This is a genomic window from Bacillus cereus, assembly GCF_002564555.1.
GTDB classification, from domain to species: Bacteria; Bacillota; Bacilli; order Bacillales; family Bacillaceae_G; genus Bacillus_A; species Bacillus_A cereus_K.
Window position 1 is genome coordinate 1 of the sequence record NZ_NUVD01000008.1, and the last position, 57,671, is coordinate 57,671.

Here is a 57,671-nt window from a genome sequence, read left to right on the forward strand (position 1 = left end):
TTAATTGTTCCTACTTCTTGCGTTCCATTTTTAATCGTTGAATCTGGTGTTTTCGGTTGTTCTGGTGTTTTTATTTCTTCTGTATTGCCACCAATTTTCACAAACTCTAACGACACATACCCTTCTTTTCCTTGGTAATTTATTTTCGCCCAACCGTTTTCTTTTCCTAGTACGGTTACTTTTTCACCATTTTTTAAGTTTCCTAGAACTGAGCTACTTGTATTCGCTGCACTTCTTACTCGTAGGCTTGTCGCATTGATCGTTCCTACTTCTTGTACTCCACTCTCGATGGTTGGTTGCTGCTGCTTTTGACTAGGAGTGTCAGGTGTTTGAATTGCATCTCCAAATTTTAAAAACTCTAAAGATACATATCCCTCTTTTCCTTTATATTCAATCTTTGCCCAGCCGTTTGCTTTTCCTAATACCGTTACTTTTTCATTTTTTTGAACATAACCAAGCATTGAGCTACCTACAGCTGGGCTATTACGTACATTCAAACGAGTCGCCGTAACAATTCCTTCTTCTTTTTGTCCATTATTAATTGTTAATTGTTGTTTTTGTTCAACGCCTGGACTTTTACCAGAAAACTCCAAAAACTGTAATGTGACATATCCCTCTTTTCCATTATGAGAAATTTTAGCCCATTCTTTTTCCTTACTTAAAACTTGTACAGTGCTTCCTTGTTTTACTGTCCCTATGACTTTACCTTGAGTTGTAGGTTGTTCACGTATATTTAAATTTGTTGCATTTACTTTCGCTAAATTATCACTTTCCGCAAAGGCATGAGTCGAAATAAAAGATGCTGCTGTCGCTAGAAATGTACCTGTTATTATTTGTTTCGTTGTTTGCTTCATATTTTTTATAAGAATATAAGAAACTCTATATTCTTCAGCCTCCTTTTTTTTATCTGTCTTACCATTGATTTTAACATATCATTTCTAATATTTATTCTGAATATCTAAATATAGTCATAAAAATTGTGAACATCTTTTCTAAATGGTTTTTTTTGCATAAAACTCTTTTTCCTATGAAATATTACAAAGGGATGTATTGTAGATGGAATATTAACTTTAGGAGGACAACAATGACAAAAATCATCATCTTAGCATCAACACTTTCTTTATCTTTTTTTAGTGGCTTAAATATTGGTAATACAGCAATGGAAGATCTTCATCCAGTAACAAATACGATTGTACAAAATAGCAATCATTTAGCAGAAGGTAGCTCAAAAGATAATAATAAACCACCAGGAAGCGATGGCTCTCAAGACGATAGCGGTGGCTCTGGTGGCAATGGTTCTGGCAGCAGCGGTTCTGATGGTAGCGGCTCTGGCGGTAACGGTTCCGGTGGCAGTGGTTCCGGCGGTAACGGTTCTGGTGGCAGTGGTTCTGGTGGTAGCGGTTCTGGTGGCAATGGTTCTGGTGACAATGGCTCTGGTGGCAACGGCTCCAGTGGCAGTGGTTCTGGTGGTAGCGGTTCCGGTGGTAACAGTTCTGGTGGTAACGGTTCTGGCGGCAATGGCTCTCGTGGTAACGGTTCTGATGGTAACGGCTCTGGTGGCAATGGTTCTGGTGACAATGGCTCTCGTGGGAATGGCTCTCGTGGTAACGGTTCTGATGGTAACGGCTCTGGTGGCAATGGCTCTCGTGGTAAAGGTTCTCAGGGTGGCAATCGTGTTAAAGGTGACAGCAGCTCTCAAGGTGGCGATCGTGTTAAAGGTGACAGCAGCTCTCAAGGTGGCAATCGTGTTAAAGGTGATAGCAGCTCTCAAGGTGGCAATCGTGTTAAAGGTGATAGCAGCTCTCAAGATGGGAATGGCTCTCAGGATGATAAAGTAAAAGATAATGCGACAAAACAAGGCGATAAATTACCTAATACGGCGACGCATTATCCTACATCTATTTTAGTGGGGCTTTCAACATTCCTAATTGGTATGTTATTGTTTATTCGCCGTAAAAATGCAAAATAAAAACCAACATCCTTCCATCTAAAAAACGCATAAAACAAATATAAAGCTAAAAAGGACTTTGGATTGCATTTTATTATGCAGCCCAAAGTCCTTTTTGCATCTATCAGAAAGAATATTAATATGCTTTTCCCCAGTACACCATATGTTTAGCTTTTTTACTACAGCAAATACATTCATCAGCTAAATGTTCTTGTTCAAAAGGCATACAGCGTGAAGATACGCCAACTTCTTCTTTTAGTTTTTCTTCACAATCTAGTTCTCCGCACCACATCGCCTTAATAAAACCTTGCTTTTCATCAGCTGCTTTTTTCATCTGTTCGAAATTCGTCACGCTATACGTATTCTCATCGCGAAATACTTTTGCTTTATTAAATAAAGAATGATGAATTTCTTCAAGTAATGACGGAATGCGTTCTTCTAATTGATCCATTGATATAAACTCTTTTTCCTTCGTATCTCTTCTTACAAGTACAACTTGATTCTTTTCAATATCCTTTGGACCAACTTCTACTCTAATTGGAACACCTTTCATTTCATACTCATTGAATTTCCAACCCGGCGTTTTATTGCTAGCATCTACTTTCACACGTGCAATATTTTGAATACGACCTTGTAACTCTGTTGCCTTTTCTAACACACCTTCTTTATGCTGCGCAATCGGTACGATAACAACTTGTACTGGCGCTACTTTTGGAGGCATTACAAGCCCATTGTTATCACTATGAACCATGATCAGTCCACCTATCATTCTTGTTGATACCCCCCAAGATGTTTGGTGTACATATTGCCACTTACCGTTACGATCTAAAAACTTAATATCAAATGCTTCTGAGAAGTTCGTGCCAAAGTTATGAGATGTTCCTGTTTGCAGCGCTTTTCCATCATGCATTAAACTTTCAATCGTATAAGTTGCCTTCGCTCCCGCAAACTTTTCTTTTTCTGTTTTTTGTCCTTTAATTACTGGTATCGCTAAGTAATCTTCACAGAAAGAAGCATATAGATTTAAAATATTTAACGTTTCAGCTTGCGATTCTTCTGCCGTTTCATGAATCGTATGACCTTCTTGCCATAAAAATTCAGTTGTACGAAGGAATGGTCTCGTTGTCTTCTCCCAACGAACTACTGAACACCACTGGTTATATAACTTTGGTAAATCATTATATGATTGAACAATTTTTGAAAAATGCTCACAGAATAAAGTTTCAGATGTAGGGCGTATACAAAGCCTTTCTGCTAACTTCTCATCCCCACCATGTGTAACCCATGCTACTTCAGGAGCAAATCCTTCAACATGATCCTTCTCTTTTTGTAATAAACTCTCTGGGATAAACATTGGCATATATACATTCTCATGACCAGTTTCTTTTAACTTCTCATCCATCACTTTCTGCATATTTTCCCACAATGCATAACCATATGGACGTAAAATCATACACCCTTTCACACTGGAATAATCAACAAGTTCTGCTTTTTTTACAATGTCGGTATACCACTGTGCAAAATCCTCTTCCATCTTCGTAATAGCTTGTACTTGTTCTTTTGCCATAGTCACTCTTCCTCCTTTTAGAAAATACAAAAAAGCCCGTGCCCCTAAATAGGGACCGAGCTTTGCCGGCGTTACCACCCTGATTCATACACAAAAATTGTGCATGCTCTCTTTTTGATAACGGGAAATTCCCGCTGCATATGCAGAACGCAAAGGTAGGTTCCATATCGCCCTTTTAAGAATCTTTCAGCCAAATGGATTCTTTCTCTGCAAAAAGGGATAGACATATACTAGTCCTTTTTCATCGTTATAACGAAATAAATTTGTTGATTATCATAATATAAATTTCACTCCAAAACAAGAGTGAATTTTCTTATTTTTATATATTCTTTTCATTTTTTGTAGTTTTATACGTAGCTCTTTCGAACAATCTTTACAAGTTGATGTGCAACCATACCGATAAGTGTACCAATTAGAACGAAGAAACAAATAAATCCATATCCCATTCCTTCCCATCCACCAATAGCGGTCATTGTTACAGGAAAGAAAGCTAAACAAAGAAGTACTAAACTAAGTGCAAATATAATATCAAACTGTTTGTCTGGAAAACGTTTCTTTAGTAAATATGAAATAGCAAATACAAGGAGAATCGTGATTCCGCCAATGATGTAAAAGATACCAAATCCATCTAGCCAATCCAAAGTATTCCCTCCTTCCATTCATTCCCTTATACTTATTATATGTTTAATTTTTCTGAAAATAAACAATAAAATTTTAACCGGAAACATATTTTTATTACTAGGTATTAATAGTAATATATAAGAATAGGTTTTATATAATCAGGAGGGAATCTTTATGGATAAAGCACTAACAAATCATGTCATTATTTTATCTTTTGACTGCTTATCAGCTTTAGATTTTTCTATATTACAAAAACTCCCCAATTTCCAAACTTTAATAAAAAAGGGCGCGGTTGTAGAAAAAGTAGAGCCAATTTATCCTTCTGTAACATATCCAAGCCACTCAACAATCGTTACTGGAAACTATCCCAATAAACATGGCGTGGTTAGTAATACGTTACTTCAACCAGGACGCGAATCCCCAGATTGGCATTGGTACCGAAAATCGATAAAAGGAACAACGTTATATGATGAAGCACATAAAGCAAAATTAAAGACCGCTGCCCTTCTATGGCCTGTTACTGGAAGAGCAAAAATCGATTACAATTTGCCAGAAATTTTCCCAAATAGACCGTGGCAAAATCAAATTTTAGTTTCATTATTTAGTGGTAGCCCGCTATACCAATTAGATTTAAATCGACGTTTCGGTCATATACGAAATGGATTGTCGCAGCCTGAACTTGATGATTTCGTGCTCGCTTCGGCTGTACATACAATCCATACGAAAAAGCCAAATGTCATGTTTGTACATTTCACCGATTTAGACACCCAAAGACACTATCACGGCTTTGAATCCAAAGAAACAATAGCAGCAATTCATAGACACGATGAACGGCTAGGAAAAATTATTCAAGCTTTAAAAGAAAGTGGACTATACGAAGAAAGCACAATTATTGCTCTTGGCGATCATAGCGCTTTAAGTGAAAACAAAGCAATTCAATTAAATGTGCTATTTCATCAAAAAGGGCTTATCTCTATAAATCCAAAAGGGAAACTAGTAGATTGGGGAGCCTATTGTCAAAGTTGCGACGGGTCTGCCTATGTATATGTGAAAGACAAAAACGATACAGATACAATCCGAGAAGTACAACTACTTCTTGAAGAATTGCTTCAAAATAAACAAAACGGAATTGAATTTATCCTTCATGATGAAGATGCGAAGGAATGCGGTGCAGATGGTAATTGTTTATTTATGTTAGAAGCACAAGAAGGGTATTATTTCACTGAAAATTATACAGGAGATTTTATAAAAGACATTGTTCAAAAAGATGTTACTCCTAGTAAAAAATATACATTTGGAACTCATGGATATTCTCCAACAAAACCTAACTATGAAACAATTTTTATAGCTGCTGGGAAAGGTATAAAAAGCGGCGTTACAATCCCGTATATGAGACTTATTGATGAAGGTCCTACTATCGCTAGATTACTCGGTTTGCACTTAGGTGAAACAGACGGAGCGATTATAGAGGATTTGCTTCAATTGTAAAGAACTGTGTATATATGTAAAAGTTATGTAAAAATCACCACTGTTTCTCTTTTTACAATTTTTAATTTTGTACACTGTTAGTAGAACAAATTTAAGGGGGAACATTATATGAAAAAAATGTCCAGACAAGAAAAAAGCTGGATATTATACGATTGGGCGAACTCGGTATATTCGCTTGTCATTACAACTGCATTATTTCCAATTTACTTTAAAGCAGCTGCAAAAGAAGCCGGACTATCTGGAGCAACTTCAACAGCCTATTGGGGATATGCAAACTCATTCGCTACACTTTTAATTTCTATACTTGCCCCTATTCTCGGCACGGTTGCTGATTATAAAGGATTTAAAAAACGCTTTTTTACATTTTTCTTTGGGCTCGGTATCGTATTTACAAGTATGCTAGCAGTTGTTCCAACATCCCAGTGGCACTTATTATTAGGGTGCTATATGCTCGCTTTAGTTGGCTTTGCTGGTGCAAACATTTTTTATGACGCGTTTTTAGTAGATGTTACTTCTAAAGATAGAATGGACCAAATTTCTACAAGAGGATTTGCCTTAGGTTATATTGGGAGCACAATTCCTTTTATCGGTTGTATTGCTCTTATCATTCTTGCTCAAAAAGGGACTATCCCTCTATCGGTCGGCATTGCTAGTCAAATTTCCTTCGCGATAACAGCTCTTTGGTGGGGGTTATTTACAATTCCAATGTTAAAAAATGTTGAGCAAACGCACTATATAGAACGTCATCCGAAGCCAATTGTAATGAGCTTCAAACGCCTTGCTGATACTTTTAAAAATATTAAAGAATACAAAACTGTATTTATGTTTCTAATCGCTTACTTCTTCTACATTGACGGAGTTGATACGATTATCACTATGTCTACAGCTTACGGAACGGATCTCGGGATTAGTGCAACTAATCTATTAATCATCTTGTTTGTAACACAAATCGTTGCTTGTCCGTTCGCTTTATTGTATGGAAAACTCTCAGAAACATTTACCGGTAAAAAAATGCTATATGTCGGTATTATTATTTATATCATTATTTGCACATATGCTTATTTCTTAAAAACGACACTGGATTTTTGGATTCTAGCAATGTTAGTTGCCACATCTCAGGGCGGGATTCAAGCACTAAGCCGTTCCTATTTTGCCAAACTAGTACCAAAAGAATCTGCTAATGAATTCTTCGGATTCTATAATATCTTTGGTAAATTTGCAGCCATTATGGGGCCAGTATTAGTTGGGGTTACGACTCAGTTAACTGGAAAAACAAACGCTGGTGTACTTAGTATTATCATACTGTTTGTTATTGGTGGCATTCTGTTAACAAAAGTGCCTGAACAGGATACTCCTGTTACACCACCCAATCCAAAAGCTAAAACGCTATAAGAAAAAGATCCTCTTCAAACAAGAAGAGGATCTTTGTTTATTTTTATCGATAACGTCTTACAATTAAAGACTCTACAGCTTATACAAAAATAGTTTATCAACAGTTGTTCCTAATACTTCCGCTAAACGAAAGGCTAACGCTAAACTTGGATCATATTTATTGTTTTCAATTGCATTTATCGTCTGTCTTGATACACTACACTTATCAGCTAATGCACCTTGTGAAATATTATTTTCAGTGCGCAATTCATAAATTTGATTTTTCACACCATTTCTCCTAACCTGTAAAATCGTTTTTACAACATCAGTATATAATTGGCTCATATAGTTGTCAAAAGATCCCCATAGAAAAAAGGAGCAAACATGCTCCCTTACAATACTTATTTTGAAACTACCGAATTGATATATCCTTTTGATTTGCCGCCTCTGTATTTAGAGTATCCTCGCCTATCCTCATACGCAGTACTGGAAAAATTGCCAACAAAATAAGTGACATTGCTATACAAAATACAATAACTAGTGAGGTCATTTCCTTCAATCCTCCAGCTAGAGAAGTGCCAATTAGCATAGCTCCCATAAACAGCGGTAAAATTGTCCCATTTACCCTGCCAATCATATTTTCTGGTACAAGTTGAATCATAAGTGTACCGACAACGATATTAACACAAGCTAAACAAATACCTGTTCCAAATCGCATAAAGCTAGTAATCCAAAACGATGTAGACAGCCCTTCTACTAAAAATGATATTGCTAATATACTCATCCCGAATACAAACATTTTTTTCGGATTTACTTTTGAAGTGAAAATTGCCGCAACAATACCACCAATTAACATTCCTATTCCATCAGCTGCTGCTAAATATTGAACAGCTTCTTTTTCCATGCCTAAACGTTCGATTACAAGGAATACTTCTAATGGGGTCGTTAATCCAACTGCTAAACCAATGATTGTAAAAGTGATCGTAATCATACGTAAATTTTTCGTATGAAGAACGTATTTCCACCCTTCTTTTATATCATTTTTTAATGAATCTCTCACTGCTTGCTCTTGTTCAACCCATTTTGGTAAAAATGAAAGGGCGATAGCAGATAACGAAAATAAAATGATTAAACTATATAGTGAAGTAAATAAACCAAGTTGTGTATATACAAGTGATCCTACGACTGGCCCGAAGATCATAAACAATGACTGTAGTGTTTGGTTAAATGCAATCGCATTTGCTACCTGTTCTTCCTTTACATATCGCTTAAATATGCGTGAAGATGACGGCTGAGAAAACTGACCTACAATTGCAGAAACGAGTGTCGCAAAAAATATGGCCTGCCAATAATCGACCTTTAACAATAAGACAATTCCTATAATAGACAGTACACTTAACACATCTCCAACAACCATTGTTCTTTTCGGATTCCAGCGATCTGCTAATGCACCACCAATAAATGAGAAAATAAAAATAGGTGCATATTCCATGACTGATAATAGTGATACTGAAACTGGATCATTATTCGTCCGCTCCATTATGAAATATAGTAGAGCCATGTTTCTAATCCAAATTGCAAATTGCTGTAAAATATCAGATACCATAACGAGCATAAATGCTCGATTTTTAAATAAGGATTTCATTTTCACTCCCCCTTTAATAAACCGACCGTTCGGTCTAATTTGTTTTATAAGAAAAGCTGCTGATTTATTATTCAGCTGCCATTCCTTTTAACAATACATCTATTGCCTTTTTATAAATACGCTTTAGCTCTTTATAATCTAGCTCATAGTAAAGCACTCCAAGCCCTGATAATAAGCCATTTACAATATACATCAAGTCGCGCGTATTTTCTTCACGAAACTCTCCAGACTGTATGCCTGTTTCGATTAATCTCTCAACCATAACATATGATTCTCTAGTTAAAGCTAACAGTTCATCTAGAATCTCTTTACTTACAACTTGGCTCATAGAAAATTCCTCTATTGCATTTGAAATAGGTTGTTGTATATCCTCTACATAATATTCAGCGAGACCATATAGCTTTTCAGTACTAGTAATATACAACTTCTCTTTTTCATTCCATTTTTCAAGCCAATCATACGTATGCTGCTTCACTACAAATAAAAATAATTCTTCTTTATTTTTAAAATGGTAATAAATACTTCCTTTACTTCTCCCTGTAATTTCACAAATATCTTCCATAGATGTGGCTGCATAACCCTTTTGTGAAAACAGACTTTCTGCTTTATATGCGATTTCTTTCTTTATCTCTTCTGCGCTTTTTCTCATATTCACACCCCTTTAAACCGACCGTTCAGTCTAATATTAACAAATAAAAAACCTCAATTGCAAGAGGCTGTATTCCTTATTTAAGAAAACACACTTTCAAACCACGTTCTAATCATATGTATTGTTCCAAATTTAAATACTAGTTTGACGAGAAATACCCCTCCCGCAACTAACAAGAATAATACTACTTTCCCTTTGTTTTTTACTTTCAGTTCCCTTCCCCCTTAGTGTGTTAAAAATATTAATCAAACGTTTGTTTAACTGATTGTATGCATATGCAAGCCAACTAATCAAACGTTTGTTTAAAAAAGAAATACGCCTATATAAGGCGTATTTTCATCAATCACCACCACCGCAGCTCCCTCCACTATCTCCACCAGAAGATCCTCCGCAATCATGTGAACCACCATCATGTGAGCTATCGTCAGATCCAGCAAAGAAAAATAGTGGTGATGAGCTGTTAGACGAATTATGCATATTACTCTGTTTCATCAAATTGACTTTCCTTTTGTTTGATCGAACAGCTGTTACAATTGTTCCAACCACAACAAATAATAGTATGACAATAATAAATTCCATATAAAACCCTCCCTTACTCCTTGAATAATAGAATGGTTCTTTCTAGATTTTCAAGTGAAATAAAGCGTGACTCACGAAGAACCTCTTTTCCATTATAAAATAATAAAATTGTTGGCCCTGTAAATACTGCATATCGCCCTGCAACCTCTTGCATGTCTTGTAGCAATATCTCTATTTTCTCTACGTAATCATAATTCTCTAATACGTAATTTACTTTCCTTAACATAACATCACAAACACCGCAATTTTCCGTTTTAATAAACAGAAGTACTACTGGTTGTTCTTCAATATATGTCGCTAATTCTTCTATCGTTTCAAATTTATTCATTTTATCCCTCTTAGCGTAATTTACGAAATACTTTATCTTGATACATACGAAATGCTGAACTATCTTTAATCTTTCTCTTTTCCATTACTTGCTGAAAACGTAATGTTTTTGCTGTTAACTCTTCTTGTAATTTTTTTCTCTCTACTTCATCATAACAACAAGCGATTAAATCCTCTATTTTCAATATATCTTTTTGTAGTTCCATTTCTGGTGGAATCATACCCGCATTTTTTAAAATTTTATAACTCATTCTAAGTTCTGGAGGTACCATTGAAAGGTCTTCTAATTGTAGTGGTTTTCCTTTTCCCGGAATATAATCAAGATCCCCATTCCGTATTGCTTGTCGAATTTTTTCTTCAGCAATGTTCAAAAACACATCCACACTATTCCCTCCTTTACATATTTTTACTATTATTTTACATGAAATTTTATTATCTTGCTACGCCATTCAAAATTGACTTCAAATTTCCCAGGCTACAATTAGTAGTCAAACAAATAATCATTATAAAATTACTAATCAACAAAAAAACGGTGATTCCCCTTCTCTTCAATCCATTACAATCGATGACAAAAACACAAGGCCCCGCCAAACTTTTAATTTTACGAAAAAATAAAAATGAATATAGAGATAACCTATTATAGTTATATTCGGTTTATAATATGAAGTTCGTGTGAAGTTCATCTGAATTTTACATGAATTTCCTTTAAGCTCTATTGTCTTCCCATCCTAATCACCTTATCCTTTACATATAGGAATTATTTTCATTCCATTTCAAACTATCTATATATATAAAGAAAGATAGTGGCCTATTAGGGAAAGGCATCTAGTATTATTATAAATATAACAAAAGAAAAAGCACTCTTATGTAAGAGTTCTCGAAAATCATGTTAATCATAAAGAAAAGGCATNNATGCCTTTTCTTTATGATTATTGTTCAACGTTCCATTCTTCTATGTTCCATATCTTCGTTATCCACGCTTCATAGAAAGAAGGCTCATGTGAAACAATTAAAACCGTTCCTTTATATTGTTGTAACGCTTCCTGCAAAGCCTTCTTAGTTTCTATATCCAAATGATTAGTCGGTTCATCTAAAATTAAAACATTACTTTTCGTTACGATAAGTTCACATAATCGCACTTTCGTTTGTTCCCCACCGCTTAATAAACAAATAGGCTTTAATACGTGTTCTTCTTTCAACCCACACTTCGCTAATGCTTGACGCACTTCTTTCTTTGTCATGTCTGGCCGTTCTGTCCAAACTTTCTCTAATGGCGTTATTTCCGAAGCGAACTCTTCCTGGGCAAAATAAGCAGGGGTTACTCGTTCCCCAACAGAAATTGAACCGCTTAGTGGTTTTATTTGACCTAATAACGTTTTTAACATTGTCGTTTTTCCGATCCCATTATGACCAACAATGGCAATTTTCTCTCCTTTTTTCACTTGCAAATCCAATTCTGGAAATAACGGATCACTATACCCTATCCTTAGTTTCTCAGCCTGCAATATACGACTCACTGGCTCGTTATAAACATTAAAAACAAAACGGGACCGAGGTACATGACTAATCTTTTCAACCTTTTGCATTTTCTCCAATACTTTCTCTCGGCTTTTTGCTTGTTTCGCTTTTCTAATTTTATTTTTTTGAATAAAAGTTTCTAAATGCGCGATTTCTTTTTGTTGTTTCACATACGCCGCTTGTAATTGCTTCCTTTGTAGCTCGTAATTCCGTACAAAACTACTATAATCACCTACATAGCGCTTTACCTTTCGTTCTTCTAGATGATAAATAACATTCGTAATATTGTTCAAAAATACTTCATCATGCGAAATGATAATATAAGCTTTTTCATACAGTTTCAAATACGATTGCAACCACTCTATATGTGCTGTATCTAAATAATTTGTTGGCTCATCTAGCAATAAAACATCAGCTTTTTCTAAAAGAAGCTTTCCAAGTAACAACTTCGTTCGCTGACCACCACTTAACTTTGAAACGTCCTTCTTCATCCCTACTTCAAATAACCCTAAACCCGTTGCCACTTCTTCAATTTCTGTATGAATTTGATAAAAATTAGAGCCCTCTAATCTAGCTTGTAGTTCTCCATATGATACTAACAGCTTTTCTATTTCTCCTTCTGTCGCCATCTCTTCTGTAATTTTTAACATCTCACGCTCAATCGCATATAAATCAGAAAATGCACTTTGCAAGTACTCTTCAATTGTTATACCTTCTTGCAAATCTACATGTTGCTGTAAAAAACCAATTTTCACATGTGGGAACCATTCAATTTTCCCATCATCATGTATGAGCTCTCCTGTTAAAACCTTTAATAACGTAGACTTTCCAATTCCGTTTTTACCTACCAATCCAACATGCTCGCCCCTTAATAATCGGAAGCTTGCATTATATAAAATGGATTTTTCGCCATATGAATAACTTACATTTTCTACTGTTAATATACTCATTTTTCTCTCTCCTTTACTTATCATCCATAAGCTAAATAGAGAGCTCAACAGTATAAAGCCTTATTTAATTGTGCATATAAAAATGGGTAAGGTGAATACACCTTACCCATTACATATTATCGTAAAAAAGGATTAAGGTTCTTTACCTGCTGTCTTCAATTTAGCTTATTTGTTAAAAATGGGCAGACTTCTCCCGTCTTAAGCTAAAACCATTTGAAGAACAGTTGATAAAGTCATTTTATCCTTTCACTCCTTTAACATTTGTTATATTAAGAGTATAAACTACTCTGTTATATTCTATTCTCTATTTTTTCTTTTGTTCCTTCTCCGTTTTTTCATTTTCCGCGTAAATTTCTTTATACATCTTTTCTAATGCATATGGACTTGTAAAGGTTAGCGTCAATGAATCGACTATTTGCTCTATAGATTCCATCTTTCTCCTCCTATATAAAAAAGCCTCTTAACAGCAATTGTACCAAAAACTGTTAAAAGACTTTTTTCTATTTTTTCATATAAGGAGCTAATACTCTCAAAATTTCTTCCTTATCCTTCTTTAACTCAAGCGATGTTAACATGTCCATCGTTCGAGGACGAGGTAATTTCACTTGCACCTCGCCAACGATTGATGCTGGTCTTTGAGATAAAATAAATACGCGATCAGAAAGCAAGATTGCCTCATCTAAGTCATGTGTAACCATAACGATTGTTTGCTTTTCTTGATGCCAAGAATTTAAAAGCCAACTGTGTACTTCCATTTTTGTAAAGGCATCTAATTTTCCAAAAGGCTCATCCAGTAGCATAATTGGCTTCTCACATAAATATGTGCGAAGAAAGCTAATTCTTTGGCGCATACCACCAGACAGTGCATCTGGATAATGATCCGCATATTCATCTAGCTCAAACTGCTTTAATGCTTCCATTCCTTCTGTTAACCTTTGTTTTTTAGGTTTCCCCTCAATCTCCAACGGAAGAACAATATTTTGTAAAGCCGATCGCCACGGTAATAATAAATCTTGTTGCGGCATATAGCTTACAGCATCTTGTTTTTTCACATGTTCCTCGTTATAAAATACCTCTCCGCTCGTTGGTTCTTCGACACTCGCGATCATATTTAACAATGTGCTTTTCCCGCAACCACTTGGACCTACAAAAGAGACAAACTCTCCCTCCTGTATAGAGGCACTAATATTTTCTAATACATTCTTTCCATCGAAAGATTTTACAATATCTTTTATTTGTAATCCGCTCATTTTTCACTTGGAAGGAATTCATTTGTAAAAGCATCTTTTACATCAATTTTCTTCTTAATAACTTTGTTGTCATATAAGAAATTCATGTAATTCGTCCAAACTTCTTCCTTCTGTACTCCCCACGCTTTTGCATCATCTTGATACTTCGTACTTAGCCACTTTTGACTTTCTTGTACTAATTCTTTATTCACATCTGGAACAGCTTTAATTAAAATATCAGCAGCTTCTTTTGGCTCTTTAATTGCGAAATTATAACCTTCTGTCGTTGCAGTCATAAACTTTTTCACAAAGTCTTTATCTTGCTTCGCATGCTTTTCACTTGTAATAATAACAGGACTATAGAAATCAAGTGCTGGATCTAAGTCTTTTACCATAATCGTATTTAACTCTTTTCCTTGACGCTTCGCTTCAATGCCGTCCCATCCATAATAAATCCATTCAAAGTCTGCATCACGACCAATTGATTTGAAGAAATCTGTTTGTCCAAGAATAATTTTTTCGACTTTGTTAAAATCAGCTTGATTTTTCTCCATAATCGTTTTTAACGTCGCTTCTTCTGCAGGTCCTCCCCAACCACCGTAACGTTTCCCTTCAAAATCTTTCGGTGACGTCATATTATCTTTTTTTAGCGATGCAAAAGCTGAAGTATTATGCTGAATAATCGCCCCTACAGACACAACCGGGATCCCTTCAACACGAGCTAATGTTACATTTTCCTGTGCACTTATTGCAAAATCTGCTTTCCCAGAAGCAATCATCTGCTCTGCTGTTACATTATCACCAGGCTGGATAATTTCTACATCAAGCCCTTGCTTTTTGTAATAATCTTTCGTTTGCGCTACATATAAGCCAGTATGATTCGTATTTGGGAACCAATCTAATACTACTTTTACTTTTTGGTCTTTACTTACACTTTCTTCTTTCTTCGCCGGATTACATCCAGCCACCCCTACTGCTAATAAAGCAGCTAACATAACTTTTAAACCTTTTTTCATTTTCTGCCGTCCTTTCTATATATCCATGGTGCTGTTATTCTTGCCATAAACTCCACGATAAAATACAGGCATAATGTCAACATGACGATAATCGCTGCAACACCAAATACTCGGGCAGTTAAAAAGGATTTTGTAGCTCTCGTAAGCATAACCCCTAACCCTTCACTTGCACCGAGCCATTCTCCAATAATTGCCCCCATTACGCTATATGTAACTGCAATTTTTAAGCCTGAGAAAAAGTATGGGAGCACTGCTGGAAACTTTACTTTTTGGTAAACTTGCCATTTCGTTGCCTTCATTGTTTGCAACAATTTCAGCATGTTTTTATCTACCGTTTGAAATCCTTCTAAAATGCTAAGCGCAATTGGGAAGAAACAAACGAGTATGACGACCATTACTTTCGGCAACATCCCATATCCAAACCAAATAATAAATAACGGTGCAAGTACAACGATTGGGATTGTTTGCGAAATAACGAGCAACGGGTTTATTAAAATACGAAATAAAGGTATAACGTCCATAAGAATTGCAATGCTCGTCCCAAGTAAAATCGCAAAAAACAGTCCGATTATAACTTCCTGCAGTGTTTGCATCGTATTTGGTAATAATAGATCTTTCATTCCAATTAACTCTTGAACAACGGCCGAAGGCTTTGGTAAAATCCACGGTTCAATTTTAAATAATGAGACAGATCCTTCCCATATCGCAATGAGAAGGATAAGCCAAATAGTTGTAATAAGTTTAGATTGCTTCTGGTTTTGCATATTCATCACGGTACTTCCAAACTTTTTCGTCAATCGTTACGCCCGTACTTGGACGATAGTGAATTTTAATAGAAGTGATCACTTCTTCTGCTCCAGCATCGACACAAGCCTGTTGTGCACGTTTAATGACGTCAAGAAGTACATCTAATTCTCCTTCCAACGTTGTTTCCATTGCTCCTACTTCATAACGAACTCCCGACTGTTGTACAACTTCAATTGCTTTATCAACAACGGAATACACATCTTTGTTCTTCGCTTGTGGTACTACTGAAAATGAAATTGTAACTTGTTGTGACATAATAAAATCCCCCTTACAAAATATGGTTTCAAAAAAAGAAAAGGCTTTCCTATCATGTAGGAAAGCCTTGTATGCAAGTTATTCTATAATAACTTATGCTACATCACTTTAAAGTAACTCCCTACGCTGGCATTATCCAGATCAGGTTGAGGGTCGATGTACACTTACATCCTCTCAGCCAATTGGCTCCCCGGTTCTTAATTCGTTTTCATTGTAGCATGATTTATTTTATTGAACAAACAAAAGCGTGCATAATCATTTCATTATTTTTGGAAAATATCCAACTTTTTCACCATGAGCTACTAGCTGCTGTATGAATTCTTTATTAATTGCTGGCACTACGAGCTCTTTTTTCTGAATCCATTCATTCGTTCTACGAGTACCCATTACAATCTCGGATTGCTGTGCTCCATCTCCTGCAACTTGAGAAGCAATTAGTTCTGCTATCACTTCATCTTCCTTTGCTAACTTAAGCCCAGTATCTATATATTGAGAGAGTGAAACCATTTCAAGATTATATCCACATTCCTCAATTAGCTGTATAAAATTTTCAAATTCAATTTGATTTGGATGGCATATATGTAGCGTTTCTCCTACAATTTGTGTATCTTGTAAATACGCTACAATTGATTTACTAGCAAAATCAATTGGTGTAAAATCGATTTTCCACTTCACATTTGGAGCTTGTCCAATGAGTAACATCGCTTTAATAAGACGATAAAATGCATTTCCTTCAATATTTTGTTGGAATACACCTGTCTCTGAATGACATGCTAGGTTACCTGCACGATAAATATTCCCTTGTATGCCGCTCTTCAAAGCTTCACGAACAAGATTTTCCGCCTGCAGTTTACTATCGGAATACACATTCTCTAACTCTACATCGTAGTTAAAATCACCTGTTTCCATATATGTATCCCATTGCTCTATTGCTAATTCTATCGGAATACCAATTGTTGAAATAAAGTGGAATGTCGCTCCTTCTTCCGCTAATGCTAGCATACGGCTCGTTCCTTGCACATTCACATTTTCGAACTGAGCTACATCTCCAAAATGTCTTACATCTGCACCGCAATGAATAACCGTATCAACTTTGGAACGAATAAAGTTAAATTCTTCCTTATTCATACCCAGATACTCTGCTCCAAGGTCACCAGGTACTGCCGTTATACGTTGTAGCCATTCTTTACTTATATCTTTAAAGTAATTTTTTAATGTATTAACAATTCTTTGTTGTATATCTTGTGTTGGTCTTACTAAGCAATAAATATGTGCTGTTGTATCTTTTAGTAACTCATACAATATGTGCGAACCTAAATAGCCTGTAGCTCCCGTTAAAAAGATATTTGAAACTTTACCGTTTTTCACTTCATTTATATGTGAAATTGGCTCTGGCTCATGAATTACTTTATACTCACGGAATACTTCTTCCGCTACTATTAATTCCCTTTGAATTTGCGCTAATCCATATATTGTTCTTTCCTGGAAGAAATCTTGAATTGTTAAATGCGGGAAATCTTCTTTCAACAAAGTTAAAACTCGTAACACCTTTAATGAATGGCCACCAATTGTGAAGAAATCATCATGAACACCAATTTTTGAGATTCCTAATACATCAATCCAAGCTTTTGTTATTTTCTCTTCTGCTTTAGTAGATGGCGCGATATATTCTTGTAGACGAACTGGTTCATACTCTTCTTCCAGTTGTGCTAATCGTTTCAAATCAATCTTGTTATTTGGCGTAAGTGGTAATTCATCAATATAAATTAATTTTGATGGTACCATATAATCTGGTAATTGTTCTCTCAAATCATGTATTAAGTTTTCCATAGCTACTTCATCAACAGTTGTATAGAAAGCAACTAAGTAATGGCTACCTTCTTCACTTTTCTTTGTAAATACTGCTGCTTCTTTTATCATTTCATATTTTGCAATTGTATTTTGGATTTCACCTAATTCAATTCGGTGTCCTCTAATTTTCACTTGATTGTCTTTACGATGTAGAAACTCAATATTTCCATCTTCCAATATTTTAACAACATCACCTGTTTTGTATATCTTACTATCATAATTTGAAGGATGTGAAATAAATACTTCTTCTGTTTTTTCTGGCTTATTAAAGTAACCTTTTGCTAAGCCCACTGATTCTATATACAATTCTCCTGGTATACCAATTGGACAAACTTTCATATTTTCATTTAATATCCAAACTTTATAATTATCCGCTGGCTTCCCAATTGGAATACTAGCAAGCTTGTCATTTAACTCATCCGGAATTGAATATGTCGTTGTTGTAATCGTACATTCTGTCGGGCCATATGCATTATTTAGTTGAACATGGGTACCAATTCTCTCGCGCCATAATTTCACTACTTCAGCAGTAAGCATTTCTCCACCGACTGCAATTCTCTTTAATGAATCCAGCTTATATTTACTTTCATCTGGAAGATATGTTGCTACTTGTTGTAAGAAAATTGTAGCTAAACCTAAAATAGATGTTGCCTTCGCTTTATAAATTGCATTTGCAAAAGCATCCACTGAAAGTCTTTGTTCATCCAATAAAACATATACATTTCCACCACAGAATAACGATGCGAATAACTCCCAAATAGATGCGTCGAAACTAAATGATGGGAACTGTGCGAAAATATCTTCTTCACTTAATTCGTAATGCCTTTGCATCCATGTACATAAATTCACTACTCCGCGATGCGCAAGCATGGTTCCTTTTGGATTGCCTGTAGAACCAGATGTGTAGATCATATATGCGATATCATCAAGGGGAATTGACAAGTTTACATCGGTCTCTGGAAACTGTTCACTATCGTAAAGAGATAATTCTCGAATATCCTCAAACGGTACTTTTGCTTCTTTCGTTAAAACTAATTTTGATTGGCTATCTTCAATAATATATTGCACTCGATTTGCTGGATAATCTGGATCAATCGGAATATACGCCGCACCTGTTTTTAGAACTGCTAATAAACTTACTACCGTATCAATACTTCTCTTCATAAAGATACCGACATAATCACCTTGTTTCACTCCATTATGTAATAACATATGAGCAATTTGATTACTTTTTCTATTTAGTTGTTCGTATGTTAGCGTTCCTTCCACCGAGGATAAAGCTATACGCTTTGAAAACTTCCTTACCGTTTCATAAAACATATCCGCAATACTTTTATTCGGGTATGATACTTCTGTGCAATTTATCTCTTTATATATCGCTAATTCTTCTTCTGTAATAATATTCATATCTACAACACATTGCGCCTCATTTACAATGCCTTGCTGGATCACATGCTGAATTTGGTTTATATAGCGAAGCGTCGTTTTTTCTTCTAATTGCAGTTCATTATAAGAAATTCCGAAACAATTATCCTTTACTTCAATAACGTTTAATTGACTATTTCTATTTTCTTTCCCTACTGTAATTGCAGGTTTCCCCCATTTTTCTTCATCATACTGTAGCAATACCTTTTGTACTTCTTCCATGCTTTCTAACTGCATAATTTGATCATTAATTTCTAATTTTAACTCTCCATAAGAAAGCTTTTGTGCAATCGTAATACATAACGGATAACTGCTATGCCCTATATAATAGGGAATTACTATTCTCTTTTCATTACTAACATGATGCAACCATACAAAAGTAGCTACTATTACATCTAACTTATTTTGTTCAATCCCTTTGCTATCCTGTACTTTCCTTTGCTTATATTCGCTTACTTGAAAATCTTTCGGTATCATAAGCGGTTCATAATTATGTTGCAAAAATTGTTCATATCTCTCCACATATGAACTTTTTAACGAAATACTCATTCTGAATCCTCTCACTCTCCATAATATAAAAATCAAATGAAACTTTAATCATTGGAGGACACCTTCCCCCAATGATTAAAATCACACTATAATATCTTTAAATGCAGATATACTATTATTAATTAGAAATAGAAAGGTGTAGATTATATCTACACCTTATATTATTGTATTAACTTTTAAATTCTCCGATTAACTCTTGTAACTCCTGTGAAAGCCAGCTTAAAGAAGTAGCTAATTCTGCTATATCTTGTACTGACATTTCCTGTTCTTTCATACTCTCTTCAATATTACTACTACTATTTGCATACGTATTTGCAATATGTGATAGTTCATTTACAACACGAACAATATTTTGGCTGTTTTGCAATATATCATTTGAATTGCTAGAAACAGCTCTAACTTGGTTTGTAACAGATTGTGCTGATTTTGAGATTTTCTCAAAGAAAGCACCACTACTTTGAACGAGTGTAATTCCAGATTCTACTTCTTTTGAACCTTTTTGCATTGAAACAACAGCCTCTTCCGCTTCAGCTTGTGTTTCCCCTATTAATTTTGCTATATCTTTTGCTGACGCTTCCGTTTGTTCTGCTAATTTACGCACTTCATCAGCGACCACTGCAAATCCTCTCCCGGCTGCTCCAGCACGTGAAGCTTCAATAGAAGCATTCAAAGCTAGTAAATTAGTTTGATTCGAAATACCTGTAATTACAGTTACAATATCACTAATTTCTTTTGATCTAGTTTCCAATGAATAAATGATCGAAGATAAATCTTGTACTGCATTTTGTATTAAGCTCATTTGATTAATGATTTGTTCAATCACACCATTTCCTTCTAATGAATGATGCTCCATACCTTCAGATGCTGTCGCCACTTGTTTTGCAGCATTCGTTATCTCTTCCATCTTATCTTCCATTTCATGTACAATACCTAAACATTCTTGTACTGAAGTTTCCTGCGACTGAGCGCCAGCTCGTAGCCCTACCATAGAACTCGCGATTTCTTGAACTGCCATACTATTCTCTTCTGTACTTGCTGACAATTCTTGTGAAGATGACGAAACCTGTTCTGCCGTCTGCTTCACTTTATCTATAATTCCTTTAAACTTCTCAATTGTGTTATTAAAATAAGCATTAATAATACCAATATCATCTGGTCTTTCTTCTAATTTAATACTTAAATCCCCTTCACCCACTTTACGCAATCCTTCACGTAAATCTCGTAATGGAGCAAGTGAATTACGCACAATCAAGAATTGAATAATAGTCGCAATTAAGACTGAAATACAAATAAACATTAAGCCTTGCATAATAAATTTGTTCTTTGTACTAGGAACAATAGAGGCATCCACATCAGCCGCAACAATTGCGACAATATTTTCTTCACCGTCTTTAATTGGCTCTAATATCGTTACCCATGATCCTAATTCATCTTCATATATTTCTGTCATTTCTGCTTTTTTCGTGCTCATTACTTTATCATATGCTTTCATCCAATGAGCTGGTTGTTCATAATAATCTCCTGGCTTTACCGGAACAGCATTTGCTAATTCTGTAGTCAAACCAACTACTTGTAGCTCACCTTTTGTATTTGTTTTTGCCCCAACAACATACGTTTGTCCAACGCTTTTCAATTCTTTTGTAACTTCATCTAATTGCTCCGTTAATGTAGCTCGCTTCTCCTTTTGTGCCACCGGATCTTTCCCAACATCTCTCACTACTTCTGCATCTAATTTATGTAATACCGTATCTCCTGTTTCAATAGACTGTCTTTCAAATAAAGACATCACACTATTTTGAAACATGTTAAAACTTAACGCTCCCATGCTCCCAACAAGCGTCAAAATAACTAATACAGTTAACAATACATTTTTTTGAAGAAACGATAGCTTGTGCCAATATTTTTTCATTAACATCACCCTTCTTAATTAATTCAATATAAAAGAAACTATCAAAATATAAATACATTAAATTGATAACAATTCTCAAGTGTATATAAATAAAAAAAAAGACCAATGAAAAAAGCATTGGTCAAGACCAACCCTATCCGTCCGGTAACTGGCTAGCATAGCCTTTCGACCTTAGCCCCTGTAGTTTTGCGTCCTCATGTTTCCATCAGTTTGCCTTTCTCGCTGAACGAGTTGAACGATATGGGAGTTCTATGAGAATTAAATTATTCTCTATCAAAGATTACAACATACAGATTAAAATGTCTACTTATTTAGAGATATAAATATAATATTCCAATGTATTATTTTTTCAAAATAATTTCGGAAAATACGTGAATGTTACTTTTTTTGTGTTATATAATAAAAAATGTAGAAAAATCGAGGATTTTTCCGGATGTTTATTTAATTTTCATTCAAATTAAACTATTTGGATATATCTTAACTTACGAATTTCGGAGGTAGTTTATTATGTTTTGGCTACAATTTCTTACCTTATTACTCTGCATTTTTATTGGTGCACGCCTAGGCGGAGTTGGTTTAGGAGTAATGGGTGGAGTTGGTATGGCAATACTCGTTTTTGTCTTCCACTTACAACCAACCGCTCCTCCCATCGATGTAATGCTTATGATTTTGGCTGTAATTACTGCTGCTGGTGCTTTGCAAGCTGCTGGAGGAATGGACTATCTTGTTCATCTAGCTGAGAAAGCATTACGAAAAAATCCAAAGCGTATTACTTTTTTTGCTCCAATTGTTACTTATTTATTCACACTATGTGCCGGTACTGGTCACGTTGCCTACTCTGTACTTCCTGTTATTGCAGAAGTTTCTCGTGAATCAGGAATTAGGCCAGAACGCCCAATGTCAATTGCCGTAATCGCTTCTCAACAAGCAATTACAGCTAGTCCCATTTCAGCTGCCACAGTTGCTCTTTTAGCAATGTTAGCTGACTATCAGATCACTTTATTAGATATTTTAAAAGTAAGTATCCCTTCTACTTTCATCGCTTGTATGGTAGCTGCATTCGTTGCTAGTAAAATGGGTAAAGAATTAAATGAAGACCCTGAATACTTGAAACGATTAAAAGAAGGCATGATCCCTAAGCTTGAAGAGAAAAAAGAATTTGTAGGTGTAAAAGGCGCTAAATTATCAGTTATCCTTTTCCTAGTCGCAACTTTCCTTGTCGTACTCCTTGGCTCATTTGAAGCACTACGTCCAGGATGGATGGTTGACGGGAAGTTAGTTCGTCTTTCCATGCCAAACACAATTGAAATGATTATGTTAACTATTGCAGCCCTTATTATTATTTTCTGTAAACCAAATGTAGAAAGCATCGTATCTGGTAATGTCTTTAAAGCAGGGACAACAGCAGTTGTTGCCATTTTCGGTATTGCTTGGATGGGAGATACTTTCTTTAACGGAAACTTAAATATGATTCAAGGATCCATTCAGCATTTAGTAACAAGCGCACCGTGGCTATTTGCTATCGCATTGTTCATCCTATCTATTTTACTGTACAGCCAAGCAGCAACAGTTCGTGCATTAATGCCACTTGGACTATCTCTTGGCATTCCGCCGGCATTACTAATTGCAATGTTCCCTGCAGTAAACGGATACTTCTTCATTCCAAACTATGGAACAATCGTTGCTGCCATTAACTTCGACCGTACCGGTACAACAGGCATCGGTAAATATGTTTTAAATCATAGCTTTATGATTCCTGGTCTAATTGCAACCTTTACTTCTATCGGAATTGGAATGCTCTTAATTTCCATTATGTTTTAAAGAAAAAGCACAAACCTATAATTTAAAAGGGTTTGTGCTTTTTTAATCAAACGTTTGTTTAAATGTTTTTTACCGCCTATTCTTCTATGTGGCGCTTTAATTCTACATAGCCTTTTTCTACAAACTCTTACTTACTTCCTCTACTAGCTTCTTCGTACTTTCATACGCAGATTCCGATAAACTAATCGCAGAAATAACGGAGACACCATCCGCACCTGCTTCTATAACGGAAGCAGTATTTTCAATTGTAATCCCGCCAATACCAACAATCGGTACTGTAATTCCTTGTTCTCTAAAATGAGCTAATCCTTTTGTTCCTTGAATAGCTTTCGTATCTTTTTTTGTACTTGTTGGGAAAATAGGGCCAACTCCTAAATAATCAGCTCCATTTTCAATTGCCCAGCGTGCTTCTTCAATTGTATGTGTAGATACACCGATAATTTTATTCCCCATCTTTTCACGAACAGATGTAATCCCTTCGTCATCTTGCCCAACATGAACACCATCTGCATCTAATTTTAGGGCCAACTCAACATCATCATTTACAATAAACGGTACACCATACTCCTTGCAAAGTGCTTGCACTTCTTTTGCAAACTGTAGACGCTTCTCTCCCGTTAAAGCTCCTTCTCCCTTTTCGCGAAATTGGAAAAGTGTCACTCCACCATCTAACGCTTCTTTTAATACAGCTAACGGATCCCTCGTACAATTATTACTCCCCATAATAAAATATACTTGCAATAGCTTTGACATTTTATCTATTTCAATGCGTGCCATTTCTTTCACTCCCTCTTACTCTAACTCTTCAATCTTTCCATACTTCTCAATATCATCTGAAGTGGTATTCGCTAATTGATTTAAAAATTCAATTTGGAAACTGCCAGGTCCTTTTTCTACTGTCTTAGCAGCTGCTAGTTCCGCAGCCACTCCATAAAATGTTAATGCGGCTACCGCTGCCTTTACATAATCTTTTTCTACCGCTGTAAAAGCTCCTATTACAGAAGTTAATAAACAACCTGTTCCAGTAACTTTCGTTAAAATAGAGTGACCGTTTCGAATAAGAACAGTTTTCTCTCCATCTGTAACGACATCTTCTTTTCCAGTAATGACTGCAACTGTATTCAATTCATCCGCTGCTTGTTTTGCAATACTTACAACATTGCCATTTCCAGTACCAGCGTCTACTCCTTTAATTTCCCATCTCTCATTAATCACATTAGCTATTTCAGCTGCATTTCCACGAATAATTGCTAAATCTATTTCAGCTGGAATATGTCTTGCAACTTCTGTTCGATAAGAAGTTGCTCCTGCGCCAACTGGATCAAACAGTACTGGCACATCGTTCGTATTTGCTGACTTACCAGCAAGTAACATCGCCTCTACCTCTTCAGAACGAAGTGTACCCATATTTAATACTAGCGCTCCAGCAATGCGTGCCATTTCTGCTACTTCTTCTTTTGCATACGCCATTACAGGTGATGCTCCTAGCGCTAACAAACCGTTAGCTGTAAAATTTGTGACAACAACATTTGTAATATTATGAACGAGCGGATTAGATTCTCTCACCAAATCCACTACTTTACTAATTTCTCTCATATTCATCCTTTTCATCCCCTAACTATAATGATGGGAGATACACAAAAAAGGCACTTTGCGCGTACGCAAAGTGCCTGAACATGTGCTGTTACACTCTCCCTACGCTGGCATTATCCAACAGGTTCAAATGGTCAATGACGGGTTAGCCATACTCTCAGTTTGCATCCACAAACTCCCATGTGTTTATTATTCGTCTACTTCAGAGTCTACTCTTATTCTAATAAAATAACAAGTTCTTTCCTTTTCTATTTAATATAGAAGCAATTGATAAAACAATAAGCATAATAAATATCTTTTTTCATAATCTCATCATGGTGCAGATTATGTTCTGTCGCCATCATTTGATTTCAAACAGATTATACCCCTATCATCTTGTCTCCTCATCTATTTATAGAATACTAGAGATCATAACTCTCTTGGTTCAACCTCTTCGCCTATTCATTTACGATGCCAACGCATACACTTAAAGATCTGACATTTATATTTGTAAAACAGATTTTGTTCATTCCACTAAAAGCCGTTCAAACATGGAGCGAAACTGAATCTCAAGAAGATGTGTGCTATATTTAACGTATGGAAATTTGAAAGGATGTTTTAAATATGGTAAAAAGCGTTGTAATCGCTGAAAAACCTTCCGTTGCACGAGATATTGCTCGCGTACTGAAGTGTGATAAAAAAGGAAACGGCTATCTTGAAGGTAGTAAATATATTGTAACTTGGGCTTTAGGTCATCTCGTTACATTAGCAGACCCAGAAAGCTATGATGTGAAATATAAAAAGTGGAATTTAGAAGATTTACCAATGCTACCTGAACGTTTGAAACTAACAGTTATTAAACAAACTGGTAAACAGTTTAATGCTGTGAAAAGTCAGCTGCTTAGAAAAGATGTAAATGAAATTATTGTAGCGACAGATGCTGGGCGCGAAGGAGAATTGGTCGCTCGTTGGATTATTGATAAAGTTCGAACTAATAAACCGATCAAACGTCTGTGGATTTCATCTGTTACTGATAAAGCAATTAAAGATGGTTTTGCAAATTTAAAACCAGGTAAGGCATATGACAATTTATATGCTTCGGCAGTTGCGCGTTCAGAAGCTGACTGGTATATCGGTCTTAACGCGACTCGAGCTTTAACAACTCGCTTTAACGCCCAATTAAATTGTGGTCGTGTACAGACACCTACTGTAGCTATCATTGCCGGTCGTGAAGACGAAATTAAAAACTTTAAAGCTCAAACATACTACGGTATCGAAGCTCACACAACTGACAAGTTAAAATTGACTTGGCAAGATGCAAAAGGAAATGGCCGTAACTTTAATAAAGAGAAGATCGATACAATTGTGAGAAAGCTCGATAAACAAAACGCGACTGTAGTCGAAATTGAGAAAAAGCAGAAAAAATCATTCGCTCCTGGTCTTTACGATTTAACTGAATTACAACGCGATGCGAATAAAATTTTTGGTTACTCTGCAAAAGAAACTTTAAACATTATGCAAAAATTATATGAGCAACATAAAGTATTAACGTATCCTCGTACAGATTCACGCTATATTTCATCTGATATCGTCGGAACACTTCCAGAACGTTTAAAAGCATGTGGAGTAGGAGAATACCGTCCTTTAGCTCATAAAGTATTACAGAAACCAGTAAAATCTAATAAATCATTTGTTGATGATAGTAAAGTAAGCGATCATCATGCGATTATCCCTACGGAAAGCTATGTGAATTTCTCAGCTTTCACAGATAAAGAACGTAAAATTTATGATTTAGTTGTAAAACGTTTCTTAGCTGTTTTATTCCCGGCCTTTGAATATGAACAATTAACCCTGCGCACGCAAATTGGTGACGAGACGTTCATCGCACGTGGCAAAACAATTTTAAGTTCGGGTTGGAAAGAAGTATATGCAAATCGATTTGAAGATGACGATGCAGCAGACGATGTGAAAGAACAAATCTTACCTCGCATCGAAAAAGGCGCTACATTAAACGTAAAACTAATTGCCCAAACATCAGGTCAAACGAAAGCACCTGCACGCTTTAATGAAGCAACATTACTTTCAGCGATGGAAAACCCAACAAAATACATGGATACGCAAAACAAACAACTTGCTGACACGTTAAAATCAACTGGCGGATTAGGTACTGTAGCAACGCGTGCTGACATTATCGACAAGCTATTCAATTCATTCTTAATTGAAAAACGTGGTAAAGATATTCATATTACTTCAAAAGGGCGTCAGTTACTTGATTTAGTACCAGAAGAATTAAAATCTCCTACACTAACTGGTGAATGGGAACAAAAACTTGAGGCTATCGCAAAGGGTAAATTAAAAAAAGAAGTATTCATTACAGAAATGAAAAACTATACGAAAGAAATTGTTACTGAAATTAAATCGAGTGATAAAAAATATAAACATGACAACATTTCAACGAAGTCTTGTCCAGACTGCGGCAAACCGATGTTAGAAGTAAACGGTAAAAAAGGCAAAATGCTCGTATGCCAAGATCGTGAATGTGGTCACCGTAAAAATGTATCCCGCACTACAAACGCACGCTGTCCACAATGTAAGAAAAAATTAGAATTACGCGGTGAAGGCGCTGGCCAAATTTTCGCATGTAAATGCGGCTATCGTGAAAAACTTTCTACCTTCCAAGAAAGACGTAAAAAAGAATCTGGAAACAAAGCTGATAAACGCGACGTTCAAAAATATATGAAACAACAGAACAAAGAAGAAGAACCATTAAACAACCCATTCGCAGAAGCGTTAAAAAAATTAAAATTTGATTAAACAAAAAGGTTCCTACCACTATCGGTAGGAACCTTTTATTTTTAATGAATAATTTTACTTCCTTTTGCGTTCTCAACAAACTTTTCACTTGATTTGTTAATTGGTTTTTTCAGTAATAATGCAACCACAACTATGATTACTACGAAAGCAGTTAGCACGAGTAAATCTCTAGTTACTATATCCCAAAGCATTCCACCTACTGTTTCACGAATTGCACTAATAGCATATGTGAATGGTAAGAACGGATAAAGTGCTTGGAAGAACGGTGATGTCATTTGAATTGGGAACGTACCACCCGATCCTGCTACTTGCAGTACAAGTAAAATAATTGCCATCGATTTCCCAACGTTTCCGAAAATAGAAACGAGTGAGTACACGATACAAACAAATACTCCTCCAATAAATAAACTAAATAACACAAACCAGAATTTATCGACTACGTACGTACCGAGTAAGAACATATCCCCCATTGATACGATAAACGCCTGTGAGAGACCTATCGTTAAGAATGTTAATAAACGCCCAAAGTATACTTCATGGCTCTTATAATTAGCGCCCTCTTCATGTACTTCTACTGTTAATAATGAAACCATTAACAATGCGCCTACCCATAATGCAAGCACTGTATAGAATGGTGACATTGCTGAACCGTAGTTCGGCATTGCAAATAATTTATTCTCTTTTAAATTTACCGGATTCGCAAAGAAATCACTTTGCTTTTCAACATCATTTTTCAATAAGCGTATGATATCTTTTATATCCTCTTCTGATTCAAAATCACGAATTTTATCTGCTAATTCTTTAATCTTCTTCTCAGTAGCTGGCATTTCAGCTTTAATATCTGCTAATTTCTTGCTACCGTCTACTAAGCCTTTTGATGAATCTTCTAGTAATTTTTTAACATCTGGAAGCTTTTTATCTGCATCATTTAAAATTTGAGTTGTATTTTTCGACATCTCTTTTGTACGAGCAATTGCTGTATTGAAGCCTGGTACAATTTCTGAATCATACGTCGATAATACATCTGTTAATTGAGCTGATCCGCCTTTCGCAGCGTTGTTAATACTTTCAATTACATCTTTTGTAGGCTTCTGCCCATTATTAATAAGTGTAATTCCCTTATTCGTTGCATCTACACCTTTTTGTAAACTACTTTTCGCTTTATTTAACTTTGTAATTCCATTATTAAGGTTTTTATCACTATTCACATCTGCTAAAACCTTATTTGTGCTTTCTAGAACTGGAATCATATCGTCAATTAACCCAATTCCAGATTGGAATTGACCATTTAAGCTGTTTAAAGCCGCTTTTGGTCCTTCTAAACCGTTAACACCTTTATTCTGTAAATCCTCCATTGCTTTTTGGACGCTAGATTTAGTACTTTCAATACTATTTTTCGCTTTATCGTAATCTGCTTTTGCATTATCATATACTGCATTTGCATCAACTTTAGCTTGATCAACTGTACTAACTGCTTTTTCATAATCTGCTACAAATGTTTCATTGTAATCTTTTTCAGCTTGATCAATTAATGCATTTGCTGCATCTAATTTTTGATTCGCTACATCTGTTACATCTTTCTTTACTTCTTGTCCTGTACCAATAACATTTACAATATCTTTAATTCCATTATTCGCATTTTCCATACCGCCTTTAAGCTTAGTTAAGTGATCCACTCGTCCTTGGAAAAAGCTTTTACCAAAATCAGTCGTCACAGATTTCTGAAGTTCGGTAAATACGTTAATAAGATACGCAATGCCATCTGTGCGAGCTTGCAATTGATCTGATACAGCATTTAAATCTTTCTTTGCTTGTTCTGGATCAAATTTTCCATTTTGTAATCCATTTACAACACTTTTCCCATAAGCTGTTCCTGCACGGGATGAACTTAAAACATTATGGACTGTTTGATTAATATTTTGCGCTATACTTTTATAACCATCACTATTCAACTTAGAAAGATCAGGTCTTGCTGGGAATTCAGGCAATCCATTCATTCCAGACAAATCAGGAATAGCTAAATCCACACCCGGATTCATTAAAAAGTCAGTAAATGCAGCTGCACTATCCATAACACCTTTTGCTGTTACTAAATCATTTCTTATCGTTGCTGGAGCATTTTTCAACGTTTGATCTTGATTCGCAAAGAATTTGTCTAAATTCCCCAACGCTTCCTGCCCATCATTTATTACACTCTCTACAACAGGTAGATCTTTTTGTGCTACTTTCACAATGTCTTCTGCCTGAGTCGCATCATTTAATGCCTTATCCACAAGTGTATTCATTTCTGGGAATTGCGCTTCTAACTTAAATACAAGATCCTTTACCTTTTCAATACTTGGCAAGTTTGTTTCTAAATCAATTCCAAGGTCATTGAAGATTTTAAAAATCTCACCGTTTGCTGTTTTAACAAAGTTTTTACTAACCTCTTCTGTAAGACCCGATGCACCTTTAGCTGTAATCTTCGGTGCAATGGCATTCACTTTTTCATTTACATAATAATCAATTTCTGGTTTCTCTGGATTTTCATTCAAGACTGTTGTAATCTTTTCAGAAAAATCTTTTGGAATAGTAATACTCGCGGAATAATCTCCACGCTCTACTCCATAAATTGCTTGCTTTTCATCGACAAACTTCCACCCGAAATTTTTATCCTTCTTAAGTGAATCTACAATTTCTTCCCCAATGTTAATATCTTTCCCTCTTAAATTTGCCCCAACATCTTGGTTAGAAACTGCAATCTGGATTCCTTTCGTATTTCCGTAAGGATCCCAAGAAGCTTTAATGTTAAACCATGCATATAACGATGGTAGAACCATTAATCCTAAAACAATAACAATTGCAGCCCAATGTTTGGCCACATTCCGTAAGTCTGTCTTATAAATACGCCAAATTTGTTTCATATAAGTTATCACCTAATTATATATTTTTCCTTCTTTAGAAAATGATGCATGCATTTTGCAATTATATCACTTTCTACATCGTGGATTAAACGAAAATGCACTATTTTCCCTATTAAATATTTCACTTACTTTATTATATAACGAAGTAAGTGAAAACATGAATACAAAATGACCAAATCGGTTTTACATTCAGTAATAACAAATATATAGGAAATGTCATAAAAAGTACAAGTATTTTATCTTGGAAATACTTGTATTCATCAAAAAAATCCTCACAGCTTTTTATTATCTGTGAGGATTTCTTCTATTATATATCTAATTGTACTTCTACACCGAAATGATCTGAAATTACATTTCGGTTTGTACCATTAAAAATGACTTTTGAAGAACGAACGGTTTTACTTTGGTTACACAATATTAGATCGATTCGCAAATTATGTTTATTTTCATCCCAACCAGCAATCTCGCCTTGGACAGTTGTTCCTTCATCCTTCTCCATTGCTAGTTCGTATGTGTCATACAAACCTTTTTGCATCATATACTCATAACCCTCGCCTTCCAAACGAGCATTATTATTAAAATCACCCATTAAAAAGGAAATTTCATTGCTATTTACACGCTCCATCAAACGATCGACTTGACCTTTGAATGACTCTTCTTCATCATTCCACCAACCGAGATGGCAAGAGTAAAACGTTACATTCTTACCATTATAAGCAATTGTTGCACTTACAATTTTGCGTGTTTTCCAATACGTTGTATCTTTGTTTTCTGATACAAAGAACGTATCTTCTTTTATAATATTATGCTTTGTTATAATCGCTAATCCTTCTTCGTACACATCATAACCAATATGAGAGAAATCCCAAGTAATATTGTAATCTTTTACCTGTAACGCTTTTAACTCTTCTAATAGTAAAAGTCCAAAATTATCTTCTTTCTTGTTACCGCATACATTTTCAGCTTGTATCAACTGACTAACTTCTTGCAATGCGATTACATCATACTCTTCTTCTTGAATTACTTTAGCAAGATATTTAATCTTTTCCATTTGATTCTCTTCTTGCCAAGAGTGACAATTTAAAGTTAGCAATTTCATATTATTACGCACCTAACATATCTTGAATGTCTGACTTTAATACGTCAGCTTTTGGACCATATACTGCTTGTACACCTTTATCTTTTACGATAAGTCCTAAAGCACCATTTTGTTTCCACTGTGCTTCTGGTGCAACAACATCTAAATCTTTTACTGTTACACGTAAACGTGTCATACAAGCATCTACGTCAGCAATATTATCTTTTCCACCTAATAAATCAATAACTTTTGTTGCTAATGAACCATCTTGTACATTTCCTGTTCCTTCTGATGACTCATCTTCATTATCAATATAGTTACCTGCACGTCCTGGCGTTGGTAAATTGAATTTTTTAATTAAGAAATTGAATAACGTAAAGTTAAGACCGAAGAACACTAATGAAACAATGACAAAGTTGATTAAATCTCTTGTTAAACCTGCGTTAACCATCATTGGTGTACGAGTAATTAACTCAATAAATCCGAATGCATGAACACGTAAATGAATTAAATCTGCTAATGCGAATGCAAGTCCTGTTGTAATTGCATATACAACATATAATACTGGAGCAATAAACATGAACATGAATTCAATTGGTTCTGTTACACCTGTTAAGAATACTGCTAATGCTGCTGATAAGAACATTGGTTTATATTTTGCACGCTTATCTTTATCAACATTACGGAACATCGCGAATGCGATACCCATTAATGCTGCTGATGAACCAATAACTTGTCCCGCTTTGAAGCGAGCTGGTACAACATTATTTAATAAATCGTTATATGCTTTCGTATCTCCACTTGCTAATAAGTTATTTAAATCTGTAATCCATGCAAGCCATAATGGATCTTGTCCTGCTACAACTTGTCCAACTTTTGAGCCAGTTAGCATCGTATATGTTCCGCCAAGCTCAGTGTAATTCATCGGAATCGTTAACATATGATGTAATCCAAATGGTAATAATAAACGTTCTAATGTTCCATATACAAATGGCGCAATAACTGGTGCACTATCTTTAGATGCTGCAATCCAACGACCAAATTCATTTAATCCACTTTGGATAAATGGCCATAAAAGTGATAATACAATCGCAGTGACTGTAGACCAGACAATTACAACGAATGGTACGAATCGTTTTCCATTAAAGAATGCTAATGCCTGTGGCAGTTTGTTATAGTTATAATACTTGTTATATAAAGTAGCTCCTAAGAAACCTGTGATAATCCCCACGAAAACTCCCATGTTTAATGCTGGTGCACCAAGTACAGAAGTAAAGTAATCCTTTACAAGTAAATCTCCTGCTAATACTGAAGAAACTGTCGCTTTTGAATCCGTTAACATTTGAGCGTTTACGCCAAATATAGCTCCTGTGATTCTGTTTGTTAAGACGAATGCTAGTAGCGCTGCAAATGCACCACCTGCGCGATCCTTCGCCCAAGATCCCCCAATTGCTACTGCGAATAAGATGTGTAGATTTGTAATAATTGCCCAACCGATGTCTTCCATTACGCGAGCGATTGTATGAACTGCGTTAATATCCCCAGCAGACATCCCAATTAACTTACCGATAGAAATCATTAAACCAGCTGCTGGCATTACAGCTACAACAACTAATAACGCTTTCCCGAACTTTTGCCAAAAATCAAAAGACGTAATTTTCATCTGTTCTTCCTCCCCTTGTATTTATAAAAACATAATGATTGAAAGTATAATTTCTGTTTTCTTATGGAAACGATTTCTCATATCCCTATTTTCTTTTTTTTATTGCGCAACCGTTTTCATAAATCTATTTTAATAAAAGCGTTTTCACATTGCAATAGAAATTTATTTTTTTTCATAAAAAAAGATGCTCAAAGAGCATCCTTTTTTATTATGAAATGCGATAAACCCTTGTTTCATAAGGTTTTAACGTAAATGAAGTTACTTGTTCATGTTCCGCAACTTTATAGTTATTTAAAAGCAAACGTTTGCGTTCTAGTGCGAATAAACTCTCATTATACACAGCTTCCTCTTTTGAGATATTGCTAATTACAATGACTTTTTCATCCTGTAACGTACGTGTATACGCATAAATTTGTGGATCGTCTTCTAAAAGTAAATCATACGTACCGTAATTCAGTACATCGTGCTCTTTTTTCAAAGCAATCATTTTCTTGTAGAAATTGAAAATCGAGTTCTCTTCGTTTTTCTGCTTTTCAACATTAATTTCTTTGTAGTTTGGATTCATGCCAAACCAAGGTGCACCTGTTGTGAAGCCTGCATTCATCTCATCGTTCCACTGCATAGGTGTACGTGAATTATCACGACAAGAAGCCCATATAATTTCCATCATATCTTGATGCGATACGCCTTCTGCAATTTTCTCGCGATATAAATTTTTAATTGCTACATCATCGTAATCTTCAATATTTGGGAATTGAACATTTGTCATACCAATTTCTTGTCCTTGATAAATAAACGGTGTACCGTGCATAAAGAAATACATCGCTCCTAGAGCTGTTGCACTTTCACGCCAAAATTGTTTATCATCTCCCCACGTTGAAACGATACGTGGCTTATCGTGATTCTCGATGTATAAAGCATTCCATCCTTTATTTTCCAATCCTTTTTGCCATTTCGTTAATACCTTTTTCAATCCTACAACATCAAGATCTTTCTTCTTTTCTGCATCCCATAAGCTTAAATGCTCAAACTGGAATACCATATTGAATTTACCTTGTTCTTCTCCAACCCAAAGCTCAGCATCTTCAATCTTAACGCCGTTTGCTTCGCCAACAGTCATAATATCATACTTAGAAAATGTATTTTCTTTTAACTCTTCTAGTAAAGGTTGAATACCATTCACATTCATATGCTTATCAAAAGATGGCACATATTTTAATTCTTTTGGATTTGGCATATCCTTGAGGCCATCTTCTTTTTTAATATGGCTGATTGCATCAACACGGAAACCATCAATCCCCTTATCAAGCCACCAGTTAACTGTATCGTATAACACTTCACGAACTTCTTTATTCTCCCAATTTAAATCTGGTTGTTTGCGTGAGAATAAGTGTAAATAATATTGTCCTGTTACTTCATCATATTCCCATGCCGAACCATTAAAAATACTTTCCCAGTTGTTTGGTTCTACGCCGTCTTTACCATCATGCCAAATATACCAATCACGCTTCGGATTGTCTTTAGATGAACGAGATTCAATAAACCATGGATGTTCATCACTCGTATGATTAATAACTAAATCAATAATAAGCTTCATATCACGCTTATGAACCTCATCTAATAAAGCATCAAAATCTGCCATTGTACCAAACTCATCCATAATATCTTGATAATCACTAATATCATAACCATTATCATCATTAGGCGACTTATACATTGGGCAAATCCAAATTACATCTATACCTAAATCTTTTAAATAATCCAGTTTTGCAATAATACCTTGTAAATCTCCAATACCATCACCATTTGAATCCATAAAGCTTCGTGGATAAATTTGATAAGCAACTGCTTCTTTCCACCATGTCTTATTCATAGTCATTCTCTCCTTTTGCATCCCATCGGAAAATTTATGCAAACGTTTTCGTAACACTATCATAACAAAATATGAATAGTTTGCAACTGTTTTCATTGAACTCTATGTAGATTCCTTATTCTTATGCTTTATTTATTTCTCACAAAAGGAAATCTCATTCTGCACCCGCTCTTGTCCATACACGTTACATACGCTTCTCATACATTAATACAAAGCTCTAATTATTTTAGAAAGGAGTGCTAAATTGGAACAAACAAGATTAACAGGTCGTATCGTTGTCCCCTCAGATCTGGATTACGACGTAGCCCGAATGAATTTAAATTTAAGTATTCCAAAACTCCCTTGTATCATTGTTTTTTGCCAAAATAAAAATGATGTCTGTAACGCCTTAAAATGGGCACGCGAACGCCATATACCATTTCGTTTAAGAAGCGGACGTCATAGCTATGAAAATTTTTCTCTTTTAAATAGAGGACTTATTATTGATGTGAGTGAAATGCATCGCATTACTGTTAATACAGATAAATTAACAGCAACAATTGAAGCTGGTGCAAATCTTGGCACTGTTTATAAAGAGCTTTGGAATTATGGTGTTACAATACCAGCTGGCACAAGTGCAAGCGTTGGAATTGTTGGATTAACACTCGGCGGTGGCATCGGTATGCTTTCACGCTTATTTGGATTAACATGTGATCAATTAGTAGAAGCTGAAATGGTACAAGCATGCGGTAAATTTGGCGCAAAACTCATTCGTGCAAACGAACAAGAAAACCCTAACTTGTTTTGGGCGTGCCGTGGCGGTGGTGGTGGAAACTTCGGAATTGTTACTTCTTTAACTTTTCGAGTCCATCCTATAAAAGACGTATCCATTTTCTCGCTTACATGGGAATGGAAAGATTTTATCGCTGCATTTCAAGCTTGGCAAAACTGGGCGCCTTATATAGACGAACGTCTCACTTCATCAATTGAATTATTCGCAAAGCAACAAAATAAAATCGAAGTAAAAGGTGAGTTTGTTGGCTCTCCTTCTGAACTCCATTCCTTATTATCCCCTCTTCTTGAAACTGGTACCCCCTCTCTCTTTATAGATGAGGTTCCTTATATAAAGGCTGTTCAATTCTTTAATAGCGGTAATATCCCTGAAAATTTCAAGCGCTCTGGTTCCTACGTATATAAACCTATTCCCCTGAAAGGTATTCAAATTATGCAGCATTTTCTTTCTCATGCACCAAATAAAGATGCAAGTATTTGGCACCAATCACTCGTAGGTGCTGTGGAAAATATTCTTCCGAATGAAACAGCTTATTTCCATCGTAAAGCAATTATTGCTCAAGAATACATTACCTCTTGGAAATGCGATGATGAAGAAAATCGCAATATACGCTGGGTTAAAGATTTACGAGAAAGCTTAGATCCTTATACACTAGGTGACTATGTCAATTGGCCCGATATCGACATTAAAAATTGGCAAACGAGTTATTATGGTTCTAACTTTCAAAGATTGCGTAAAGTGAAAACCATATATGATCCTTGTGATGTTTTTCGTTTTCAGCAAAGCATCCCTCCTTTCCATACGTAAAAAAGGAGGAATAAAATAAAAAATCATCCAATATGCCGTTGCCTCTTAGCATGTTGGATGATTCAAGTTAATGTTCTATATCGTTTCAAATTATTGCTCCTACTCATAAACTTTCAATTACGGGTTAATTGTATTTCTCATCATTCTCATGCAATGAATGTAATTTAATATTTGGTACTTTATCTTTTTCAATACTGCTATTATAAACAACAGGAATTTGAAATTCGAATTGCTTTGTCTCATGTTTTTGTAAATAGACTGGTTTCGGTACTTGATAACTTTTTGAATTCTCATTTGCATTATCATATAAAACAACTTTTAATGCTTGTGAATGATTCCGATAATTTTTTAAAGTAACAATGCACTTTTGTTTGATATCCTCTCCATTTTTCTCCATTCTACACTGGCTGTCTTCTTTTTTATATTCTATTGCTTCTACCCCTGTTTTTCCTGCGTAGTACCATGTTTTATTCAATGTCTGGAGGATGTTATTTAAAATAAACGGCATCATTAAAATCAAAATACTAATGCCTACTACTTTTATCTTATTCATTGTTCTAAATGTACTAGATCCCTTTTTTCCTAGCCATTTTACGAATAATATAAATGCAATTACATGTAGTACGAAAGAAACAATCAGTATATTTGAGACTTTATAATCCATATAAATATATGTATGTAACGGAACCTTATAGAAATTGAATAGTTTTTCCCCAATTAATTCATTATCATTTGGAATTTTTAATAATATCAAAACCCCTATACTGTAACAAATGGCTACTAATCGATCATACTCAATTCGGACCATTCTTTCTCCCCTTCCCTTTGCTTTTTTATTATCGATTTTAGCTATTATTACCATACTATACAATCTTTTTATAGAGGATAACGTAAAAAAGCTCCTTATAAATATATAAAGAACTTTATTAATATACAGTATGAATTAGAAAATCAATATGCAATTTTCACATAGAGATTTCCTCAAAATATGTTGGATTATGTATTGTAATTTTTTTATCCAGAATTGTAACAATACTATCATTTTTTAATTGTTTTAATACGCCGCTGACCGTCTCCCGAGACGTACCAGATATTTTCGATATTTCAATTGTTGTAAGTGGGCATGAAATTACAATTGTTTCGCCACTTTGTTCTCCTAAATCCTGCATTAAATAATTTAATGTTTGAATGACACGATCTTGTGCATTAGGGATTGTAATATTTTGCACTCGATTTTCATTCAGTTTTAATATTGATGATAATTGCTGAACAACGTACATTAATTGCGTCCTACTAGATTTCACCATATCTTCGAAAATTACTGTCGGAATATAGTATACTTCTACATCTGTCATCGCTTCTGCCGTATAGTTATATCCTCTGTCTGTAAACATACCACCATAAGGAAAAATAGAATACCGCTTTACATAGTCCTCATATAATAAATTCCCACTTTGATTTCCCCGCTCTAACTTTACAAAACCATCTAACATGAAGTAAATTCTTTCTCTTGAATCACCTTCTAAAAATAAAAATTGACCCTTTTTATAAGTTCGCCAATAGACAAACTCCGTCAAACCTTTCAATTTCTTTTCTGTTAAATGCGCAAATAATTCAAACTGCTTTAAATCTTTAACTACGTTCCGTCTATTCATAGAACTCCCTCTCTCTTGCTGTATGTTGGAGCGAAAAATCAAGAAAGCGTATTCAAGTTAAATTTTATCATAATTAACTTATATATCCGGATTTCATCATGAAAATTTTATGAACAACGAGTACAAAAATAGTAATAAATAAAAAGAATGAAGTTACTAACTTCATTCTTTATTGCTAATACGTAGAATACATATTATTTAAACAGACATGCATACATCCTGTTTAGAAATAATAGTACCAGCTTTTTCTTCTAGTGCTTCATATACTTTTTCTAAAGATGTAATAATTGTTTTTCGTTTTGAATTTGTATTAACAAAATTAATAGCAGCTTCAATTTTTGGAAGCATACTTCCCGCAGCAAATTGCTGTTCCTCAATGTATTCTTCTAATTTATTCACTGTGACATACTCTAATTTCTTTTGATTCGGTTGATTATAATTTACATACACATGATCAACTGCAGTTAAAATTACGAGCGTATCGGCATCTACTAATTCAGCTAATTTCTGCGCAGCGAAATCTTTATCGATAACCGCTTCAGTTCCTTTTAGCCCTTCTTCGGAATCAATTACTGGAATTCCACCACCACCAACAGCTATCACTATATTTCCATCCTCGACCAAAGAATTAATCACTTTATGTTCATGAATACTTACGGGCTTCGGTGATGGAACAACACGTCTCCACCCCCTGCCAGCATCTTCTTTAAATACTGCTTTTGTTTCTTCCATTAATCTTCTTGCTTCTTCTTCTGTATAAAAAGGACCAATTGGTTTAGTTGGATTTTTAAATGCCTCATCTTTTTCATCCACAACAACGCGTGTTATAACCGTTGCTACGTCTTTTTTTATATTCCGTTTTTTCAACGCCTTTTCAATCGCATTTTCCATCCAATATCCAATCATCCCTTGGCTCATTGCACCACAAGTATCTAATGGCATTGCAGGTGTTTTTTCCGTTTCCGCAGCTTTTTGCTGTAATAAAATATTCCCCACTTGTGGGCCATTTCCATGCGCAATTACTATATCTACATCATTTTCCATTATTTTCACGAGTTGTTCCGCTGTTTTTTCCAACGCCTCTTGCTGTGCTCCCGCAGTAGCTTTTCCAGACTGTATCGCATTTCCCCCTAGTGCAACTACAATTTTTCTTCGTGCCATATTTTAGCCCTCCAGTCGATTTCGCCTTCACAGCGCTTTATAAAGTAATACTGCCTGTAATTAATCCATAAACCGCAAAGAATGCTAAAGCACCAATTGCTACCGATGATACTAATTCCACTCGAGTAAATATTTGCTTGGAACTCTTTTTCTTTTGAACATTGTAAAAAATAAAAATACCTGGCGCATATAAAATCATTGTTAATAATAAATAATCTAAACCAGCTGCATAAACTAACCACACACCATAAATACTTGCTATCAAACCAATTATTATATTTTTATTTCGATCTGCTTCTTCAGAATTTAAGCTATGCTTCAGTTGATAAAATGCTGAAAAAGCATATGGGATTAAAATAGCAGAAGATGCTAAAGAGAATGCAAAGTTATATGCCTGATCAGAAACGACAAATGTTAATAAGAACATTTGAATTAAACCATTTGTTATCCATAATGAATTTACTGGTGCCTTATTTTTATTTTCTTTTGCAAACCATTTTGGAAATACTCCGTCTTTAGCTGCTAAATATGGAATTTCAGAAGCAAGCAAAGTCCAACCTAACCAAGCACCTAATACAGAGATGACTAAACCTAAATTAATAAAGATAGCACCCCATTTTCCAACAACACTTTCAAATAAATAAGCCATAGCTGGATTTTTCAAACCAGCAATATCTGCTTGCTGCATAAGTCCAAGAGACAATAATGTGATTAAAATATAAATGATGAGTGTACCAATTAAGCCAATAACCGTTGCTTTCCCTACATCACTTCTATTTTTTGCTCGACTAGATAAAACAACAGCCCCTTCTACCCCAATGAATACCCATAAAGTTACAAGCATTGTACTTTTAACTTGGCTGCCGACTGCTCCCCATGAAAAAGAACCAGTTTGCCCCCAAAATCCATCTAGGAACGTATCAATATGAAACGCGAAGATTCCTATGACAATAAATACAAATACAGGTACTAATTTTGCGATTGTAGTTACTAAATTCACAAGTGCTGCTGATTGAACTCCACGTAAAATTAACATGTGAACACACCATAATAATACGCTTGCACCAATAATGGATGCTACATTTTGACCGCCTTCAAAGATTGGGAAGAAATATCCTAATGAAGAAAATAATAATGTACCGTAAGCTACATTACCAAGCCAAGCAGATAGCCAGTATCCCCACGCACTATTAAACCCCATAAAATTACCAAACCCTGCTTTTGCATAGCTAAAAATACCACCATCTAAATCTGGCCGTTTTACAGTTAGATTTTGAAAAGATAATCCAAGTGCAATCATCCCAATTCCTGTTATAACCCAACCAATAATAATGGCTCCAGCACCAGCACCTTTTGCCATATCACTTGCTAAATTAAATGCTCCACCGCCAATCATAGACCCAACTACAAGAGCCGTTAATGTAAACAACCCTAGTTTCTTATCTTCACCCATTCCACTCACCTCTCTTTAATTGCAATAACAATACAAAAGCAATAGTGAATGATAGTGTCTAAAGGAGGAGAAAGAAGAAAGGAAGACTCCCTTTCTTCTTTACTCCATGTTTCCTAAAGTAGCTGCCATAACCGCTTTAATTGTATGCATTCTATTTTCAGCTTGATCAAATACTTTTGAATGTTTACTGCGGAATACTGCGTCAGTTACCTCCATTTCTTTCAACCCATATTTCTCATAAACTTCTTCGCCATACATCGTTTCAACATCATGAAATGCAGGTAAACAATGTAAGAAAATCACGTTTTCATTCCCTGTTTCTTTAATCATTTTCATATTTACTTGATACGGTTTCAATAACTCGACACGTTCAGCAAATTTCTCTTCTTCCCCCATAGACACCCATACATCTGTATAAATTACATCTGCATTCGCAACAGCTTCTTCCACATTACTTGTTATCATTACCTGTTCACTATATTTTTTTGCTAAATCAATTACTTCTTGTGCAGGCCATAAAGATTCCGGTGTACAAATACGTACATCCATTCCAACGATTGCTCCACCAACTAGTAAGCTATTAGCAACATTATTTCGTCCATCTCCAACGTAAACGAGCTTCACATTTTTTAATTTCCCTACATGTTCTCTAATTGTTAATAAATCTGCTAGTGTTTGTGTTGGATGCCACATATCTGTTAATCCATTCCAAACCGGCACACCAGAATTTTGTGCTAAAGATTCTACAGTTTCATGATTAAATCCACGAAACTCAATTCCGTCAAACATACGCCCTAACACTTTTGCTGTATCCTCTACGGATTCTTTTTTCCCAAGCTGAATATCACCTTTCCCTAGATATTCAGGATTCGCCCCTAAATCTGTACATGCTACTGTAAATGCACAACGCGTACGAGTGGAGGTTTTTTCAAATAAGAGCGCTACATTTTTACCTTCTAAATAATGATGTGGGACACCATTTTTCTTTTTCTCTTTTAATTCTGCTGCTAAATCTAGAAAATATAACAATTCTTCTTTTGTAAAATCTTTTTCTGCTAGAAAGCTTCTTCCTTTTAAATTTGGTCTAGTCATTAACATACTTCATCCCTACTTTCTCCGTTATTTATACTAAATATCTTTACGAACAATTGGCATACTCATGCAACGCGGACCCCCACGACCACGAGATAATTCCGAACTTAGCACCTCAATCACTTCTATACCATGTTCCCGTAATAAAGTATTAGATACATAGTTGCGATCATATGTAACAACTACACCTGGTGCAATTGCTAATGTATTAGAACCGTCATTCCATTGTTCACGAGCGGAAGCAATGGCATCTCCTCCTCCACAAGGAATAAGAACTAATTCACTTAAACCTAATACCTCTTTTAATGCTTCCATTAAAGAAGTACGATGTGTAATTTTAAGAGTCTCCTCATCTAGACCTTTTTCTAAAATATAAATATTCATATTTCCTTTCGGCCCTTGAATGGCCGGATGAATTGTAAATTTGTCATAATCGACCATTGTAAATACTGTATCTAAATGCATAAACGCTCGGCATTTTGGAATCTCTATCGCTAATACTTTCTTAATTTTATTTTGTCGGCTAAAGAGATTTTTAGCTAACCGTTCAATTGCTTTAGCTGAAGTACGGGCAGATACTCCAATTGCAATTGTTTCTTCATTTAAAATTAGCTCGTCGCCACCTTCAATTGGAAACTTATAATCACGATCTAGCCAAATTGGCACATTGTGATTTGCAAATCTTGGATGGTATTTAATGATGTACTCCATGAATAATGATTCACGTCTACGCGCCGGTTCTCTCATCTTATTTATCGTTAAGCCCTCACCCACGCTAGCTGCTGGATCACGAGTAAAATATAAATTAGGCATTGGGTCTAAGTAAAATGGATAGTGATCTTCCATTAATTCGTATAAATGTGTCTTCTTACTTGTTTCAATTTCGTTTTTCCGTACACCGCCCATAATTTTTTGAATTAATTCTTCATTTGAAAAGGAAAGTAAATATTCTTTTAAAGTTTGATGTGCAACATTTACGTCAGCCTGTCCTTCTTTTAAAATACGATCAACAAATTCTTCTCGAAGCTTTTTATCTACTAACGCCTCAGCAGCTAGTTTTTCTAAATAAAGAACTTCAACACCCCGATTGCGTAATGTTTGTGCAAAATAATCATGCTCTTTTTGAATAATTGGTAAATATGGAATATCGTCAAATAATAATTGTTGCAAATAATCTGGTGTTAAGTTTTCCACTTCTTTACCAGGTCGTTTTAATAAAACCGTTTGTAATTCCCCAATTTCTGAAGTAACATGTATCGGATGCTTCATTTGTTGTACCTCCTTTTAAATATGTTTGATGTCTTACAAGTACATAATAAGTGCTATGCACTTTTATCTTTGTGAAAGTATCCACATTATTATTGTGAAATATTAAACAAATTATTTTTTTAAAATCATATAAATTTGTATTTTTATAACATTTGATCCCATTTTTCCAACAACAAAAATGTATATTACGCATATATGATGAATATTTAACTTATCTATTTAAATAAAAATCCTGTTTTTAATTTTTATTAAAAACAGGATTTTGCATCTAAATAATTAAATTTAACCTTTCTTCTAAAATCTCCCTGTCTGATTTCGACTGAGAGATTATAAGGCATGTATCATTTCCACATATACAGCCTATTTTTTCTTTCCAATCTAATTCATCAAACAAAACACCAATAACATGTGCATTACCAGGTAATGTTTTAATAACCATTAATTGATCTACACAATCAATTTTCACAACAACTTCTCGTAATTTTTTCTTTAACTTTATATCCGTTTGTAAATGCTCTTCTGAAAAAATTTTGTATATCATTAATCCTTCTTGAGAAGGTACCTTCGTTAAGTTTAACTCGCGAATATCTCGAGAAACTGTAGCTTGTGTTACTAATACATTTTTTTCTGCTAACAATTCTACTAATCTTTCTTGCTTATCTATTTCATACTCCTTTACAAATTGTTTAATTAATCGTTGTCTTTTTTCTTTTTTCATAAAAGACACCCCTTTTAATATTATAGCTCGCTATAAATTTCATCCGAAAGGGACAGAAAAGAATGTTGCGGAAACGTTCATAGTTTAACTATAGATATTAAATCTAGCCAAATAAAACAGAGAAGAACAATATTTTGTTCTTCTCCTTTACATCGAAAACCGTTCAATCGTTTGTTTTAAATCAGCTGATTGCTTCTCTAAATCCCTTAATAATTGATTGATCGCTATCATATTTTTAGATTGTTGCAGCGTCACACGTGCCACCTCTTGTGAACCAGCTGATGTTTCCTCAGCAATTGCTGCTACAGCCTTTGTTTGTGCTCCTGTTTGATGAATATGACTCACTTGTTCATTCATATAACTACTAATTTGCCTCGTAGCATTAGCTACTTCCATAATACTTGATGACATTTCTTTTAAAATTAATTCAGTAGCTTCTCCGCGTTTCGCCTCTTCTTTAGCTGTTTTCACCTGCTCTTTCATTTTCAACGCGACTTGTTGCACTTCATCTTGCATATTCCGTAATAACTGCGATATGTTTCTTGCAGAATGATCACTTTCATCGGCCAATTTACGTACTTCTTCTGCTACAACCGCAAATCCTCTTCCATGCTCTCCTGCACGAGCTGCCTCAATAGAAGCGTTTAGTGCTAATAAATTTGTTTGGCTAGCAATCTCACTCACAACAGACACAATATGTTCTACTTGTTTCATTCTTTCTTCTAACTTCTGTACATTTTGCATTGAATCTTCATTGTCTTTCGCCAATGTTTGAATACCTTGAATTAAAGAAGTAAAGACACGAGTACTTTGCCCTAAAGCTTGAACCATTTCTGAAGACAACTCATCAGACTGTTTTGCTTTTTCTTCTACTTCACTCGCAATAGAAGTTGTTGTATCCACGGCAGAAACAATCGCCTGGATTGACGCTGCTGATTGCTCAGCACCAGAAGAAATCTCTGCAAGTGTCTCAGATACACCTTGTGCTTGCTTCGTAGCTTCACCTGTTTGTTTTCTAATTTGCTGCACTTGATTATTTGTATACGAAAATGTTGTATCAATATTTTTTACCATGCCTCTTAAATTTCCTAGCATCATATTAAATGCAACACTTAAAGATCTAATTTCATCATCTGCCTTCGGCAATGGAACATCTTCACGAATATCACCCTCAGCCGCTTTTCTTGCCGCCTCCTCTAACTTTCGAAGCGGTTTAATTAAAAATCTGGCTGCTCCATATGCTAAAATCCCAGACCATACTACACCTAATAACATAACGATAATATTATATACAGTTTGACTTACATAAATTTGAAAATAATCGTACATCACGTAAATAAAAAATATACTTGTTGAATATGTAATGAAAGCTAAAACTGTAGTGAATAGCACAAGTTGTGTACGTAAGCCAAAGGAAAAAGCTTTCTTCTCCTTTTCCATTTCTCATTCCTCCTCATAAGTAATAGACATACTATCTATATATTATTATCCATATTTTCTTTATAGAAAGATATATTGATTTTATTTACATATTAATTACATTGTTTTTTCTATAAGATTTCCTTATGTAATAACTAAATCCCGAAAAAAATAAAGGATTTTGACAATTTATGACTAATAACAGAAATAAGGGGCAACATTTGTAAAATATATTTTTGACTGGGGGTTTTGTATGATTCAAGTTCGAAATCTAGTAAAATCATTTGGCTCACTTGATGTTTTAAAAGGAATTGATTTAGAAGTAAAAGAAAAAGAAGTTGTTGTTTTAATCGGTGCCAGTGGTTCCGGCAAAAGTACATTACTTCGCTGTCTTAACTTTTTAGAAATGTACGATGAAGGTGAAATTCACTTACAAGGTGAGCGAATTGATCCAAAGCATTCAAATTTAAACAAAGTCCGTGAAAATGTCGGTATGGTTTTTCAGCACTTTAACCTCTTTCCTCATATGACCTCACTAGAAAACATCATAGAAGCACCTATTCACGTAAAAAAATTGGAAGCAGCAAATGCAAAAGATATCGGGAATCAGCTTTTGCAAAAGGTCGGCCTGCAAGATAAGGCGGATGTAACTCCTCACCTCCTTTCAGGTGGCCAAAAACAGCGCGTTGCGATTGCACGAGCTCTTGCTATGAATCCTAAAATTATGCTATTTGATGAACCTACCTCAGCTTTAGATCCTGAACTTGTTGGAGAAGTATTGCAAGTTATGAAAGAACTTGCTGAAGAAGGGATGACAATGGTTATTGTTACTCATGAAATGAATTTCGCAAGAGATGTAGCTGACCGCGTCATCTTTATGGATGATGGAAAAATTGTAGAGGATGCTCCTCCCGAACAATTCTTCTCAGCTCCATCACACGAACGAGCAAAACAATTTTTACGTAACGTTTTATAATGTAACTTCTGTTTCAAACGTAACGAAATGCATTCATACGGGACACAACTAATCGTCCAAATAGAATATCTCCGTAACATATTGAAAACAATCCGTATGATCAATATATAGGAGGGGTTTTATGAAAAGAAAACTATTAACCATTGTTGCAAGTATTACGCTATGTACATCCTTCATACTAGGAGCCTGTAGTAAGGAAAGCACTACTACTTCATCAAATGGTGAAAAAGAATTTCGTTATGCGATGAGTGGTTTATACAAACCTTTTAACTATAAAGAAAATGACGGAAAACTTGTCGGTTTTGATGTAGAAATAGGTGAAGCTCTCGCGAAAAAAATGGGAATGAAGCCAGTTCCTGTTACAAACCCTTGGGAAACATTAATTCAAGGTTTGCAAGCGAAAAAGTATGATGTGATATTAGGTAGTATGGCTATTACAGAGGAGCGCTTAAAAGCCGTGAATTTCTCAAATCCATATTATCGCTCTGGTGCACAAATTTTTGTAGCCAAAAAGAATACGTCTATCTCCTCTCCAGAGGACTTAAAAGGTAAAAAAATAGGAGTTGTAAAGGCAAGTACATTTAAAGACCTTGTTGCAAAATATACAGATCAAATTACAGAATATGATAGTGATATTACTGCACTTATGGACTTAGAGCCTGGACGTGTTGATGCAGTAATCACTGATCAAATGGTTGGTCTTCGAATGATGAAAGAAGGTAAATCAAATATAAAAGAAGCCGGTAAACCATTAAACCTTGATGAAATGGGAATTGCTATTCGTAAGGATGATAAAGAAATGGTTGAGAAAGTAAATAAAGCTTTAGATGAAATCATTAAAGATGGTACGTATGAAAAGATCAGTAAAAAATGGTTTGGTCGTAATATTCTTGGAGAAGAGGAAAAAACGAAGTAAGTTATCTATTCAAAGATTTCATAAACCGTGCCCCACTGATAAAAGTTTCATTTTATGTGGGGCATTTCATTCTCTACTAAAATCCATACAATTATGAGGTGAAGCACATGTTTGAAATTTTTATCTCTACCTATCCCACACTCTTAAAGGCTACTATTGTCACATTACAATTAACATTAACCTCCCTAGTACTCGGTTCATTAATTGGATTACTATTCGCTTTCTTTCGCATCTCTAACAATAAGGTTTTAAATAGTATTGCTCATGTCTATATCGCCATTATTCGTGGTACGCCTTTAATTGTTCAAATCGCAATTCTCTATTTCGGTATTACATCTGTTATTGTTTTCACCCCTTTTTGGGCAGGAGCAATCGCTTTAGCAATTCATAACGGTGCATATATTACTGAAATTTTTCGTGGATCCATTCAATCCGTTGACAGAGGACAATTGGAAGCAGCTCGCTCTTTAGGCATGCCTTATCCTTTGGCTATGCGCCGAATTATATTACCACAAGCATTTCGCCTATCTCTTCCTCCTCTCGGAAACCAATTTATTATTGGATTGAAAGATTCTTCACTTGTTGCTTACGTAGGGTTATCCGAATTATGGGGATCAGGTCTATCAATTGCTGCAGGTAACTTCCAACAATTAGATACATATATGATCGTTGGTTTATACTATCTCGTACTTGTTCTTCTATTTACTTATTTTGTTAATCTTTTAGAAAAACGGCTACAACGAAAAGAAACTAACTCTGTCCAAGTCCATACAAAGAATAAAAAAGAAGTTTCTGTATAAGAAAAAGCAAGCCATCTTAGGCTTGCTTTTTCACTGCAAAAATATATCAACTTTTACTGATTTACTTTTTTGATACTCTCTTTTTCTTCTATATGTTCCTCACGATATGAAATATTATGAGGATCTAGTCCATTTCCTAAAGAACCGTAAAAATGCTCTCTATGCGGATCAACTAATTCACTTCCTTGATAATACACACGTGGTGTATTCCAAAGTGCTCCCAATGCTTTTGTCATCGGCATTTCGTGATAACGTTCCGGCCACATTTCTTTAATTTTCTCTTTTACTAAAGGATAGTATTTAGAACTCATAGCAGGAAACAGATGATGTTCCGTATGGTATGAGAAATTAAAATGTAAAACGTCTACCCAGCGCGGCACTGTTACTGATAAACAGTTTGCTAACGGATCATTTACTGGAACAATTGGATTTAAGCGGTGATTCGTTGCGATATATGCCATTACAATAAAGTTAGCAATTAACAACGGAATCACATATGCAAATAACCATTTTGCAGGTCCCATAATAAATAATAAACTAATCCAAACTGTCCAAGGCAAAAGAAGTTGAAGCCATACAGATTTTTGATTGGATGACTTAAATTCTTTTATAAAATGAAAGAACATTCGAGTCGAATGCAATGTAAATTGAATTGTTAACGATAGAAAACTAAAGAATGAACGTACATGAAGAGGCATGCGATATACCCAACTCAAAAACTTACTCTTTTTAAGCTTCTCAAGTGTTGGCCATGCATCTGGATCATTCTCTTCATGCTGGGTATGAACATGATGCGTTGCATTATGCCACTTTCTCCAAAGTTTCGGACCTGTTGATAACGGCATAAATGCAATCGCTCCTAAGAAGTCACGAAGCCATGCCTTTCTTACAACTGTTCCATGTAAAATTTCATGCCCTAAAAATCCAAGTGAAGCAAAACATAATCCAAGAACAATTGCAATTCCTAGGTTTGCCCACACATTCAATTCAAATACACCAATCGTTATTAAACCAGCCAATGCCACAAGTAAATAAGCCAGTCCACCAAATAAACGAGTCGGAACCGGTTTAAATGCTTTTTTCGGCAAATGTGGTGATACACGCGCTGCATACCACCCAAACGTATGAAGCTCCTTCATCCTTTTGCCCCTTTCTTATGCCGCGCCCTGCGCAACTTGCATATAGTAATTCTTGCTTCCAGATTGATTTTACTCGGTGCTCAAAAAAGCATTTATCATAAGGAAAATATACTCTCTCTATCGTCACTTATTTTTCCGCTTTTATTATCAATGAAAAACATTTCTCTTTTTACTCTCTATCAACCTTTCCACATGATGAATCATAACAATAGACTTTCTATATTGTCAATAAATTTTATGACCTAGTAATAAAAGTTGGTTATATTTTTATAATTATACTTTATTCCACTAAAGAAAAAACATAGATTTTATAAGGCTTTATCTGTTATATATGTACATACACTTAAGTACTATAGACTCTCTCTTGTTCAAGAACTCTCTATAGTAAATAACAAATGAACTCGCATGAATTTATCTTTACACACCTCTACCTCTTCATACTAACCCCCTCAAATAATTATATTGAAATAATTTATCTTTCTTTTAATAAAAATAGAATCCTTTGAAAACAATGCACATGAATTTCATATAATATGGAAATATTAAAAGGGAATTCGTTCTAAATCAGGAGGTTTCCGTAATGACAAATGATACATTTCCACAATTGCCACTATCTTATTGGATTGACTCTACTCCATTTCCTACTTTCCCCCGTTTATCCGAAAATATAAAGACGAAAGTTGCTATTATCGGCGCTGGTATTACAGGTATCACCACTGCCTATTTACTTGCGAAAGAAGGCATTGACGTTGTGTTAATTGATTCTGGCCGTATTTTGAACGGGACAACTGGAAATACAACTGCGAAAGTAACAGCACAACATGATCTTATTTACGACGAATTAATAAACCATTTCGGTATTGAAAAGGCCAGGCTGTACTACGAATCAAATAATCACGCTCTACAATTCATAAATGACACTGTACAAACATATAAAATCGACTGTAATTTCTCGCATGAAGATTCGTATTTATATACAACTACTAATAACGGATTAAGAAATTTATCGAAAGAATATGAGGCGTATCAAAAATTAAATATACCTTGTGACTATGTTCAATCTCTGCCGATTCCGGTTCCGGTACAATCTGCACTTGTAATGAAAAATCAAGCGCAATTCCATCCCCTCCTTTATTTGAAAACACTTTTAGAAAAGTTTGTGGAGATGGGCGGCAAAGTTTATGAACAAACAACAGCTATGGATGTAGAAAAGGGAGATTATCCACAAGTCATTACAAAGAGTGGCCATCGTATCACTTGTGAATATATCGTCTCTTGTTCACATTTTCCTTTTTATGATGCCAATAGCTTTTTCTTTACACGAATGTACGCAGAACGCTCCTATGCCCTTGCAATAAAAGCCAAAACGGATTTTCCAGGTGGCATGTATTTAAGTATTGATGATCCCAAACGCTCCTTGCGCTATATAACAAGGAATGGAGAGAAATTAATTTTAATTGGTGGCGAAAGTCATAAAACAGGACAAGGAATAAATACAATGCTTCATTATGAAGCACTATATTCTTTTGCTGAAGCAACTTTTGGCGTAGATGAAGTTCCCTATAGATGGTCAGCGCAAGATTTGATTACGCTAGACAAGCTTCCTTATATCGGACATATTAACGAAAGGAATCCAAATATATTTGTTGCAACCGGATATCGCAAATGGGGAATGACAACAGGAACTGCTGCAGCTCATTTACTGAAGGACTCCATTCTACAAGTCCACAGCCCCTATAAAGAACTGTTTGCACCATCACGTTTTCATACAAACCCAGATATAAAAACATTCCTCTCTCAGAACATTGATGTTGCGAAACATTTAATTGAAGGAAAAATTGAAACCGCATTGCGTAAACCAGAAGATCTTGAAGTTGGCGAAGGATCTGTTGTACATGTCAACGGCAAACGAGCAGGTGCTTATAAAGACAAAGATGGAAAATTACATATCGTCGATACAACTTGTACACACCTTGGCTGTGAAGTTGAATGGAATAACGGTGATTGTACTTGGGATTGTCCTTGCCATGGTTCTCGTTTTTCAATTGATGGGGATGTTATGGAAGGTCCAGCAGATCAACCATTAAAGCAAGTTGATAACGAGTAAAAAGTACAATATGACTTGGTATCGAACTTTTACTTATTCTCATTTGTAGGTCTTATTGCAGTGATATCTGTTTTCTTTATTCCTACAAAATAAAAAAGAGCACAAACTTTGACCTGCACCTCCAATTGTTAGACTGTGTCTAACAATTGGGGTGCAGGTCAAAACTTACTTATGCTCTTTTTTGTATACTTCAAACAACATATTTCGAAATAATGTATTCAAACTGTCAATATCAATCCCTAATCCCTTTTCAATCCCTTTCACGTATTGCTGATAATAATCAATTTGTTCTTCTAAAAATTGATTTAGCACCTGAATTTTCAATCCAACATCTAATTCCGTACCCTCTTTTTTCTTTACTAACAACTTCTCAATTTCATTCAATACACTACGTTCTATAGATAGTTCTGTAATTAATCGGTCAAATTCTACTGGAGGCAATGTCCCTTTCTCCTCTAGCCACTTACAGGCTAAAATGGGACGTAATACATAAAAGTACTTTTTCAACTTTACATTCTCACCTTGCAAAAATTCACGATAATTTTTCGACGCCATATGTAAGTAATGATATATCGTTGCTTTTGGATCAAAATTCTTTTCGCTCATTTGCTGAAGTTGTTCTGGAAAATTAGAGTTTTTCGAATAAAAAATCGGTGATCGAATCCACTCAAGTAAAGCTGGATTTGACTTTGCAAATAGTTGCAATGCCTTTTTAATATCCCAGCCACTTATATCTAAATCCTCACTAATCGGATACTCAATTACATCGCGTTTATCATGAATGGATAAATACCATTCTACAGGGTGTATATAAACAAACCTAACATCATAATCGCTATCTTTCGATGGAAACCCCCAAGCACGGCTCCCTGATTCCACGGCAAATAAGATTTTTACATCATTCTCTTTTTCAATTCGTTCTAACTCCGACTCAATTTTCTCTCTCATTTCATACCATCCCCATTTTTTGATTATTTCCTTGGAAATTCGACAAATATACTACTCATTTTACTACATACTAAAATAACTGCCAGAATTCTTCTGACAGTTTGATAAAATCTATTTTTTCTTTTCAATTACAGTAGAAGCAATTTGTTCAAATTCTTTTTGAATCTCTTCTTTATATGCATCCACTTTTGAAAAATCCATAGCAGCAATATAAATTCGCTCTAATTTATCACGAACTGATTTTGCTTTCGCTAAGAAAGACATCGCCTCGTTCATTTTTGTTTTATATTGAATGGAAACGTCACGAATTTCTGTAGCATATCTTTCATCTGTCCCTGGCGTAACAATAAGGGCATACATATCAATAATTTCATCACCCTCGCGACTTGGAAAATATTCATGTGGTGCAGTGCTATCAAAAATGGCAAATCCTAATTCTCTTACGATAACCATATCGAGACTATTCGGATCAAATCCGCAATGGTACACTTCAACATCAAACCCTTTTTCTTCTGCTGCCTTCGCTAATTTTTTGAGCATCGTTGATTTCCCAGACCCTGGGCGGCCTTTTATAAAATAGCGATGTGGCAAACCTTCTGTTAAATTAGGAACAAAATCAACTGCGCCTTTCGGTGTAGCAGCTCCTAAAAAACGATGTTTCACAATCGATTGTTTCCCGCTTTTATCTGCAAATAATTTCTGAACTAGCTGCTCTGTTAGTTCATTGGCTTTATTAAAATCAATATTATTAATATATATTTTCTCCCACTCATCATGTATAGCTAGTGCCTCTTTAAAACACGCGTAAGCATTTTGAAAAGCCTTGCTTGCTTCTGAAACAAATCTTTCAATTTCTAGCTTCTGCTTTCTTAATTTATCTGAATCCCAAGCAACGCCTAAATTTATATACTCTTCAACAACCCCTGGCATTTTCGGCTCAATAACATGTGGTGATGTTCCATCAACAATTCCTACTTTTAATTCCGGGATAATCACACCATCAACCGACTTATTGTCAGAAGAACAATGTAAAAGTTCAATATCATATCCTTTTTCAACCCATTCACGACCTATTGCCTTTATTAAAGAAGATTTCCCCGTTCCTGGACCACCCTTTAAAATAAATAATCTGTCTAGCCCTTTTAAATTCTCTTCGTATAAATTATGAAATCCTCTAGCTGTATTGCCACCAGCATAATAATTCAATACATTCCCTGTCACTGCACTCACTCCTTCGCAGCATTCTATTTACATAAGCTACAATATGCGAGCACCTTTATTTGGGTGAATACCTATTTTGTATTGCACAAAAAAAGCAAAGATCATTTTACTGACCTTTGCTTCTATATTTTTTATTTAAATTAAGAAATAATTGTTCCACACGAGGGCGTACCCAAGCTAAATAATCTTTTTCCTTCTTCTTTGTACAAGCTATCTCTTCTCCATCTACCATTTCAACAAGTTCTAGCTCTAATAGTTGCCTCGTAAATACCAACATATTTACTTCTTCAGCCGGATACTCTTCTTTTAATTTCTCCTCAATTTCTCCCAATGAAAAACCGTCACGCATCATCGCCAGTGCATCAATCCAAAGTGGCGGCATTTCATATTTTTCTCCTGTAATTGTATCTTTTACAATATAATTCTTTTGCTCTTTTCGAAATTGAATCGTGTGTAAACATACAGTCGAATTTAATGTTAATTCCATCATACCACCCCTTTCATAATATCTGCATAGAAAAAAGGATGCGCGGGCACCCCTTCTTTTCCTAACACTACCAAACCGTTACATGAGTAACCAATCTCATGTCGATATTTTCCTCCATTATAAACGAAGTATTTTATAAAAAAAACCCTTCTTGAAAGATTTAATAAAATGTTTATATTTACACAACAAGAACACTTTTCTGAAAAATACTTTCTTCTATCACATTATACTGTCGGTAGAAAAATTTCCACTTTCGTTCCTATTCCCATACTACTTTGAATCGCGATACTCCCTTGATGTTCCTTAATAATCTTATACGTAATCATTAATCCAAGTCCTGTACCATTCTCCTTTGTTGTGTAAAAAGCTTTTCCGACTTTCTCTAATTTCTCATTGTCTATACCAAAACCTTGATCTTCGACAGAAATACACAAATGCCCTTCCGTTTTTTCATATACACGAATATGAATGTCTCCACCTTCTGGCATTGATTCTATTCCGTTTTTAATAATATTTAACAACACTTGTTTTAATTGTTTATCATCACCGTTTATAACAGGTACATTCCCATCTATTTGCAGATGAAATTTCACTCTATATTGCGTTGCATAACTTTCCATTAGCTGCACAACATATAAAAGGATTTCCCGTATATTACACCGTTCATAATTTTTTGATTTCGGTTTTCCTAATAACATCAATTCACTAACAAATCCGTTAATCCTTGCAATTTCTTGTAACATAATATCGTAGCTCATCGTATCAGCAGGGTTTCTTTCTTTTTGCATTTGCGTAAATCCTTTTAAAGCCGTTAATGGATTTCGGATTTCATGCGCAATTGTTGTAGACATCGTCCCAATGACAGCTAAATTTTCTGTCTCTTTCATATTGTTCATCATTTTAACCACTGTTCTTACATAAGATTGAAATCGTTTTAATAAAGAATGTGAAATAATAAAAAAGAATATACATAAAACAAGCGGAATTACAACTTTTATATCTTGTAATATTAAGGTGAAAAATACATATTTTCCAATTACACTAAAGGAAACTGAATAAAAATATTTTCTATTCACAAATATCGGCGCAAATAAAATTAAAAATATTTCAACCATATTTCCATTTTCAAACACACGATCGCTGTGTAAATAAATCATTAAATTATTAATAAGATCAATGAACATATACCCAATTAAGAACAAATATTTTACAAAATATACGTAACCTTTTTTTTGAAGATATATCGAAATAGGAAATAAAGATATTACTAATATGTACACGCCTATTCCCATACCACCTTCTGGCCATCCTACCCTTGCTTCGTTAATGTTCATAGCCGGATACACAAAATAATAAATAACGTCATATAAAAAAAATATAATATAGAATAATAATAAAAATACTTTTAAAGCTTCTCTTTCTTCATAAATCAAGCTTTTAAATTTGCTCATATCAATACCCCTCATGATCAATACAAAAATAACATTTTACATGTTATCTCCCTAAATTATACGTATGAAATTGCTCTCAAGGCAATATGTAACCGTATAATACTAAAAAGGAAGGGGATTTCCCCCTTCCTTTTTAGCCATAACTTATATCCATCTTACCCTATCATGTAGCAATCCATCCGTAAAATTATTATGCCCTATTACAAAATCCTTCATATATAAATTTAAATATTCACCGTACTTGCTTTGTGTATTTAATAGTAACTCCTCGACATAATAAGCACCTTGTTCAAATTGATCTAAAAGTAAGCTACACAAACCTGCATAAATTCCGCATCCTACTTGGAAATACGTTGCATTCGTTTTATATTTTTGAAAAACTTGGCTGCTATTCATCACGTTATACATATATGTTTCACTATTTTCATAAACGAGTAGCACACCAACTAGATCCTCTCCAGCAACCTGTTCTTCAGCTGGATTAAATACTTTACGATTCCAGTTCCATAAATCTTCTACTTTATCTAAGTTCTGTCTAATTAAATTAGTTGTATACTCATTAATTCGATAAAGAAAACCAACTTCCATGTTGAAATTTTTCCCTAAAATTAAAACTTCTTCATGTGGCATTAAACAACCATGAAACTCTTTTTCTCCTAACTTCACTTTATATTCTGAAGCATATACATCCTCATAGAAATAAAGAGGACGATGATGACTCATATACATTGGATAACTCCAAATCGCTTCATCTAAAAATCGTTCTACTGCCCATGAAGCATAAAGTGTATACGGCTTTATAAGTGCTGTATCATTCAAAAAAGAAGTATCATGTTCTACAATATAGCATGCTCGTGGCTGTTCATTTGGCCGTTCCTTCATGAGTTCAACAACCATCCATTGAACAACCCCCGGATTCATACCTGAACCTATAATCGCTTTTGTATTTGTAAATTTTTCTTTCTCCTTCTCAAACCTCGTATATCGTTCCGTAAGCTGAAATCCAAGTAAACTATCGTCCTGATCTACCGCCTCATTTTCCAAAGCGGAATTAATATAACAAATTCCAAGTTCATTACAACAGCTCAGTACCCTAATCGTATCTGCCCCCGAAACATCAATAACAACACTTGTTCTTTTTTCTTTTAAATGTTGTTTAAATTTCACTACATCTTGAAGGTCTATTTCATATAAAAACAATTTCTCCTTCAAATTCGGAAACAGCTCATCATAATAAGTCCTATCTTTTTGTTTTATATCAACCAAATGAAATTTAATATTCTTTATCGCTTCATAAATTGGATCTTTTTCATTTGCTATCGCTTGATTCAAAATTGCTAACACGGCTTTCGCTGCTCCACCAGCGCTACCAAGTAATGTAATCGATAACGAATTTGGAAACTGCTCCACAAACAAAACCCCTTTAGTAAATTAGTTGAGCAGCTCTTCCTCAAAAAATAAATTGAATACACCAAAAGATAGCTCGTACATATTTTTTTATAATTTAGTACAAGATTATCTCTTCAAAAATCACACTATAATATATTTATATTCAATTCATTTTCTCCCTCACATCCAAACCATATTAAACAAATAGGCTCGACCTTTTCTTCTACCTACATAAAAGAAAAAGCCAGCCCTTTCAACTAGTCTACGGACAATGGACAGATTTTACATGTTGAATATTCACATACATTTTTGCATCACGTGCTTTTAATATTTCAATATGCCCCTCATCAATTTTCGCCATTTTCCCAATTTTATTGGACTCCTCACCTAAATCGAACACCATGATTTTCCCAGCCATTTTAATAAGCTGCTCTTCAAACGTTCTAGCTAACGTAATATTTAA

General features: G+C 35.0%; 48 protein-coding genes, 3 pseudogenes, 3 riboswitches and 1 other annotated feature (1 of these 55 running past the window's edge). Of the genes and pseudogenes, 11 read left to right on the forward strand and 40 right to left on the reverse strand.

Annotated features, from left to right (window positions below):
* Positions 1 to 854 (reverse strand): SH3 domain-containing protein (locus COI75_RS03370; protein WP_170958521.1); only part of this gene is annotated, 854 nt, incomplete at its 3' end.
* Between the two features lie 230 nt (positions 855 to 1,084).
* On the opposite strand from COI75_RS03370, the gene COI75_RS03375 reads away from it, so the two are divergent.
* Positions 1,085 to 1,969: an LPXTG cell wall anchor domain-containing protein gene (locus COI75_RS03375; protein WP_098448235.1), complete on the forward strand. Its 885-nt coding sequence runs from the start codon at positions 1,085 to 1,087 to the stop codon at positions 1,967 to 1,969.
* 115 nt (positions 1,970 to 2,084) lie between these two features.
* Here the strand turns inward: COI75_RS03375 and proS are convergent, their stop codons facing one another.
* Positions 2,085 to 3,515, reverse strand: coding sequence for a proline--tRNA ligase (gene proS, locus COI75_RS03380; RefSeq protein WP_001040971.1), 1,431 nt, complete (start codon positions 3,513 to 3,515; stop codon positions 2,085 to 2,087).
* A 47-nt stretch (positions 3,516 to 3,562) separates the two neighbouring features.
* Positions 3,563 to 3,769, reverse strand: a binding site (T-box leader).
* 93 nt (positions 3,770 to 3,862) lie between these two features.
* On the reverse strand, positions 3,863 to 4,156 hold the full coding sequence (locus COI75_RS03385) for a YesK-like family protein (RefSeq protein WP_000383861.1): 294 nt from the start codon (positions 4,154 to 4,156) through the stop codon (positions 3,863 to 3,865).
* A gap of 154 nt (positions 4,157 to 4,310) precedes the next feature.
* Between COI75_RS03385 and COI75_RS03390 the strand changes: the two genes are divergently transcribed.
* Together COI75_RS03390 and COI75_RS03395 are read left to right on the forward strand one after the other, a co-directional pair.
* Positions 4,311 to 5,624 (forward strand): alkaline phosphatase family protein, encoded by a 1,314-nt coding sequence (locus tag COI75_RS03390; RefSeq protein WP_000356432.1) that lies wholly within the window; start codon positions 4,311 to 4,313, stop codon positions 5,622 to 5,624.
* A 108-nt stretch (positions 5,625 to 5,732) separates the two neighbouring features.
* The gene (locus COI75_RS03395) at positions 5,733 to 7,016 is read left to right on the forward strand and encodes an MFS transporter (RefSeq protein WP_000738809.1); all 1,284 of its coding nucleotides are present in this window, start codon (positions 5,733 to 5,735) and stop codon (positions 7,014 to 7,016) included.
* Positions 7,017 to 7,088: 72 nt separating this feature from the next.
* On the opposite strand, the gene COI75_RS03400 is transcribed toward COI75_RS03395, so the two are convergent.
* The 15 genes from COI75_RS03400 to COI75_RS03470 all read right to left on the reverse strand — a co-directional run bounded on the left by COI75_RS03400 (position 7,089) and on the right by COI75_RS03470 (position 21,704).
* Positions 7,089 to 7,340 (reverse strand): helix-turn-helix transcriptional regulator, encoded by a 252-nt coding sequence (locus tag COI75_RS03400; protein WP_000081045.1) that lies wholly within the window; start codon positions 7,338 to 7,340, stop codon positions 7,089 to 7,091.
* 67 nt (positions 7,341 to 7,407) lie between these two features.
* Positions 7,408 to 8,640 (reverse strand): MFS transporter, encoded by a 1,233-nt coding sequence (locus COI75_RS03405; RefSeq protein WP_000838234.1) that lies wholly within the window; start codon positions 8,638 to 8,640, stop codon positions 7,408 to 7,410.
* A 67-nt stretch (positions 8,641 to 8,707) separates the two neighbouring features.
* Positions 8,708 to 9,289: a TetR/AcrR family transcriptional regulator gene (locus COI75_RS03410; protein WP_001231938.1), complete on the reverse strand. Its 582-nt coding sequence runs from the start codon at positions 9,287 to 9,289 to the stop codon at positions 8,708 to 8,710.
* Positions 9,290 to 9,369: 80 nt separating this feature from the next.
* On the reverse strand, positions 9,370 to 9,501 hold the full coding sequence (locus COI75_RS03415; RefSeq protein WP_033657100.1) for a hypothetical protein: 132 nt from the start codon (positions 9,499 to 9,501) through the stop codon (positions 9,370 to 9,372).
* Between the two features lie 127 nt (positions 9,502 to 9,628).
* Positions 9,629 to 9,868 carry a hypothetical protein gene (locus COI75_RS03420; protein ID WP_000394372.1) on the reverse strand — a complete coding sequence of 80 codons (240 nt, stop codon included), beginning with the start codon at positions 9,866 to 9,868 and terminating at the stop codon, positions 9,629 to 9,631.
* Positions 9,869 to 9,881: 13 nt separating this feature from the next.
* Positions 9,882 to 10,196 carry a thioredoxin family protein gene (locus COI75_RS03425; RefSeq protein WP_001031764.1) on the reverse strand — a complete coding sequence of 105 codons (315 nt, stop codon included), beginning with the start codon at positions 10,194 to 10,196 and terminating at the stop codon, positions 9,882 to 9,884.
* 10 nt (positions 10,197 to 10,206) lie between these two features.
* Positions 10,207 to 10,578, reverse strand: coding sequence for a J-domain-containing protein (locus tag COI75_RS03430; RefSeq protein ID WP_000382368.1), 372 nt, complete (start codon positions 10,576 to 10,578; stop codon positions 10,207 to 10,209).
* A gap of 546 nt (positions 10,579 to 11,124) precedes the next feature.
* Positions 11,125 to 12,663, reverse strand: a complete 1,539-nt coding sequence (locus COI75_RS03440; RefSeq protein ID WP_000025969.1) for an ABC-F family ATP-binding cassette domain-containing protein — start codon at positions 12,661 to 12,663, stop codon at positions 11,125 to 11,127.
* A 304-nt stretch (positions 12,664 to 12,967) separates the two neighbouring features.
* Positions 12,968 to 13,096, reverse strand: a complete 129-nt coding sequence (locus tag COI75_RS27200; protein ID WP_002097635.1) for a hypothetical protein — start codon at positions 13,094 to 13,096, stop codon at positions 12,968 to 12,970.
* A 67-nt stretch (positions 13,097 to 13,163) separates the two neighbouring features.
* Positions 13,164 to 13,913 carry an ABC transporter ATP-binding protein gene (locus COI75_RS03445; protein ID WP_000016070.1) on the reverse strand — a complete coding sequence of 250 codons (750 nt, stop codon included), beginning with the start codon at positions 13,911 to 13,913 and terminating at the stop codon, positions 13,164 to 13,166.
* The gene (locus tag COI75_RS03450; protein ID WP_000715562.1) at positions 13,910 to 14,908 is read right to left on the reverse strand and encodes an ABC transporter substrate-binding protein; all 999 of its coding nucleotides are present in this window, start codon (positions 14,906 to 14,908) and stop codon (positions 13,910 to 13,912) included. Before COI75_RS03450 ends, COI75_RS03445 begins: the two co-directional genes overlap by 4 nt.
* Complete coding sequence (locus COI75_RS03455) at positions 14,905 to 15,678, reverse strand: ABC transporter permease (protein WP_001057170.1); 774 nt, start codon at positions 15,676 to 15,678, stop codon at positions 14,905 to 14,907. The genes COI75_RS03450 and COI75_RS03455 overlap by 4 nt, the downstream gene beginning before the upstream one ends.
* On the reverse strand, positions 15,650 to 15,970 hold the full coding sequence (locus COI75_RS03460; RefSeq protein ID WP_000082898.1) for an MTH1187 family thiamine-binding protein: 321 nt from the start codon (positions 15,968 to 15,970) through the stop codon (positions 15,650 to 15,652). The genes COI75_RS03455 and COI75_RS03460 overlap by 29 nt, the downstream gene beginning before the upstream one ends.
* A 101-nt stretch (positions 15,971 to 16,071) precedes the next feature.
* Positions 16,072 to 16,173, reverse strand: a riboswitch (TPP riboswitch).
* 52 nt (positions 16,174 to 16,225) lie between these two features.
* Positions 16,226 to 19,795: a non-ribosomal peptide synthetase gene (locus tag COI75_RS03465; protein ID WP_098448236.1), complete on the reverse strand. Its 3,570-nt coding sequence runs from the start codon at positions 19,793 to 19,795 to the stop codon at positions 16,226 to 16,228.
* 169 nt (positions 19,796 to 19,964) lie between these two features.
* Positions 19,965 to 21,704, reverse strand: a complete 1,740-nt coding sequence (locus tag COI75_RS03470; RefSeq protein ID WP_000761087.1) for a methyl-accepting chemotaxis protein — start codon at positions 21,702 to 21,704, stop codon at positions 19,965 to 19,967.
* Positions 21,705 to 21,844: 140 nt separating this feature from the next.
* A riboswitch (cyclic di-GMP riboswitch) is annotated at positions 21,845 to 21,929 on the reverse strand.
* 282 nt (positions 21,930 to 22,211) lie between these two features.
* On the opposite strand from COI75_RS03470, the gene COI75_RS03475 reads away from it, so the two are divergent.
* The gene (locus COI75_RS03475; RefSeq protein WP_000498720.1) at positions 22,212 to 23,525 is read left to right on the forward strand and encodes an anaerobic C4-dicarboxylate transporter family protein; all 1,314 of its coding nucleotides are present in this window, start codon (positions 22,212 to 22,214) and stop codon (positions 23,523 to 23,525) included.
* A 117-nt stretch (positions 23,526 to 23,642) separates the two neighbouring features.
* Here the strand turns inward: COI75_RS03475 and thiE are convergent, their stop codons facing one another.
* The gene (gene thiE, locus COI75_RS03480) at positions 23,643 to 24,302 is read right to left on the reverse strand and encodes a thiamine phosphate synthase (RefSeq protein ID WP_000090963.1); all 660 of its coding nucleotides are present in this window, start codon (positions 24,300 to 24,302) and stop codon (positions 23,643 to 23,645) included.
* Positions 24,303 to 24,317: 15 nt separating this feature from the next.
* On the reverse strand, positions 24,318 to 25,127 hold the full coding sequence (thiM, locus tag COI75_RS03485; RefSeq protein WP_001057207.1) for a hydroxyethylthiazole kinase: 810 nt from the start codon (positions 25,125 to 25,127) through the stop codon (positions 24,318 to 24,320).
* 73 nt (positions 25,128 to 25,200) lie between these two features.
* A riboswitch (TPP riboswitch) is annotated at positions 25,201 to 25,310 on the reverse strand.
* Positions 25,311 to 25,721: 411 nt separating this feature from the next.
* Between thiM and topB the strand changes: the two genes are divergently transcribed.
* Positions 25,722 to 27,911, forward strand: a complete 2,190-nt coding sequence (topB, locus tag COI75_RS03490) for a DNA topoisomerase III (RefSeq protein WP_000241071.1) — start codon at positions 25,722 to 25,724, stop codon at positions 27,909 to 27,911.
* A 41-nt stretch (positions 27,912 to 27,952) separates the two neighbouring features.
* Here the strand turns inward: topB and COI75_RS03495 are convergent, their stop codons facing one another.
* The 4 genes from COI75_RS03495 to COI75_RS03510 form a co-directional block, all read right to left on the reverse strand.
* Entirely contained in the window at positions 27,953 to 30,814 is a 2,862-nt protein-coding gene (locus COI75_RS03495) for a YhgE/Pip domain-containing protein (RefSeq protein ID WP_000810109.1), read from the reverse strand.
* A 307-nt stretch (positions 30,815 to 31,121) separates the two neighbouring features.
* Entirely contained in the window at positions 31,122 to 31,913 is a 792-nt protein-coding gene (locus COI75_RS03500) for an endonuclease/exonuclease/phosphatase family protein (protein ID WP_000772002.1), read from the reverse strand.
* A 4-nt stretch (positions 31,914 to 31,917) separates the two neighbouring features.
* Positions 31,918 to 33,555 (reverse strand): PTS transporter subunit IIBC, encoded by a 1,638-nt coding sequence (locus COI75_RS03505; RefSeq protein ID WP_000705556.1) that lies wholly within the window; start codon positions 33,553 to 33,555, stop codon positions 31,918 to 31,920.
* A gap of 208 nt (positions 33,556 to 33,763) precedes the next feature.
* Complete coding sequence (locus tag COI75_RS03510) at positions 33,764 to 35,428, reverse strand: glycoside hydrolase family 13 protein (RefSeq protein ID WP_001044721.1); 1,665 nt, start codon at positions 35,426 to 35,428, stop codon at positions 33,764 to 33,766.
* Between the two features lie 244 nt (positions 35,429 to 35,672).
* On the opposite strand from COI75_RS03510, the gene COI75_RS03515 reads away from it, so the two are divergent.
* Positions 35,673 to 37,007 carry an FAD-dependent oxidoreductase gene (locus COI75_RS03515; protein WP_000438517.1) on the forward strand — a complete coding sequence of 445 codons (1,335 nt, stop codon included), beginning with the start codon at positions 35,673 to 35,675 and terminating at the stop codon, positions 37,005 to 37,007.
* A gap of 124 nt (positions 37,008 to 37,131) precedes the next feature.
* Here COI75_RS03515 and COI75_RS03520 read toward each other — a convergent pair whose 3' ends face one another.
* The 9 genes and pseudogenes from COI75_RS03520 to COI75_RS27760 all read right to left on the reverse strand — a co-directional run.
* Positions 37,132 to 37,815 carry a hypothetical protein gene (locus tag COI75_RS03520; protein ID WP_000251619.1) on the reverse strand — a complete coding sequence of 228 codons (684 nt, stop codon included), beginning with the start codon at positions 37,813 to 37,815 and terminating at the stop codon, positions 37,132 to 37,134.
* A 157-nt stretch (positions 37,816 to 37,972) separates the two neighbouring features.
* Entirely contained in the window at positions 37,973 to 38,662 is a 690-nt protein-coding gene (locus COI75_RS03525) for a Crp/Fnr family transcriptional regulator (RefSeq protein ID WP_001081903.1), read from the reverse strand.
* Between the two features lie 198 nt (positions 38,663 to 38,860).
* A complete protein-coding gene (gene arcC / locus COI75_RS03530; RefSeq protein ID WP_000113958.1) occupies positions 38,861 to 39,823 on the reverse strand; it encodes a carbamate kinase in 963 nt (320 codons plus the stop codon).
* Positions 39,824 to 39,860: 37 nt separating this feature from the next.
* Entirely contained in the window at positions 39,861 to 41,276 is a 1,416-nt protein-coding gene (gene arcD / locus COI75_RS03535) for an arginine-ornithine antiporter (RefSeq protein ID WP_000503401.1), read from the reverse strand.
* Between the two features lie 99 nt (positions 41,277 to 41,375).
* Positions 41,376 to 42,374 carry an ornithine carbamoyltransferase gene (gene argF / locus COI75_RS03540; RefSeq protein ID WP_000930279.1) on the reverse strand — a complete coding sequence of 333 codons (999 nt, stop codon included), beginning with the start codon at positions 42,372 to 42,374 and terminating at the stop codon, positions 41,376 to 41,378.
* Between the two features lie 30 nt (positions 42,375 to 42,404).
* On the reverse strand, positions 42,405 to 43,637 hold the full coding sequence (gene arcA, locus COI75_RS03545; protein WP_000682342.1) for an arginine deiminase: 1,233 nt from the start codon (positions 43,635 to 43,637) through the stop codon (positions 42,405 to 42,407).
* Positions 43,638 to 43,905: 268 nt separating this feature from the next.
* Positions 43,906 to 44,355 (reverse strand): arginine repressor, encoded by a 450-nt coding sequence (gene argR, locus COI75_RS03550; protein ID WP_000711821.1) that lies wholly within the window; start codon positions 44,353 to 44,355, stop codon positions 43,906 to 43,908.
* Between the two features lie 147 nt (positions 44,356 to 44,502).
* Positions 44,503 to 45,075, reverse strand: a pseudogene (locus tag COI75_RS27755) (methyl-accepting chemotaxis protein); the annotation flags it as partial.
* A gap of 369 nt (positions 45,076 to 45,444) precedes the next feature.
* Positions 45,445 to 45,795, reverse strand: a pseudogene (locus COI75_RS27760) (HAMP domain-containing protein); the annotation flags it as partial.
* Positions 45,796 to 46,027: 232 nt separating this feature from the next.
* On the opposite strand from COI75_RS27760, the gene COI75_RS03560 reads away from it, so the two are divergent.
* From COI75_RS03560 to COI75_RS03570, 3 genes are all read left to right on the forward strand, one after another.
* Entirely contained in the window at positions 46,028 to 46,750 is a 723-nt protein-coding gene (locus COI75_RS03560) for an amino acid ABC transporter ATP-binding protein (RefSeq protein WP_000616917.1), read from the forward strand.
* 121 nt (positions 46,751 to 46,871) lie between these two features.
* Positions 46,872 to 47,666 carry an ABC transporter substrate-binding protein gene (locus COI75_RS03565; RefSeq protein WP_000823772.1) on the forward strand — a complete coding sequence of 265 codons (795 nt, stop codon included), beginning with the start codon at positions 46,872 to 46,874 and terminating at the stop codon, positions 47,664 to 47,666.
* Positions 47,667 to 47,773: 107 nt separating this feature from the next.
* Positions 47,774 to 48,466 (forward strand): amino acid ABC transporter permease, encoded by a 693-nt coding sequence (locus COI75_RS03570; protein ID WP_000461551.1) that lies wholly within the window; start codon positions 47,774 to 47,776, stop codon positions 48,464 to 48,466.
* Between the two features lie 53 nt (positions 48,467 to 48,519).
* Here the strand turns inward: COI75_RS03570 and COI75_RS03575 are convergent, their stop codons facing one another.
* The gene (locus COI75_RS03575) at positions 48,520 to 49,605 is read right to left on the reverse strand and encodes a fatty acid desaturase family protein (RefSeq protein WP_000661227.1); all 1,086 of its coding nucleotides are present in this window, start codon (positions 49,603 to 49,605) and stop codon (positions 48,520 to 48,522) included.
* Positions 49,606 to 50,185: 580 nt separating this feature from the next.
* Here COI75_RS03575 and COI75_RS03580 point away from each other — a divergent pair.
* A complete protein-coding gene (locus tag COI75_RS03580; protein ID WP_000180400.1) occupies positions 50,186 to 51,712 on the forward strand; it encodes an FAD-dependent oxidoreductase in 1,527 nt (508 codons plus the stop codon).
* A 3-nt stretch (positions 51,713 to 51,715) separates the two neighbouring features.
* Positions 51,716 to 51,805: pseudogene (locus tag COI75_RS26415) on the forward strand (MFS transporter); the annotation flags it as partial.
* A gap of 72 nt (positions 51,806 to 51,877) precedes the next feature.
* Here the strand turns inward: COI75_RS26415 and COI75_RS03585 are convergent.
* The 6 genes from COI75_RS03585 to COI75_RS03610 all read right to left on the reverse strand — a co-directional run.
* On the reverse strand, positions 51,878 to 52,660 hold the full coding sequence (locus COI75_RS03585; RefSeq protein ID WP_001208241.1) for a nucleotidyltransferase domain-containing protein: 783 nt from the start codon (positions 52,658 to 52,660) through the stop codon (positions 51,878 to 51,880).
* Positions 52,661 to 52,771: 111 nt separating this feature from the next.
* Positions 52,772 to 53,881 carry a PRK06851 family protein gene (locus COI75_RS03590; protein WP_000147475.1) on the reverse strand — a complete coding sequence of 370 codons (1,110 nt, stop codon included), beginning with the start codon at positions 53,879 to 53,881 and terminating at the stop codon, positions 52,772 to 52,774.
* Positions 53,882 to 53,987: 106 nt separating this feature from the next.
* Positions 53,988 to 54,368 carry a hypothetical protein gene (locus COI75_RS03595; RefSeq protein ID WP_000424117.1) on the reverse strand — a complete coding sequence of 127 codons (381 nt, stop codon included), beginning with the start codon at positions 54,366 to 54,368 and terminating at the stop codon, positions 53,988 to 53,990.
* A 224-nt stretch (positions 54,369 to 54,592) separates the two neighbouring features.
* The gene (locus tag COI75_RS03600) at positions 54,593 to 55,819 is read right to left on the reverse strand and encodes an ATP-binding protein (RefSeq protein WP_000032831.1); all 1,227 of its coding nucleotides are present in this window, start codon (positions 55,817 to 55,819) and stop codon (positions 54,593 to 54,595) included.
* 144 nt (positions 55,820 to 55,963) lie between these two features.
* A complete protein-coding gene (locus COI75_RS03605; protein ID WP_000434712.1) occupies positions 55,964 to 57,229 on the reverse strand; it encodes a hypothetical protein in 1,266 nt (421 codons plus the stop codon).
* Between the two features lie 241 nt (positions 57,230 to 57,470).
* A protein-coding gene (locus COI75_RS03610) for a hypothetical protein (protein WP_001004277.1) crosses the window boundary here: on the reverse strand, positions 57,471 to 57,671 show its 3' end. It continues 468 nt past the right edge of the window; 201 of the gene's 669 nt are visible here — the last part of the coding sequence; the start codon falls outside the window, past its right edge; its stop codon occupies positions 57,471 to 57,473.

Excerpts from the sequence above, each read along its gene's own strand:
- thiM (WP_001057207.1), bottom strand. The coding sequence starts at position 25,127 with ATGAATATGAGAGAAATTAGTAAAGTAGTGGATTTGGTGAGAGAATCT.
- arcA (WP_000682342.1), bottom strand. The coding sequence starts at position 43,637 with ATGAAGCATCCGATACATGTTACTTCAGAAATTGGGGAATTACAAACG.
- COI75_RS03465 (WP_098448236.1), bottom strand. The coding sequence starts at position 19,795 with ATGAGTATTTCGTTAAAAAGTTCATATGTGGAGAGATATGAACAATTT.
- COI75_RS03455 (WP_001057170.1), bottom strand. The coding sequence starts at position 15,678 with ATGAATATGCAAAACCAGAAGCAATCTAAACTTATTACAACTATTTGG.
- proS (WP_001040971.1), bottom strand. The coding sequence starts at position 3,515 with ATGGCAAAAGAACAAGTACAAGCTATTACGAAGATGGAAGAGGATTTT.
- argF (WP_000930279.1), bottom strand. The coding sequence starts at position 42,374 with ATGTTAATGACTAGACCAAATTTAAAAGGAAGAAGCTTTCTAGCAGAA.
- arcC (WP_000113958.1), bottom strand. The coding sequence starts at position 39,823 with ATGGCACGAAGAAAAATTGTAGTTGCACTAGGGGGAAATGCGATACAG.
- COI75_RS03375 (WP_098448235.1), top strand. The coding sequence starts at position 1,085 with ATGACAAAAATCATCATCTTAGCATCAACACTTTCTTTATCTTTTTTT.
- COI75_RS03475 (WP_000498720.1), top strand. The coding sequence starts at position 22,212 with ATGTTTTGGCTACAATTTCTTACCTTATTACTCTGCATTTTTATTGGT.
- COI75_RS03445 (WP_000016070.1), bottom strand. The coding sequence starts at position 13,913 with ATGAGCGGATTACAAATAAAAGATATTGTAAAATCTTTCGATGGAAAG.
- thiE (WP_000090963.1), bottom strand. The coding sequence starts at position 24,302 with ATGGCACGCATTGAAATAGATAAAATGTCAAAGCTATTGCAAGTATAT.
- argR (WP_000711821.1), bottom strand. The coding sequence starts at position 44,355 with ATGAAAAAAGAAAAAAGACAACGATTAATTAAACAATTTGTAAAGGAG.
- COI75_RS03450 (WP_000715562.1), bottom strand. The coding sequence starts at position 14,908 with ATGAAAAAAGGTTTAAAAGTTATGTTAGCTGCTTTATTAGCAGTAGGG.
- COI75_RS03425 (WP_001031764.1), bottom strand. The coding sequence starts at position 10,196 with ATGAATAAATTTGAAACGATAGAAGAATTAGCGACATATATTGAAGAA.
- COI75_RS03560 (WP_000616917.1), top strand. The coding sequence starts at position 46,028 with ATGATTCAAGTTCGAAATCTAGTAAAATCATTTGGCTCACTTGATGTT.
- COI75_RS27200 (WP_002097635.1), bottom strand. The coding sequence starts at position 13,096 with ATGGAATCTATAGAGCAAATAGTCGATTCATTGACGCTAACCTTTACA.
- COI75_RS03525 (WP_001081903.1), bottom strand. The coding sequence starts at position 38,662 with ATGAATAGACGGAACGTAGTTAAAGATTTAAAGCAGTTTGAATTATTT.
- COI75_RS03400 (WP_000081045.1), bottom strand. The coding sequence starts at position 7,340 with ATGAGCCAATTATATACTGATGTTGTAAAAACGATTTTACAGGTTAGG.
- COI75_RS03565 (WP_000823772.1), top strand. The coding sequence starts at position 46,872 with ATGAAAAGAAAACTATTAACCATTGTTGCAAGTATTACGCTATGTACA.
- COI75_RS03575 (WP_000661227.1), bottom strand. The coding sequence starts at position 49,605 with ATGAAGGAGCTTCATACGTTTGGGTGGTATGCAGCGCGTGTATCACCA.
- COI75_RS03505 (WP_000705556.1), bottom strand. The coding sequence starts at position 33,555 with ATGAAAATTACGTCTTTTGATTTTTGGCAAAAGTTCGGGAAAGCGTTA.
- COI75_RS03600 (WP_000032831.1), bottom strand. The coding sequence starts at position 55,819 with ATGAGCAAATTTAAAAGCTTGATTTATGAAGAAAGAGAAGCTTTAAAA.
- COI75_RS03440 (WP_000025969.1), bottom strand. The coding sequence starts at position 12,663 with ATGAGTATATTAACAGTAGAAAATGTAAGTTATTCATATGGCGAAAAA.
- arcD (WP_000503401.1), bottom strand. The coding sequence starts at position 41,276 with ATGGGTGAAGATAAGAAACTAGGGTTGTTTACATTAACGGCTCTTGTA.
- COI75_RS03460 (WP_000082898.1), bottom strand. The coding sequence starts at position 15,970 with ATGTCACAACAAGTTACAATTTCATTTTCAGTAGTACCACAAGCGAAG.
- COI75_RS03520 (WP_000251619.1), bottom strand. The coding sequence starts at position 37,815 with ATGGTCCGAATTGAGTATGATCGATTAGTAGCCATTTGTTACAGTATA.
- COI75_RS03495 (WP_000810109.1), bottom strand. The coding sequence starts at position 30,814 with ATGAAACAAATTTGGCGTATTTATAAGACAGACTTACGGAATGTGGCC.
- topB (WP_000241071.1), top strand. The coding sequence starts at position 25,722 with ATGGTAAAAAGCGTTGTAATCGCTGAAAAACCTTCCGTTGCACGAGAT.
- COI75_RS03410 (WP_001231938.1), bottom strand. The coding sequence starts at position 9,289 with ATGAGAAAAAGCGCAGAAGAGATAAAGAAAGAAATCGCATATAAAGCA.
- COI75_RS03570 (WP_000461551.1), top strand. The coding sequence starts at position 47,774 with ATGTTTGAAATTTTTATCTCTACCTATCCCACACTCTTAAAGGCTACT.
- COI75_RS03580 (WP_000180400.1), top strand. The coding sequence starts at position 50,186 with ATGACAAATGATACATTTCCACAATTGCCACTATCTTATTGGATTGAC.
- COI75_RS03585 (WP_001208241.1), bottom strand. The coding sequence starts at position 52,660 with ATGAGAGAGAAAATTGAGTCGGAGTTAGAACGAATTGAAAAAGAGAAT.
- COI75_RS03510 (WP_001044721.1), bottom strand. The coding sequence starts at position 35,428 with ATGAATAAGACATGGTGGAAAGAAGCAGTTGCTTATCAAATTTATCCA.
- COI75_RS03500 (WP_000772002.1), bottom strand. The coding sequence starts at position 31,913 with ATGAAATTGCTAACTTTAAATTGTCACTCTTGGCAAGAAGAGAATCAA.
- COI75_RS03395 (WP_000738809.1), top strand. The coding sequence starts at position 5,733 with ATGAAAAAAATGTCCAGACAAGAAAAAAGCTGGATATTATACGATTGG.
- COI75_RS03405 (WP_000838234.1), bottom strand. The coding sequence starts at position 8,640 with ATGAAATCCTTATTTAAAAATCGAGCATTTATGCTCGTTATGGTATCT.
- COI75_RS03390 (WP_000356432.1), top strand. The coding sequence starts at position 4,311 with ATGGATAAAGCACTAACAAATCATGTCATTATTTTATCTTTTGACTGC.
- COI75_RS03595 (WP_000424117.1), bottom strand. The coding sequence starts at position 54,368 with ATGGAATTAACATTAAATTCGACTGTATGTTTACACACGATTCAATTT.
- COI75_RS03470 (WP_000761087.1), bottom strand. The coding sequence starts at position 21,704 with ATGAAAAAATATTGGCACAAGCTATCGTTTCTTCAAAAAAATGTATTG.
- COI75_RS03420 (WP_000394372.1), bottom strand. The coding sequence starts at position 9,868 with ATGGAATTTATTATTGTCATACTATTATTTGTTGTGGTTGGAACAATT.